General features: G+C 62.5%; 31 protein-coding genes. 12 read left to right on the forward strand and 19 right to left on the reverse strand.

Translation table 11 applies throughout. The features are described from left to right. Positions 1 to 145: 145 nt before the first annotated feature. Positions 146 to 1483 (reverse strand): lysine N(6)-hydroxylase/L-ornithine N(5)-oxygenase family protein, encoded by a 1338-nt coding sequence (locus AC3WTM_RS23140; RefSeq protein ID WP_102671096.1) that lies wholly within the window; start codon positions 1481 to 1483, stop codon positions 146 to 148. A gap of 134 nt (positions 1484 to 1617) precedes the next feature. After that, positions 1618 to 2100, reverse strand: a complete 483-nt coding sequence (locus tag AC3WTM_RS23145; protein ID WP_057713952.1) for a sigma-70 family RNA polymerase sigma factor — start codon at positions 2098 to 2100, stop codon at positions 1618 to 1620. A gap of 406 nt (positions 2101 to 2506) precedes the next feature. Here AC3WTM_RS23145 and AC3WTM_RS23150 point away from each other — a divergent pair, with 406 nt between their 5' ends. From AC3WTM_RS23150 to AC3WTM_RS23160, 3 genes are read left to right on the forward strand one after another with little or no spacing between them, the layout of a single operon-like run. Continuing rightward, positions 2507 to 3679, forward strand: coding sequence for an efflux RND transporter periplasmic adaptor subunit (locus AC3WTM_RS23150; protein WP_102671095.1), 1173 nt, complete (start codon positions 2507 to 2509; stop codon positions 3677 to 3679). Next, on the forward strand, positions 3680 to 5653 hold the full coding sequence (locus AC3WTM_RS23155; RefSeq protein WP_090456893.1) for a MacB family efflux pump subunit: 1974 nt from the start codon (positions 3680 to 3682) through the stop codon (positions 5651 to 5653). It abuts the gene before it with no gap. A gap of 7 nt (positions 5654 to 5660) precedes the next feature. Beyond that, positions 5661 to 7055, forward strand: a complete 1395-nt coding sequence (locus AC3WTM_RS23160) for an efflux transporter outer membrane subunit (protein ID WP_102671094.1) — start codon at positions 5661 to 5663, stop codon at positions 7053 to 7055. A 132-nt stretch (positions 7056 to 7187) separates the two neighbouring features. On the opposite strand, the gene pvdP is transcribed toward AC3WTM_RS23160, so the two are convergent. After that, a complete protein-coding gene (gene pvdP / locus AC3WTM_RS23165; protein WP_102671093.1) occupies positions 7188 to 8807 on the reverse strand; it encodes a pyoverdine maturation tyrosinase PvdP in 1620 nt (539 codons plus the stop codon). A 252-nt stretch (positions 8808 to 9059) separates the two neighbouring features. Here pvdP and pvdM point away from each other — a divergent pair, with 252 nt between their 5' ends. The 5 genes from pvdM (at position 9060) to AC3WTM_RS23190 (ending at position 16912) form a co-directional block, all read left to right on the forward strand. Next, a complete protein-coding gene (gene pvdM / locus AC3WTM_RS23170; RefSeq protein ID WP_102671091.1) occupies positions 9060 to 10409 on the forward strand; it encodes a pyoverdine-tailoring dipeptidase-like protein PvdM in 1350 nt (449 codons plus the stop codon). 31 nt (positions 10410 to 10440) lie between these two features. Further along, positions 10441 to 11721 (forward strand): pyoverdine-tailoring periplasmic protein PvdN, encoded by a 1281-nt coding sequence (gene pvdN / locus AC3WTM_RS23175; RefSeq protein WP_102671090.1) that lies wholly within the window; start codon positions 10441 to 10443, stop codon positions 11719 to 11721. 16 nt (positions 11722 to 11737) lie between these two features. Beyond that, positions 11738 to 12610, forward strand: a complete 873-nt coding sequence (gene pvdO / locus AC3WTM_RS23180; protein ID WP_102671089.1) for a dihydropyoverdine dehydrogenase — start codon at positions 11738 to 11740, stop codon at positions 12608 to 12610. Positions 12611 to 12718: 108 nt separating this feature from the next. Continuing rightward, positions 12719 to 14368: a cyclic peptide export ABC transporter gene (locus tag AC3WTM_RS23185; RefSeq protein WP_102671088.1), complete on the forward strand. Its 1650-nt coding sequence runs from the start codon at positions 12719 to 12721 to the stop codon at positions 14366 to 14368. 126 nt (positions 14369 to 14494) lie between these two features. Next, positions 14495 to 16912, forward strand: a complete 2418-nt coding sequence (locus tag AC3WTM_RS23190) for a TonB-dependent siderophore receptor (protein WP_102671087.1) — start codon at positions 14495 to 14497, stop codon at positions 16910 to 16912. 427 nt (positions 16913 to 17339) lie between these two features. On the opposite strand, the gene AC3WTM_RS23195 is transcribed toward AC3WTM_RS23190, so the two are convergent. The 4 genes from AC3WTM_RS23195 to relB form a co-directional block, all read right to left on the reverse strand. Beyond that, positions 17340 to 17852 carry a PaaI family thioesterase gene (locus AC3WTM_RS23195; RefSeq protein WP_102671086.1) on the reverse strand — a complete coding sequence of 171 codons (513 nt, stop codon included), beginning with the start codon at positions 17850 to 17852 and terminating at the stop codon, positions 17340 to 17342. A gap of 66 nt (positions 17853 to 17918) precedes the next feature. Next, positions 17919 to 18455, reverse strand: coding sequence for a glyoxalase superfamily protein (locus AC3WTM_RS23200; RefSeq protein WP_102671085.1), 537 nt, complete (start codon positions 18453 to 18455; stop codon positions 17919 to 17921). Between the two features lie 206 nt (positions 18456 to 18661). Further along, positions 18662 to 19111 carry a hypothetical protein gene (locus AC3WTM_RS23205; RefSeq protein WP_102671084.1) on the reverse strand — a complete coding sequence of 150 codons (450 nt, stop codon included), beginning with the start codon at positions 19109 to 19111 and terminating at the stop codon, positions 18662 to 18664. After that, positions 19101 to 19355, reverse strand: a complete 255-nt coding sequence (gene relB / locus AC3WTM_RS23210) for a type II toxin-antitoxin system RelB family antitoxin (RefSeq protein WP_371918607.1) — start codon at positions 19353 to 19355, stop codon at positions 19101 to 19103. The genes AC3WTM_RS23205 and relB overlap by 11 nt, the downstream gene beginning before the upstream one ends. Before the next feature lie 534 nt (positions 19356 to 19889). Here relB and AC3WTM_RS23215 point away from each other — a divergent pair. Continuing rightward, positions 19890 to 20210 carry a DUF6124 family protein gene (locus AC3WTM_RS23215; protein ID WP_102671083.1) on the forward strand — a complete coding sequence of 107 codons (321 nt, stop codon included), beginning with the start codon at positions 19890 to 19892 and terminating at the stop codon, positions 20208 to 20210. Between the two features lie 157 nt (positions 20211 to 20367). Here the strand turns inward: AC3WTM_RS23215 and AC3WTM_RS23220 are convergent, their stop codons facing one another. The 6 genes from AC3WTM_RS23220 to AC3WTM_RS23245 form a co-directional block, all read right to left on the reverse strand. Continuing rightward, positions 20368 to 21333 (reverse strand): alpha/beta hydrolase, encoded by a 966-nt coding sequence (locus tag AC3WTM_RS23220; RefSeq protein WP_102671082.1) that lies wholly within the window; start codon positions 21331 to 21333, stop codon positions 20368 to 20370. Between the two features lie 272 nt (positions 21334 to 21605). After that, complete coding sequence (locus tag AC3WTM_RS23225) at positions 21606 to 33410, reverse strand: non-ribosomal peptide synthetase (RefSeq protein ID WP_102671081.1); 11805 nt, start codon at positions 33408 to 33410, stop codon at positions 21606 to 21608. Continuing rightward, positions 33407 to 36505 (reverse strand): non-ribosomal peptide synthetase, encoded by a 3099-nt coding sequence (locus tag AC3WTM_RS23230; protein WP_102671080.1) that lies wholly within the window; start codon positions 36503 to 36505, stop codon positions 33407 to 33409. Before AC3WTM_RS23230 ends, AC3WTM_RS23225 begins: the two co-directional genes overlap by 4 nt. 11 nt (positions 36506 to 36516) lie before the next feature. Beyond that, on the reverse strand, positions 36517 to 37575 hold the full coding sequence (locus AC3WTM_RS23235) for a TauD/TfdA family dioxygenase (RefSeq protein ID WP_102671079.1): 1059 nt from the start codon (positions 37573 to 37575) through the stop codon (positions 36517 to 36519). Between the two features lie 52 nt (positions 37576 to 37627). Next, positions 37628 to 46864 carry a non-ribosomal peptide synthetase gene (locus AC3WTM_RS23240; protein ID WP_102671078.1) on the reverse strand — a complete coding sequence of 3079 codons (9237 nt, stop codon included), beginning with the start codon at positions 46862 to 46864 and terminating at the stop codon, positions 37628 to 37630. A 170-nt stretch (positions 46865 to 47034) separates the two neighbouring features. After that, positions 47035 to 47769, reverse strand: coding sequence for a thioesterase II family protein (locus tag AC3WTM_RS23245; RefSeq protein ID WP_102671077.1), 735 nt, complete (start codon positions 47767 to 47769; stop codon positions 47035 to 47037). Between the two features lie 198 nt (positions 47770 to 47967). Between AC3WTM_RS23245 and AC3WTM_RS23250 the strand changes: the two genes are divergently transcribed. Next, positions 47968 to 49491 carry a family 2 encapsulin nanocompartment cargo protein terpene cyclase gene (locus AC3WTM_RS23250; RefSeq protein WP_102671076.1) on the forward strand — a complete coding sequence of 508 codons (1524 nt, stop codon included), beginning with the start codon at positions 47968 to 47970 and terminating at the stop codon, positions 49489 to 49491. Between the two features lie 125 nt (positions 49492 to 49616). On the opposite strand, the gene AC3WTM_RS23255 is transcribed toward AC3WTM_RS23250, so the two are convergent. Next, entirely contained in the window at positions 49617 to 50600 is a 984-nt protein-coding gene (locus AC3WTM_RS23255) for a GlxA family transcriptional regulator (RefSeq protein ID WP_102671075.1), read from the reverse strand. Between the two features lie 88 nt (positions 50601 to 50688). On the opposite strand from AC3WTM_RS23255, the gene inhA reads away from it, so the two are divergent. Continuing rightward, positions 50689 to 51375 carry an isonitrile hydratase gene (inhA, locus tag AC3WTM_RS23260; protein ID WP_102671074.1) on the forward strand — a complete coding sequence of 229 codons (687 nt, stop codon included), beginning with the start codon at positions 50689 to 50691 and terminating at the stop codon, positions 51373 to 51375. A gap of 286 nt (positions 51376 to 51661) precedes the next feature. Here inhA and AC3WTM_RS23265 read toward each other — a convergent pair whose 3' ends face one another. Further along, positions 51662 to 52150: an SRPBCC family protein gene (locus tag AC3WTM_RS23265; RefSeq protein WP_102671073.1), complete on the reverse strand. Its 489-nt coding sequence runs from the start codon at positions 52148 to 52150 to the stop codon at positions 51662 to 51664. A gap of 277 nt (positions 52151 to 52427) precedes the next feature. On the opposite strand from AC3WTM_RS23265, the gene AC3WTM_RS23270 reads away from it, so the two are divergent. Further along, complete coding sequence (locus tag AC3WTM_RS23270; protein WP_102671072.1) at positions 52428 to 52829, forward strand: lysozyme inhibitor LprI family protein; 402 nt, start codon at positions 52428 to 52430, stop codon at positions 52827 to 52829. Between the two features lie 149 nt (positions 52830 to 52978). On the opposite strand, the gene peaD is transcribed toward AC3WTM_RS23270, so the two are convergent. The 4 genes from peaD to peaA all read right to left on the reverse strand — a co-directional run bounded on the left by peaD (position 52979) and on the right by peaA (position 57537). Next, positions 52979 to 54097, reverse strand: a complete 1119-nt coding sequence (gene peaD, locus AC3WTM_RS23275; RefSeq protein ID WP_102671071.1) for a quinohemoprotein amine dehydrogenase subunit beta — start codon at positions 54095 to 54097, stop codon at positions 52979 to 52981. Between the two features lie 21 nt (positions 54098 to 54118). After that, complete coding sequence (gene qhpC / locus AC3WTM_RS23280) at positions 54119 to 54442, reverse strand: quinohemoprotein amine dehydrogenase subunit gamma (protein WP_008016081.1); 324 nt, start codon at positions 54440 to 54442, stop codon at positions 54119 to 54121. Between the two features lies 1 nt (position 54443). Continuing rightward, positions 54444 to 55874 carry a quinohemoprotein amine dehydrogenase maturation protein gene (gene peaB / locus AC3WTM_RS23285; RefSeq protein ID WP_008056152.1) on the reverse strand — a complete coding sequence of 477 codons (1431 nt, stop codon included), beginning with the start codon at positions 55872 to 55874 and terminating at the stop codon, positions 54444 to 54446. 82 nt (positions 55875 to 55956) lie between these two features. Next, positions 55957 to 57537, reverse strand: a complete 1581-nt coding sequence (gene peaA, locus AC3WTM_RS23290) for a quinohemoprotein amine dehydrogenase subunit alpha (RefSeq protein ID WP_102671070.1) — start codon at positions 57535 to 57537, stop codon at positions 55957 to 55959. Positions 57538 to 57671 lie beyond the last annotated feature (134 nt).

Below are 57671 nucleotides of genomic sequence, written 5' to 3' on the forward strand. Positions count from 1 at the left end.
ATAGCCTCCGAAAGACACCCTGTGAAAGCTTAGAGAATGATCACAGGGTGTGAGGGGGGAGCCATTTCATTAGTGGACCGGTGTTCACAGGACCAATGTGGGAGCGAGCTTGCTCGCGATGGCGGTGTTGTAGTCGCCGCAGGACTCAGCTGGCCGTCGCCAACAACAAATCCACCACCGACCGCCCATGCCCGCGATGCTTGCCGTGCTCATACAGTGACGCGGCAATTTCATCGGCACGAATCGGCAGGATCGACAGCAAGGTGTCGCTCAGCCCATGGCTGGCCTGGCAAAAGCCCTGCATGTAGAGGCCGGCCTTGCAGCGTTCATCGGTGATCAGTTTGTAGTTGCGATCGACCTCGAAATCACCCAGGTACTCTTCGAGCGGTGCCAGCAGCTTGCGGTGCATCTGCCGCTCGTAACCAGTGGCCAGCACCACAGCGTCGTAGTGACGCACCGAAACTTCGCCGGTGGCGTTGTTGCGCAACACCAGTTCGATGCCCCGTTCGTTGGCGGTAGCCCTTTCGATGGTGGTCAGGGTGTGGAACGCATGACGGGCGATGCCCGAGACCTTCTGCCGATAGAAGATGCCGTAGATTCGCTCGATCAGATCAATGTCCACCACCGAGTAGTTGGTGTTGTGGTACTCGTTCACCAGGCGCTCGCGCTCGCTGCCTGGCTGCTGGAACACCAGGTCGGTGAACTCAGGGGAAAACACTTCGTTGACGAAGGGGCTGTCGTCGGCCGGCTTGAGTGCCGAGCCGCGCAGGATCATGTCCACCTGCACCGACGGGAAGCTGTCGTTCAAATCGATGAAGGCCTCTGCCGCGCTCTGCCCGCCTCCGATGATCGCGATGCTCATCGGCCGGTTGTCCACGCACGGCTGCTTGGCCATCTGCGCCAGGTACTGGGAGTGATGGAACACCCGGCCGTCATCCCTGAGTGCCTTGAATACCTCGGGAATACGTGGCGTGCCACCGGCGCTGACCACCACCGACCGGGTGGTGCGCACCTGCTGATGCCCGGTCGCATCGCGGGAAATCACCCGCAACGCCTCGACCTGATGGTTGTGCAGCACCGGCTCGATGGTCAGCACTTCTTCGCCGTAGCGGCTTTGCGCGGTGAACTGCCCGGCGACCCACCGCAGATAGTCGTTGTACTCCATACGGCACGGATAGAAGGTGCCCAGGTTGATGAAGTCCACCAGGCGCCCGTGGGCCTTGAGGTAATTGACGAACGAGTAAGGGCTGGTCGGATTGCGCAGGGTCACCAGGTCCTTTAGGAAGGAAATCTGCAACTCGCTCTGGGTCACCAGGGTGTTGCCGTGCCAGCGGTAGTCGGCCTGTTTGTCGAGAAACAATACATCCAGTTCGCCCTGGCTCGCCCCGCGTTCCTGCAGCGCGATGGCCAGTGCCAGGTTCGACGGGCCGAAACCGACGCCGATCAGGTCGTGAACGAGGGGCGATGCAATTGCCTGTGTCATTTCCAGTGTCCTCTGGATGTTCCCCTCAATGGCGGGGGCATTGAACCTAAGTGACCTGACCCACCAAGGGCCGCACAACAGGTCGTCTGTTGAGTAGGAACGAGGACTGTGAAAAAAAATTTAACCGCGCAGGCTCACTGGGTGTCCCACTGTCGCATCCGTATACGGCAATGCTTCATGGCATTGACAATGTGCTTCTCGACCATTGCCCGGGAAATGCCCAGTTGCTCGGCAATTTGCGGATGGGACAGGCCTTCGATCTTGCGCAGCAGGAAACTCTCGCGGCACAACCTTGGCAACTCCGCCAGGGCACACTGGAGCATTTCCAGACGCTGGCCATGATCGAGCACGTTATGCGGCGAAGGGGTGAAATAGCGCTCTTCATTGTCGAGCACCTCAAGAGGTTCGGCCTGACGCAGGGTGTTGCGCCGATGGTCGTCGATAACCAGGTTGAGGGCGGTGCGATAAAGGAACGCCCGGGGCTGCTCGATCGGCGTATCACTGGAACGCTCCAGGACCCGCAGATAAGCGTCATGCACCACATCTTCGGCCACCTGACGGTTGCCCAGCCTGGCGTTCAGGAAACACACCAGTTCGCGATAGTAGTTTTCCAACATGACTCCCGTCCGCACGGGGGTGCGGTTTCTGTCCTTGAGCCCTTTGCGCGACCGTTGAAATAAACAGTGGCACGATAATGGCAGTTCGAGTCGCGTAATTTATAGTAATTCTCATATAGATTTAAAGTACTGCTTCAACTTGCCTGGTATTTAGCCACGAACCCTGTAGGAGCGAGCTTGCTCGCGAAGGCATCAAGGACAACGTGTTGACCCAGACAGCACGCGTTATCGTTGACGTCCATCGCGAGCAAGCTCGCTCCTACATTAGTTTGTGTCAGCACCTAAATTCCCCGGCGCTTTCTACGTTTACAGGACAGCTCCCCGTCCCTGTCCGGCCCTGCCGGCAGCGTTCAGCCATCGACCCGCTGCTGAACGACGGGCCGATTTCCCTAGGCCGGAACCCTGCATGAAACGTCCCCGACAGACCCGACGCGCCCTGCTTGCAGCACTTTGTCTGATCCCCGTGGTTGCCGTCGCCGCCTGGCAGTTCATCCCGCCGGGCCGCGACGGGCTCGTCACCGTTCAGGTCAGCCGCACCGACATTGAAAGCAGCGTCACGGCATTGGGCACCCTGCAACCGCGGCGCTATGTCGACGTCGGCGCCCAGGCCTCCGGGCAAATCCACAAGATTCACGTGGAAGTCGGCGACGTGGTCAAGGAAGGCCAGTTGCTGGTGGAAATCGATCCGTCCACGCAACAGGCCAAACTCGATGCCGGGCGCTTCTCCATCGAAAACCTCAAGGCGCAGCTGCAGGAGCAGCGAGCGCAGCACGACCTGGCCCGGCAGAAATACCAGCGTCAACAGAACCTGGCCGCCGGCGGCGCCACCCGTGAAGAAGACGTGCAGACCGCCCAGGCCGAACTGCGCGCCACCCAGGCACGGGTCGAGATGTTCCAGGCGCAGATCCGCCAGGCCGAAGCCAGCCTGCGCAGCGATCAGGCGGAGCTCGGCTACACGCGGATTTATGCGCCGATGGCCGGCACCGTGGTGGCGCTGGATGCCCGGGTCGGCCAGACCCTCAACGCCCAGCAGCAAACGCCGCTGATCCTGCGAATCGCCAAGCTGTCACCGATGACCGTGTGGGCCGAGGTCTCGGAGGCCGACATCGGCCACGTCAAACCCGGCATGCACGCCTGGTTCACCACCCTGAGCGGCGGCACCCGGCGCTGGACCAGCACCGTGCGGCAAATCCTCCCCGTTCCGCCCAAGCCCCTGGACCAGACCAGCCAGGGCGGCGGCAGCCCCGCCAGCACCAGCAAAAGCGGGAGTGCCCGCGTGGTGCTGTACACCGTATTGTTGGACGTCGACAACGCCGACAATGCCTTGATGGCGGAAATGACCACCCAGGTATTTTTCGTCGCCAATCAGGCGCAGAACGTACTCACCGCGCCCATCGCCGCCCTGCAGGCAGGCCCGCAGACAGACCGGCAGACAGCGCAAGTGGTCGCCAGCAACGGCAGCATCGAGCAGCGCAACGTGCGCACCGGCATCAGCGACCGCCTGCGGGTGCAGATCCTCGATGGCCTGCAGGAGGGCGATCACCTGTTGATCGGCCCGATCGACGGGAGTGGCGGCTGAATGCACACGCCTCTGATCGACCTTTCGGACATCCGCAAAGCCTACGGCGGTGGCGACGCACCTGAAGTCCATGTGCTGCGCGGTATCGACCTGTCGATCCATGCCGGGGAGTTCGTGGCGATCGTCGGCGCTTCCGGCTCCGGCAAGTCGACGTTGATGAACATCCTCGGCTGCCTCGACCGCCCGACCTCGGGCGAATACCGCTTCGCCGGGGAAAACGTCGCGGCGCTGGACAGTGACGAACTGGCCTGGCTGCGTCGTGAAGCCTTCGGTTTTGTGTTCCAGGGCTACCACCTGATTCCCTCCGGTTCGGCCCAGGAAAACGTCGAGATGCCGGCCATCTACGCAGGCACCCCAGCCGCTGAACGCCACGCCCGCGCCGCCGCCCTGCTCGACCGTCTCGGCCTGGCTTCACGCACCGGCAACCGCCCCCATCAACTCTCCGGCGGGCAGCAGCAACGGGTGTCGATTGCCCGCGCATTGATGAATGGCGGCCACATCATCCTGGCTGACGAACCCACCGGTGCCCTCGACAGCCACAGCGGCGCCGAGGTCATGGCACTGCTCGACGAACTGGCCAGCCAGGGCCACGTGGTGATCCTCATCACCCACGACCGCGAAGTGGCGGCCCGGGCCAAACGCATCATTGAAATTCGCGACGGCGAGATCATCAGCGACAGCGCCCGGGACAATCCCACCGCGCAAAACTCTGCCAACCCCGGCGCCCTGCAGGCCGTCGATTTGCGCAAGCGCCTGAGTGAAGGCGCCGAAGCCACCGGCGCCTGGAAAGGCGAGTTGGTCGATGCCGTGCACGCGGCGTGGCGGGTGATGTGGATCAACAAGTTCCGCACCGCGCTGACGTTGCTCGGCATCATCATAGGCGTCGCCTCGGTGGTGGTGATGCTGGCCGTGGGCGAAGGCAGCAAGCGCCAGGTGATGGCACAAATGGGCGCGTTCGGTTCCAACATCATTTACCTCAGCGGCTCGGCACCCAACCCGCGCACGCCCATGGGCATCGTCACCCTCGATGAGGTCGCCGCGATTGCCAGCTTGCCCCAGGTGATGCGGATCATGCCGGTCAACGGCCAGGAGGCCGGGGTGCGCTTTGGCAACCTTGATCACATGAGCTACGTCGGCGGCAACGACACCAACTTCCCGGCGATTTTCAACTGGCCAGTGGTCGAAGGCAGCTACTTCACCCACGCCGATGAACAGAACGCCGCGGCGGTCGCGGTGATCGGGCACAAGGTGCGGACCAAATTGCTCAAGGACGTGGCCAACCCGATCGGCCAGTACATCCTGATCGAAAACGTGCCCTTCCAGGTGGTCGGCGTGCTCGCGGAAAAAGGCGCCAGCTCCGGCGACTCCGACAGCGACGACCGTATCGCCATCCCCTACTCCGCCGCGAGCGTGCGCCTGTTCGGCACCCACAATCCCGAGTACATCGCCATCGCCGCCGCCGACGCGCGCAAGGTCAAGGAAACCGAGAAAGCCATCGAGCAACTGATGCTGCGCCTGCACGACGGCAAGCGCGACTTCGAACTGACCAACAACGCGGCGATGATCCAGGCCGAGGCGCGCACGCAAAACACCCTGTCCCTGATGCTCGGCTCGATTGCGGCGATTTCGCTGCTGGTGGGCGGGATCGGCGTGATGAACATCATGCTCATGACTGTGCGCGAGCGGACTCGAGAGATCGGTATCCGCATGGCCACCGGCGCCCGCCAGCGCGACATCCTGCGCCAGTTCCTCACCGAAGCAGTGATGCTCTCGGTGGTGGGCGGCCTCACCGGGATTGCCCTGGCGCTGATCGTCGGTGGCGTGCTGATTTTCAGCGAAGTCGCTGTCGCGTTCTCCCTGATAGCGGTGCTGGGTGCCTTCGGCTGCGCCCTGGTCACCGGTGTCGTTTTCGGCTACATGCCGGCCCGCAAGGCTGCCCGACTCGACCCGGTCACGGCCCTTACCAGTGAATGATCGATTGATGAAGCCGCCACTCAGTGTGTTAACCCTGTGCCTGTTGCTCGGCGCCTGCGGCACCCCGCCACAGCGCCCCGACAGCGGCGTCCAGCCGCCGGCTGCCTGGCAAATCCGGCACACCGCAGGCGCTGTCCATGACAACCAGCAATGGTGGAACCGCTTCGGCAGCCCGCAACTGGGTCGCCTGATCGAACAGGCGCGGCTCGGCAGTTACGACCTGGCCGCGGCCATCGCCAGAGTGCGCCAGGCCCAGGCCGACACGGTGATTGCCGGCGGCTCGCAACTGCCCGAAGTCAAGGCCGGGGTCAACGCCAACCGCCAGAAACTGCTGCGCGGCAGCGGCTACAGTCAGCTCGATGCCGACAGCGATAACGACGCCGTCGACTACTTCACGGCGAATCTGGTTGCCAGCTACGAAATCGATTTCTGGGGTGGCCAGCGGGCCAGCCGCGACAGTGCGCAATTCAGTCTCAAAGCCAGCGAGTTCGATCAGGCCACCGTGGAACTGACGTTGCTCAGCGGTGTGGCCAACGGCTACGCACAAGCCTTGTCGTTGCAGGAACAGAGCCGCATCGCCGAGTTGAATCTGGCCAATGCCCAAAGCGTGTTGAAACTGGTGCAAACCCGTTTCGATTCGGGTTCGGCCACAGCCCTGGAACTGGCACAGCAAAAAAGCCTGGTGGCGGCCCAGCAACGCCAGCTGCCGCTGGTGCAGCAACAGGCCGAGGATGCACGGATCAGCCTCGCCGCCCTGCTCGGCCGCCCGGTTCAGGCGCTCTCGCTGGGTCAGGAACGCTTCGATCAACTGACTTGGCCTGCGATTGACGCCGGGGTACCCAGCCAGTTGCTCAGCCGCCGTCCGGACATTGCCCGGGCCGAGGCGCAACTGGCCGCCGCCCACGCCGACGTCACTGTCGCCCGGGCCGCGATGCTGCCGACCGTGACCCTCACCGCCGAAATCGGCTCCGGTGCCGACCGGGCCGACGACATCCTGCGCAGCCCCTTCTACAACCTCACCGCCGGGCTGCTTGCGCCGGTGTTCAACAACGGCCGCCTCGGCGCCCAGCGAGACAAGGCCACGGCGCGTCAGCAAGAACTGCTGGAAACCTATCGCGGCACGATCATCAACGGCTTCGCCGACGTCGAAAAAGCCCTCAACAGCATTCGCGGACTGGATGAGCAGCGCGGGTGGCAGAGTGAAGAACTGAGCCAGGCGCAGACCGCGTTCAACATCGCGCAAAGCCGTTATCAGGCCGGGGCCGAGGATTTGCTGACGGTGCTGGAGACCCAGCGCACCTTGTACGCGGCGCAGGATTTGAACGTGCAGCTGCGGTTGTCGCGGATGCAGGCGAGTATTGCCCTGTACAAGGCTTTGGGTGGGGGGTGGCAGGTTCTTTAGTCGTGGCGCCTGTCAGGACGCCATCGCGAGCAAGCTCGCTCCCACAGTGGATCGTCAGTGAACACAAAGTCTGTGTACGACCAGGTTCAAATGTGGGAGCGAGCTTGCTCGCGATTGAACGATAACGCGGTGTCAAGCCTGGCTTTGTTTAGCCTTCAGATTGCGCGCATACCACGGCCGCTGCGGCACTTTGCGGAACAGATCCATGAGCTTCTTCTTGTCCTCGCCAAAGGTAATGCGCAACGCCAGCTTCATGGTTTCCGGGTCCATTTCCACTGACTTGCCCGCCTGCAACCCCGGCGTGGTGCTGCAGCCATGGGTAATCGGCCCGAGCCAAGGGTCATCGATCTCGACCCAGCGCCCGGGCGCGAACCATTGCACACCGTTGACCTGCAGCCGACTGACCTGCCCCGGATGAAAACGCTCGTGGGCGCGAAACCAGTCTTCCAGGCGATCGTCGATCCAGCCGTGGAAATGCCAGAACACCGGGCTGACATGGGAGGAAAACGGGTCGCCGAGAAAATCGTTTTCCGGTGCAAACCAGCGTGCGGAGAAGTCCGCCGGATCCCGGGCGAACGGCACCGGCTGACCGTTGGACGGATCACGGGGCACCGAAGCCCAGCGCATGTGCAGCCAGTCGTGCAGGCCCAGTTCAACCTCCGAGCCGAACTGGCCGAGGGTCAGCGTCGACAGGTAGCGTGGATCACGGTAGCGCGATTCCCAGACCTGGAAATTGCTGTGGTACGTCTCAGCGGTCTTGATATCGCTGACCCATTGCGTGTACTCGTCATCGTCCTCGGCCAGCCAGGTCGGCGGCAGCGCGGTGCCGTCGTGATTGTCGAAGTAACGCGCAAAGCCGAGCCGGTCCCGCGCCAGCTCTGGTTGCGGCAACGGGAAGTGCGTCCAGGACGGCAGGTCCTGCATCGAACGCGCGGTGCCGAGCATGTGCCGGTGCATGAAGAAAAAGTCCACGCCAGAACCGTTGCGATCCTTGCGATCGCCACGGGCATCGCGCTCCTGGTCCCGCGGTCCGGGTTGCCAGCCGAGCCCGCGCAAGGCGCCGCGCTGGTCTTCGGAGAGCTTGTGCCACTTGTCCCGGGAGGCATGCCAGAGCTGGTGGAACAACCGGTGCTCCGGCGATATCAGCCAGGCGAGCAGGGTCGGATTGAGGCCGGCGCGCTCGCGAGCTTCAGGGAATACCCGTTTGACGGCAACAAATCGATTGTCCTGGGCCGTCAGCATCAGCGGCCGCTTCAAGTCCAGCACCCGCCCACTGAGGCTGCCACTGCCGGCGTTGCCGAAACCGGCCCAGACCTCGTCCAGGGTCATCTCGAATTCGTATTCGCAACAGCCGCTGGCGCCCAGCAGTCGCCAGGCCAGCTGCTTCGGGTTGGCCCCGGACAGATCGCCGAGCACTCGGTAACGGGGCGCTTCGGTAGAGCGCAAACGCTCGGCGGTGTCGAGATAGCCACTGAAGCCACGCCCCTTGTGGCCGATGTCGAGGAACACTTCCAGACCTTCGAGGGGCACACCTTCGATGCCGGCGTCACGACCTTCGAAACGAATCTGCCAGACCCCGCGCAAGGTATCCGCCAAGCGTTGGCCGGCCACATCCGCCACCTCGAACGAAGCTTCGCCGGGGGTGATCGTAGGGTCCGGCCTGGTCAGTTCGCGATGCCCGTAATACACCGCCGGCACGGCGGCACCGGTCAGCGCCAGACCCGCGAGGAACCATCGTCGAGAAATCGTCATTGCCCTACCTGTGTCAGCCATGGAGCAGGCTTTATCCAAGCTAGAACGATTGTTGCAGCGCAGAATTTAAGAGCATCGCGAGCAAGCTCGCTCCCACACTGGATCTATGTCGCACTGAAGATCCCTGTGGGAGCGAGCTTGCTCGCGATGAGGCCATCAGCCGCGCTAAATTTTCCGGCCAGCCATACGTTCCCCCCAGATAGCAAAGGCCCCTGCGCCTGATCCGGGGCGGCGAACCTGACTGAGACGGCAATGACAAAACCACGTTCGAAAAAGGCTCTTTTCATCGGCCTGCCGCTGGCCCTGGCGATCAGCGCGGGGGCAGGCTTCGCGGTCTGGGATCACTGGTTCAGGGACAACCCCGGCTACCCGGTCAAGGTGATGAAACAGGCCGAGCAACTGCAGGAACGCATCCTCTCGTTCGACAGCCACATCACCGTGCCCATGGACTTCGGCACCGCCGGCAACGAAGTCGACAAGGATGGTGAAGGCCAGTTCGACCTGGTCAAGACCGGGCGCGGGCGCTTGTCCGGTGCAGCCCTGACGATTTTCGGCTGGCCGGAAATCTGGAACGGTCCCAACGCGCCCCATCGCCCTACCGCCGGCTTCGTCGACGAAGCCCGCTTTGAGCAGGAAACCCGCTACAAGATCATCAGCGCGATGGTGCGTGACTTCCCCAATCAAGTGGCTATCGCCTACACCCCCGACGACTTGCGCCGCCTGCACGGCGAAGGCAAGTTCGCGGTGTTCATCAGCATGCTCAACGCCTATCCGCTGGGCAATGACCTCAATGCCCTGGACAAGTGGGCTGCGCGCGGCATGCGCATGTTCGGCTTCAGCTACGTGGGCAACAACGCCTGGGCCGACTCGTCGCGGCCGCTGCCGTTCTTCAACGATTCCCGGGATGCCTTGGGCGGACTGTCGGACATCGGCAAGCAAGCGGTGCATCGCCTCAACGACCTGGGCGTGATCATCGATGTGTCGCAGATGTCGACCAAGGCCCTGGAGCAAGTGGCGCAACTGAGCCGCACGCCGATGGTCGCCTCCCACTCGGCACCACGCGCCCTGGTGGACATCCCGCGCAACCTCAGTGACACGGAAATGCAATTGATCAAGCACAGCGGCGGCGTAGTGCAGGTCGTCGGTTTCCCCACCTATATCCGCCCGCTGAGCCAGGCCACCCAGGACAAACTCAACGCCCTTCGCGCCCGTTTCGACCTGCAACCGCTGCAAGGCCTGGAGATGGCATTGATGCCCGGCGACCCGGTGATCACCGTCTGGCCCGAGCAGCGTTTCGGCGAGTACGCCAGCCAGCTCTATTCGATCCTCGACGAAGAACCCAAGGCCACCCTCAAGGATTACGGCGATGCAATCGACTACACAGTGAAAAAAATCGGCATCGACCACGTCGGCATCAGTTCCGACTTCAACGACGGCGGCGGCCTGGACGGCTGGAAAGACGTCAGTGAGGCCCGCAACGTGACCGCCGAACTGATCAGCCGCGGCTACAGCGACGCCGACATCGCCAAACTCTGGGGCGGCAACTTCCTGCGGGTCTGGGACCAGGTGCAGAAGTCTTCCCGGCCTGTGGTCCAGCACTGATTCTTATCTATTGCCAAAGCGAACCGAATCCATGACCAACCGTCGTTCATTCCTCAAGCAGGCCGGCATCCTGGCGGCCGGCATTCCCCTGGCCTCCGCCGTGAGCCTGCCAGCACACGCCGCCAGCCCCGCGCCACTGCCCAAGGACAAATGGGACCAATTGCGCCAACTGTTCACGCAGGACCCGAACTACCTGCACTTCGCCAACTTCCTGGTGACCTCGCACCCGCTGCCCGTGCGTGAAGCCATCGAGATGCATCGCGCCAATCTCGATCGCAACCCGGGCCTGGCCATGGACTGGCATCGCGGCGAAACCGAACGCCGCGAAGAAGAGGTGCGCGTGTGGGCCGGTCGCTACTTGAAGGCCAAGCCGTCGCAGATCGCCCTGACCGGCAGCACCACCGAAGGCCTGGCGATGATCTACGCCGGTATCCACGTGCGCCCGGACCAGGAGATCCTCACCAGCGAACACGAGCACTACGCCGCCAACAGTGTGTTCGAATACCGCACCCAAAAGGACGGCACCCAGGTTCGCAAGATCAAATTGTTCGAAGACCCGTACAAGGTCTCGACCGCCGAAGTGCTGGCCGCGATTGAACGCAACATTCGCCCCGAAACCCGTGTACTGGGCATGACCTGGGTGCACTCCGGCAGCGGCGTGAAGCTGCCCATTGGCGAGATCGGCAAACTGGTAGAGGAGAAAAACCGTGGCCGCGCCGACAAGGACCGCATCCTCTACGTAATCGATGGCGTACACGGCTTCGGCGTGGAGAACGTCGATTTCCCGGACATGCACTGCGATTTCTTCATTGCCGGCACCCACAAATGGATGTTCGGCCCACGGGGCACCGGGATCATCTGCGCCCGCTCCGACGAGCTCAAGGACGTGACCCCAACCATCCCGACCTTCTCTGAAGCCACCCAGTTTTCCACTGTGATGACCTACGGCGGCTACCACTCGTTCGAACACCGCTGGGCACTGACCGAAGCGTTCAAATTGCACCTGGAGCTGGGCAAGGCCGAAGTCGCGACGCGCATTCACGACATCAACAGCTACCTGAAGAAACGCTTGCAGGCACACCCGTCGGTGGAGCTGGTCACGCCGCTGTCGCCGGAGTATTCCGCCGGTTTCACCTTCTTCCGCATCAAGAACCGAGACTGCGAAGCAGTCGCCAATTACCTGATGGATCAGCGCGTGGTGTGCGATGCCGTCGACCGTGATGTCGGGCCGATCATTCGTGTGTCGCCGGGGCTGCTCAATACCCAAGCGCACATCGACCGCCTGATGGAACTGCTGGCCAACCAGGTCTGACTGAGCGAGAGCCATTATGAAAAGCACCCTGAAAAAACTCGGCGCCCTGACGCTATTGACCGTGCTCGGCAGCGCCTTGCCCGGCCTCGCCCAGGCCTACACCGCGCCGTTGCCCGGCAAGGTCTTCAAAGATTGCCGTAACTGCCCGGAAATGGTGGTGTTGCCCGCCGGCACCTTCACCATGGGCACCCCGGAAGACGAAGTCGGCCGTGAGCCTGATGAAGGCCCGATGCATGAGGTGACGTTCGACAAGCCGTTCGCCATGAGCCGCTACCAGATCACCGCTGGCGAATGGGACCAGTACCTCAAGGAAACCGGAATCACCCTGCCCGATGGCGACACCCGCCCCGGCCGCGAGTGCATCAACAGCAAGCCGCGTTATCCACAGAGCCCGCGTCAGCCGGCGGTGTGCATGAACTTCGCCGAGGTCAGTGCCTACGTCGCCTGGCTGTCGATGAAGACCGGCCAGCACTACCACATCGTCAGCGAGGCCCAGCGCGAATACGCCGCCCGCGCAGGGTCAACGGGGCCCTTCCCCTTTCCGTTCGACCCCGGCACCGAGTACAGCATCGCCGCCCACGCCAACACCTACGGCCCCACCGATGGCTACAGCTACAGTTCGCCGGTCGGCAGCTACCCGCCCAACGCCTTCGGCATGCACGACATGCATGGCAACGTCTACGAGTGGATCGCCGATTGCTACCACCCGGACTATGTCGGCGCGCCAACCGACGGCAGCGCCTGGACCGAACCCGATTGCGACACCCTGCGCATCCGTGGCAACGACTGGGGCGAAGCTCCGGTGTTTTCCCGCTCGGGCAACCGCAATGACATCGACCCGCAAACCCGTGGCGACTGGATCGGTTTCCGCGTCGTACGCACTCTCTGACCTCCAGATCCCACGGGTTTGGCACCACCTGTCTGCGACCTTTTAAATAAAGCCTTTCACCAGACGTTCTACTGGGTATCTGCCTTACGACCCAAGGAACTGTCTGCCATGACCCAGCCTAACCGAGGCGCCATCGGCGAATTACTGGCCCTGTTGAAACCGTTTCGACTGATCGTCGCCACGTCCATTTTTTTGGGCATGGTCGGCGGTCTGAGCGTGACGGTGCTGCTGGCGACCATCAACAATGCGCTGCACTCGCCGGACGGCCTGACCCAAGGGGTAGTGGCCCTGTTCGGTGGTCTGTGCCTGCTGGCCCTGGGCAGTTCGATCTGCTCGGATATCGGCACCAATTACGTCGGCCAGCACATCATTGCCAGGCTGCGTAAAACGCTTGGGGAGAAAGTCCTTTCGGCGCCCATCGAGCAGATCGAGCGCTACCGCAGCCACCGGCTGATCCCGGTGCTGACCCACGACGTCGACACCATCAGCGACTTCGCCTTCGCCTTCGCACCGCTGGCGATTTCCCTGACCGTGACCCTTGGCTGCATGGGTTACCTGGCGCTGTTGTCGTGGCCGATGTTCCTGATGATGGTGCTGGCGATTGCCATCGGCACCGGCATCCAGTTCTATGCGCAGGGCAAGGGTATCCAGGGTTTCATGGCCGCCCGCGATGCCGAGGACGATCTGCAAAAGCACTACAACGCCATTGCCGGTGGTGCCAAGGAGTTGCGCATCCACCGCCCACGCCGCCAGCGCATGTTCGTCAAGGGCATCCAGGGCACCGCCGATTTCATCTGTAACACCCAGGTGCGTTCGATCAACACCTTCGTGATCGCCAAGACGCTGGGCTCGATGCTGTTCTTCGTGGTCATCGGCCTGGCGCTGGCGCTGCAATCGTTCTGGCCGAGCGCCGACCAGGCGGTGATGAGCGGTTTCGTGCTGGTGTTGCTGTACATGAAAGGCCCGATCGAGCATCTGGTCAGCACCTTGCCGATCGTGAGCCGGGCGCGGATTGCCTTCCGCCGCATCGCCGAGCTGTCGAGCCAGTTTTCCTCGCCCGAGCCGCACATGTTGCTCAACGACAACGGCATCCGGCCAACCGTGGTCGACCGCCTGCAACTGAACAACGTCAGCTACGCCTTCCCCGCCGCACCGGGCAGTGACGCGTTTCGCCTGGGCCCGGTGAACCTGACCATCGAGCAAGGCGACATCATTTTCATCGTCGGCGAAAACGGCTGCGGCAAGACCACCCTGATCAAGTTGCTGCTGGGCCTCTACGCGCCGCAACAGGGTTCGATCCTGCTCAACGGCCAGGGCATCGATGCGCACAATCGCGACGACTATCGCCAATTGTTCACCACGATTTTTGCCGATTACTACCTGTTCGATGACGTGGTCCAGGGCGACCAGCACATCCCCGAAGATGCCAACGCCTACCTGCAACGGCTGGAGATCGCGCACAAGGTCAGCGTCAGGGACGGCAGCTTCACCACTACCGACCTGTCCACCGGCCAGCGCAAGCGCCTGGCGCTGGTCAATGCCTGGCTGGAAGAACGCCCGGTGCTGGTGTTCGACGAATGGGCCGCCGACCAGGACCCGACCTTCCGCCGCATCTTCTACACCGAGCTGCTGCCGGACCTCAAACGCCTGGGCAAAACCATCATCGTCATCTCCCACGACGACCGTTATTTCGATATGGCCGATCAACTGGTGCGCATGGAATCGGGCCGTGTCGTCACCGAGCGCGCAACAGCCTGAGCGCCGTGGCCGCACGCAAATCATTGTTTTTTGAAGTTTGTTTTCCGGTTTAGCCAAAGTGGTCCGTCTAATAATAATTATCATTAACTAAAAAACTGCACACACCATTCTGGAGCGATTCGAGCAATGCAAAGCCTTACTCTGTCCCGCGCACCCTTGGCGTTAGCCATCGAACGGCAAAAGAAATTCCGAACGGTCGTGCCGGGCGCGCTGCTGACCCTGTTGCTGCTGGGTACGTCCCAGGTCGAGGCAGCCCCGGTGAACGTCAATGTACCGGCTCAGTCACTGGCCAGTGCATTGCGCCAACTGGGCCAGCAAACCAACCTGCAGATTCTCTACAGCCAGGACATGGTCAACGGCATCAAGTCCATGGCGGTGTCCGGCAACATGGAACCGGAACAGGCACTGAAAACCTTGCTGCTGGGGAGCGGCATCAATTTTCAGTTGAATGGCAACACCGTGTCGCTGGTGCCATCGGCCGGTGACTCCAGTGCATTGCAACTGGGTGCGACGTCCATTACCGGCTTGGCGCTGGGGCCAACCACCGAAGGCTCGCACTCCTACACCACCAATGAAGTCACCATCGGCAAAGGCAACATCAAGCTCAAGGACATCCCGCAGTCGGTGTCCGTCGTCACGCGCCAGCGCATGGACGACCAGAACCTGAACAGTCTGCAGGACGCCATGCGTCAGGTCACCGGCGTGACCATCAAGACCTACAACTCCGGCTCCAGCCTCAATGACGTCTACATGCGTGGCTTCCTCGTCGACCAGGTGCAGGTCGACGGCGTCTCGCAGCCCACCGGCCAGGGCGACATGGCCACCAGTTTCGACCTGGCGATGTACGACCGCATCGAAGTACTGCGCGGCCCGTCGGGCCTGTACCAGGGCGCGGGCGAACCCGGCGGTACGATCAACGTGGTGCGCAAGCGCGCCCTGAGCAAATTCGCCCTCGGTGGCGAACTGGCCGCCGGCTCTTACGATCGCTACCGTTCTTCGGTGGATGTCACCGGCCCGTTGAACGAACAGGGCACCGTGCGCGGTCGTTTCATCACCGCCTACGAGAACAACCAGTCTTTCGTCGACTACGCGCAGAACGAACGCCCGATGGTCTACGGTCGCCTGGAATTCGACCTCGACCCGGCCACCACCCTGTCGGTCGGCGGCGCTTACCAGAAGAACAACTCCACCCCGGCCTTCGGCCTGCCGGCCTACGCCGACGGCTCATTGCTCGACGTGCCGCGCTCGACCTTCGTCGATGCCAAGTGGAACACCCTCAACGAAAAAGTCTGGGAATCCTTCGCCGAACTCGACCACGAACTGGACAACGGCGGTCAGTTCAAGACCACCCTGACCTACCGCGATGCCGAAACCCCGGAGCGTAACTTCACCTGGGCCGACGGCGCGGTCGACCCGGCCACCGGTGACAGCTGGGCCGTGGCCTACGACTACTACACCCACATCAAGACCGTCGGCGTTGACAGCTTTGTCACCACGCCGTTCGAGTTCGCCGATCGCCGACACGAGTTCACCGTGGGTGCCGAGTACCAGCACCTGGACAAGGATTTCACCTACGGCGGCGGCGAGTACTTCCCGATCAACGTGTGGAATCCGGGCAGCATCGACATTCCCCGCAATGACTATGCGCACGTCAACGGCAACTGGTCCAAGTCCGATCAGTACGGCGTCTACACCCGCGCCAAGTTCAACGTCACCGACTGGCTCGATGTCATCGGCGGCAGCCGCGTCACCTGGTACGAAAGCGATGCGAAGAACGCCAACGCCTTCTTCAACAACTTCGGCGAAGCCCACACCAGCATCAACCGCAAGGTCGTGCCGTACGGCGCCATCATCGGCAAGATCACCCCAGAACTGTCGACCTACTTCAGCTACACCGGCGTGTTCAAACCGCAAAGCGAAATCGGCACAAACGGCGAGCCCGTCGGCCCGCGCGAAGGCAAGCAATACGAAATCGGCCTCAAGCGCGAATTCTACGACGGTCGCCTGAACGCCAGCATCGCCGCCTTTCGCATCTACGATGAAAACCGCGCCGAATACGACAACACCTCCGGTGCCTACATGACCGAAGGCAAGGCTCGCAGCGAGGGTTGGGAAACCGAGCTGAGCGGCAACCTGACCGACAACTGGAGCATCGTCACCGGTTACGCCTACACCTCCACCAAGTTCCTGGACGGCGACCAGGCCAACAAAGGCAAGACCTTCAGCACCATCACGCCCAAGCACAACTTCAACCTGTGGACCAAGTACGAGTTCACCGACGGCCCGCTCAAGGACTTCAGCGTCGGCGGTGGCGTGCGTGTGGTCAGCGACACCTACTACCAGCGTGACGTGAAGTTCCATCAAGGCGGCTATGCCGTTACCTCGGCGCAAGTCGGCTACAAGTTCAACGAACACCTGTCATCGACACTGACCGCCAACAACCTGTTCGACCGCAAGTACTACGACCGCGTCGATGCCTCCTGGGGCACCAACTTCTACGGCGACCCACGCACCCTGACCCTGAGCCTGCGCGCGCAGTACTGATGGCTGAGTGCCCTCACTTGTAGGAGCGAGCTTGCTCGCGATGGTCGTTAACGATAACGCGTGTTTACTGGTTGAACGCTGCGCCTGTGAGTCCATCGCGAGCGAGCTCGCTCCTACAGTGGCCCGGTTTTGTTTTCTGCTTGCGCGGCGGCCCTGATGGCTGACTGCGACCACTTGTAGGAGCGAGCTTGCTCACGATGGTCGTTAACGATTACGCGTGTTTACTGGTTGAACGCTGCGCCTGTGAGTCCATCGCGAGCGAGCTCGCTCCTACAGTGGCCCAGTTCCGTTTTCTGCTTGCGCAGCGGCCCTGATGGCTGACTGCGACCACTTGTAGGAGCGAGCTTGCTCGCGATGGTCGTTAACGATAACGCGTGTTTACTGGCTAAACGCAGCGCTCTTGAGTCCATCGCGAGCGAGCTCGCTCCTACAGTGGCCCGGTTCCGTTTTCTGCTTGCGCAGCGGCCCTGAGTTGCTCGGTATCGACACGGACAAACGTGGAGTCCCCGACAGCGGTCAGGACATCCCCGGCGAAGACCTCGCAAATAACCCGACTTTTGCGCCCGACCTCGCCCTCAACTTTTGCACGCAGTGTCAGGGGGACACCCATCGGGGTGGGCTTGATGTACTTGATGCCCAGGTTACCGGTGACGCAGGTGATGTGGGGCAAGCTGCCCACCTCGCGCTGTTCTGCCCGGTAGTGATATGCCATCGCTGCCCAGTTGGAGTGGCAATCGACCAGCATCGCGATCAAACCGCCGTAAACCAGACCCGGCCAGCCGCAGTACTTGTCATCCGGCATGTGCTGCGCCATGACATGCACCCCGTCTTCATGCCAGAAGCTCTTGATGTGCAGCCCGTGCGGGTTTTGGCTGCCGCAGCCATAACAAACGCCTTCAGGCGCGGCGATGTCTTGAAGCGAAATGTCCTGCGTGGTCATACCGTGTCCATCCTTAATACCGGGTGGTTCAAAACGGACCGGGTCGCCCTGGTCCGCACCGTCTGATCAATACTGGCAGAAGCGAATCCGGTTGCCGAACGGGTCGTAGACTTGCAGCTCCTTGCCCCAACCCTGCTGAACAATATCCGGGCGTCCGTATCCGTAGCGCTTGCCCTGCAATTCGTCCCTGAGCAGTTCGATGTTGTGCATGGGCACGAACACCGTCGAGCCCGGGCTGGCATCGCCGTGGTGCTCGGAAAGATGCAGTTGCAGCCCGTCGCGACTGATGCCCAGGTACAGCGGCAAATCCGCCTCGAAACGATGCTCGAACTCGACGCTAAAGCCCAGGAAATCCAGATAGAACTCACGCGCCTTGGCTTCGTCGAACATCCGCAAGATTGGAATGGGTTTGTCGAACGTTGCAGCAGGCGTGGACGGGGTGTTTGCCTGGGCAAGCATCGCTGACGCGGTGTTCCAGTCCTTGTAGCCCAGTTGCTGGGCGACCAGTTCCAGTGCAGTGGAATGGGTCACCACTTGATTGCGTTCCTCCAGCGAGGCGCGCAACTGTCTGGCCATTTGCTTGGCTTGCTCGATTGAAAACATGACTGCTCCTGTAGCCGAGATGCTTTGGTGCTCGCGTTGCCAAACCTCGACCGTCAAGAGAGGCGACAGGGTTTGTAGAAGGAGGAGACGCTTTCACCTTTCCCAACGGGAGCGAGCGGCGGGCAGCATCGGGCCGAGGTCGATAATACATAGCCGATACGGGATGCGGAAGATGGCTCGGCAGAACCCTGTCCTAGGCCTGAGGATTATTCCTTTAGACGTGAAAGTTGCTGAACCACAAATGCCCCGGCGGTCACCGCGCTGGCTGCCCATGCGCAAGCCACCTGCCAATATCTGAAGGGACCGAGCACATCTCCCATCAGGAAACCGGTCGAAAGCAGAAACAGAAACAACGCAATGGCTGCCAGGACGACGCGCGGAATCGCCATCAACCACCGCCACCAGGCCCCGGGTTCAAAACGCCGCGCCACCCATCGAGTCAACGCTGTCAGGCCCGCAAACAAAAATGCGGCAATGACCAGCAGGAGCGGAATGATAAAGAGAGCCAGCGTGGGCTCGACTTCTCCGCCGTCCTCACCGGGTGTGTAGAAGTTTTCTGTCCAGATTTCCCTGCACAGGGCGGAGGTCAGGAAAATGACGGCCACAGGGGCGATAGGGAAAATCAGGCAACTGATGAGGTTTTTTTTAAGTTCCATCAATGAGTCGTCCTTGGTTTTTTTTCAGAAGGCCGATGGGCTTGATTCTGCGTGGTCCGCTACCGCGTCCATTAGACTTTGATTCGAGAAGAGCTCGCATATCAACCATTACCTGATCATGCAGGACGTTCGGGTACGGGCTTTTAAGCGAAGCCTGCACCTTGGAGCGGAACCAGCAGTCATAGCTGGCGGCATGTTCGTCAGTTTCGAACTTTGGGGTGGTGGTGGAAAGCTCGGTGCTCACATTGACCTCCGGGATCGCTGTCGTCGCTGACAAGGTGGTCTGTCATTTGCCGGTCCAGCTGTTCATTGCGCGATAGATCGTAAACACCAGACTTCCGACGGCCAACCGCAAACTTTCGTAGGATTCTTCCGGCCGATTCCGAGGTTTTCAACGCTCTCTGACAAGGCAAAACAGCGGGTTAAATGCCACTCGACAGTGTTTGTTTAATCGGCCTACAGGTTACTTCGTGAAAGCCACAATGCCTTGCGTCGTTGCCTACAGGTACGCCAGAATCCGCCGGCTTGTGCGCCTTGGGGGTCGTCGGTAACTTGATTCGGGTCACTGATTGTCGGTGATCGGGTTTAGTAGCCCGTGGTCTTATCAGCGGTGTAAAAGTGCTATCAGTCAGGTCTGCCTGAATTTGATGGTGGCTGTACGCAGGGCGCTTCGGCGCGCCGGTAAATGCTGATCTCCCCGGTCTACTAACCTGCGTCCAGCCGCCACCCTTCTTTTAGTAGAGAAGAATGAGCGGCTCCATTCAGGAGTAATCAGCTTATGTTCAAAGTGACACCCAATCCGCCGGATTCCGACCCGGCCTCCCCGCACGAAAGCCTCGATCACCACCTCAACCCTGGCCCCAACATCATGGCCACCCTGCGCACACCCAACACGATGTTCATCGTCAATCCCGAACTCAGTATCGAAACCCTGCTGGTGCACGCCTGTGAGTCGCTGGCGTCGGCCAATGTCATGGCCAACGATCTGGTGGATCATCTGCAGGGGACGAGTCGCAATGCGCTGCTGGGGATTGCGCAGGTGATCATGCTGGGGGAACTGGCGGTGAACCGGGCGCTGGATCGGCTTGATCCGCCCTAGTTATCTGAGTCAGCGCAAAACAAACTGTAGGAGCGAACTTGCTCGCGATGGATTCAAAGGCGCTGCGTTTAGCCAGTAAACACGCGTTATCGTTAACGACCATCGCGAGCAAGCTCGCTCCTACAGGGGACGGCGTCGCTGATCACTACGCCATGCGTCAGGCCAAACTCTCGCTGATCTGCGCCGCCAGTTGTCCCAGCATCCCCGGCACTTCCTGGACCATCTCGCCCATGCGCGCAAAGTCGTGGGTCATGCCGGCCTTGACCTCCAACACCAGGGGTTGCCCCGCAGTACGCAGTTTCTCGGCCCAGGCCAGGCCTTCATCGAGCAACGGATCGTATTCGGCCAGCCACAACACCGTCGGCGTCAGCCGTTGCACACACTCGGCGTACAACGGTGAAAAACGCCAGTCAGCACGATCCGCCTCGCTGCGTTGGTATTGCTGGTAGAACCATTCCAGCGTGGTGGCTTCCAGCAGATAGCCTTCGGCGAATCGCTCGAGGGACGGGCGTTTTTTTACCGCGTCGACTACCGGGTACAGCAGCACTTGCAGACGCGGCACAAGCGGCCATCCCAACGGGTCCTGGGCGATGGCGATGCACAGCGATGCCACCAGGCTGCCGCCGACGCTGTCCCCCGCCAGCGCAATGCGCCGGGCGTCCAGCCCCAGCGCCTTGGCTCCGGTGATGGCCAGCCAACGGGTGATGTCTTCGGCATCGTTGTATGCGGTCGGAAAACGGTGTTCCGGCGCCAGGCGATAGTCCGCCGACAACACGGCAAACTGCCCTGCCAGCGCCAGACGCCGGCACAAGGTGTCGTGGGAGTCGAGGCTGCCCACCACGTAACCGCCGCCATGGAAGTACAGCAACACCGGGCTCGGCTCGCCGTCCGGTTGCGGTTTGGCGTACAGCCGCGCATTGAGCAAATGCCCATCCCGCGCAGCAATGCTGACCTCCGTCACCGTCAACGCGCCCGTTGGCGCCGCATCGAGCAACTGCGAAGTCTGTTCGAATTGCTGCCGCGCTTCGCTCGGGTTCAGCTCATGCATGGGTTGGCTTTTGCCGCTGAAGCGGCCGAACTCGGCCAGCTCTAGAAACCCTTCGATGTCCGGGTGCAGTGCCATGGGCGGTAGTCTCCAAAAATAAAAAGCTCGCCCAATAAACGAACCGTGAGGACCGTTCATTAGGGCGTCATCCTGTTCAATGAAGAATCTCCCAGGCCGAACAAGAAACCTGTGGCGAGGGGGCTTGCCCCCGTTGGGTCGCGAAGCGGCCCCAGAACCAGCGTTTGAGATCAGTCAGACATACCGCGTTGTTCGGGTTTGCGACTGCTTCGCAGCCGAACGGGGGCAAGCCCCCTCGCCACAGGGAAGCCCCGTCAACACAAATGATTGGTTTAGAGCTCTGGCACCACCTCCCGGCCAAGCGCAGCCACCACGGCGTCCAGACACTCCTCCTGCTGCAGGATATCGAAGTGGCCGGCCGTTACCGTTTGCACCTTGCGCAGCCGTGGTCGCTGACGCTCCAGGGTCGCGCGTTCGGCCGTCGGGTTGCCATCGGCCCACCAGCAATGCAGCTCGGCTTGCGTAATCGGCAGGGTTTCGACCTGTCGCGACAGCGCCTTCAACCGCGTGCTGACCATGAACGTCTGGGCCAACTCATCGGCACCGAGCAGCGCGTAGCCGCTGGCCTGATCGCTTTCACTGTCGATCACCGCACGAATGATCCGCGCCACTGCCTCGTGGTCCCCCGTCGACTCGGTACTCAACACCCGGGCAATCACCGCGCCATCCATGCCCAAGGTTGCACCGAGGAACTCGGCCAGATCCGTGCGCCACTCATCCGGGCTGGCGACGGCATTGACCTGGGTCGGCACAAAGCTGTCCACCAGGCCGACAAACGCCACTCGCTGGCCCTGCTGTTCGAACAAGTCACTCACCATCAACGCCAACGCCCCGCCCAGCGACCAGCCCAGCACGTGGTACGGTCCCTGGGGTTGCCGGGCGCGGATCGCCTCGACGTAATCTTGGGCCATCTGCGCAAGCGAGGTGTCGTGCCACTGCCGGTCGAGCAACATCCGGCATTGCACGCCATACACCGTGCGCTCGCCTTCGAGGCGTCGGGCCAATGGCTCGTAGTCGAACACCGTGCCGAAACCGGCGTGCAGGCAGAACAGCGGCGGCTGATCATTCACCACCTGATTAAGCAGCAACAGCGGTTGCGGACTGTGTCGCTGCGGCTGTTCATCGACACCGGACAACCCGGCAATCGTCGGCTTGGCCATCATGTCCCGCAGCTTGAGCTGGAAGCCCGGCTCATTCAGGGCACGAACTTTCGAGATCACCTTGAGGGTGCGCAGCGAATCGCCGCCCAACTCGAAGAAGTTGTCGGTAATGCCAACCTTCTCGATGCCCAGCACCTGTTGCCAGATATCCGCCAGCGCCCATTCCAGCGGCGTACGCGGTGCGACGTAGTCGCGGCCGGTGAAGGCCGGATCCGGCAAGGCCTTGCGGTCGAGCTTGCCGTTGGGGGTCAACGGGAAACGCGGCAGCACCACGACCTGGGTCGGCACCATGTAGTCGGGCAGGCTCTCGCGCAATGCCGCCTGGCAACGCGGGCCGAGGCCCTCGTCCTCAGCCGCCACCACATAGCCCACCAGTTGCGGCCCCTGCCCGTTGTCACGCACCACCACCAGCGCATCGTTGACCCCGGCCTGCTCGCGCAGGCGGGCTTCGATTTCGCCCAGCTCGATGCGGAAGCCGCGCACCTTGACCTGATGGTCGATACGTCCGACGTAATCGAATACGCCATCCTCGCGGCGGCGCACCAGGTCGCCGGTACGGTACAGGCGCCCGCCTTCGGTGCTGAAAGGATCGGCGACGAAGCGCTCGGCGCTCTGCCACGGATGACGATGGTAGCCACGCGCGACACCCCGTCCGCCGATGTACAACTCACCGACCATGCCCACCGGCAGCGGGTTGAGGTCCATGTCCAGCACGTGCAGGCTGCGGCTGCCGACGCGTTGACCAATCGGTGCATACATCGCCTGGCAGTGGCCGTCGGCGGCGATTTTCCACAGCAGCGGCGTGACCACGGTTTCCGTCGGCCCATAGCCGTTGACCAGGAATTGCGGCTTGAGTGTGTGCTTGACCCGCTCGAAGGTGGCGTCCGGCACCGCATCGCCACCGAAGCAATAGATGCGCACCGGTGGTGGATCACCGCCCTGCAATTCGGCGTGTTCGGCCAGTTGCAGCAGATAGGCTGGCGGGAAGCAGGCGACGCTGATGCGCTGGCGGTGCAGCACCGCCAGGGTCTGCTCGGCGGTCCACAGATTGTTGTCGCGGATCACCAGGGTCGAGCCGCTGATCAGCGCGGTGATCCAGCGTTCATGGGCGCCGTCGAAGGCGAACGACATGAAATGCAGCTCGCGATTGTCCGGGTCCATCTCGTACAGCTCGGCGATGGCTTGCACGTGCATGCTCAAAGGCCCGTGGGCGACGGCGACGCTTTTCGGCTTGCCGGTGGAGCCCGAGGTGTAGATCAGGTAGGCCAGTTGCTCGGCGTGCACGGAACTCGATGGCACCGCCACATCGACGTCGAGGTTCAAGCGATCCACTGCGACCATCGCCGTGCCCGGATTGAGTTGCGCGCTATCGCACAGACGCTCCTGGGTCAGCAGCAAGCGCATATCGCTGTCGGCCATCATGTAGCGCAGGCGTTCCTGCGGGTATTGCGGGTCCAGCGGCACGTAGGCCGCACCGCACTTCATCACCGCCAGCAGCGACACCACCAGCTCCAGCGAGCGCTCCATGAACACGCCGATCACGTCTTCGGCCTGCACGCCTTGCTCCAGCAGATGCACTGCCAGGGCATCGGAGCGACGGTCCAGTTCGGCATAACTCAACTGCTCGGCGTCGCGATCGGCATAACTGAGCACCAGCGCCGTGTGATCCGGTTGCAGTCGGGAACGCTGACGGATCAGTTCGTGCACCGGCGTCTCGTCCCCCTCGGCCACCACCGGCAGTTCGCCGTCCAGCGCCCGGCCTTCGTCCAGGGTCAGCAGGCCCAGCTCACCAACGGCGCGCCCGGCGTCGTCGCACAAGCGCTGCATCAGGCTTTCCATGTGGCTGCGCAGGATTTCCACGGTGACCAGATCGAACTGATCGCGCTGGTGCATGTACTCGATGCGCAGCCCCTCGTCGAGGCTGACCATCAGGTCCATGGCGAAGCTGGTCAGGCCGAAATCGGAAACGTCCTCGAAGCGCAGGGAATCGCCGTTCCACTCGCGAAGGGTACGGTCCACCGGCTGGTTTTCGAACACGATGATGCTGTCGAACAACGACTGCCCGCCCTGCCCGGCCCAGCGCTGAATATCACTGAGCGGTGTTTGCTGGAAGTCGCGGATGTCGAGGTTATAGGCCTGGATCTCCCGCAGCCAGTCACCGACGTTCATGTCGGTCGGCACCGTATTGACCACCGGCAAGGTGTTGATGAACAGCCCGAGCATGTTCTCCGAGCCGTTGAGTGTTTCCGGACGCCCGGATACCGTGGCGCCGAAGGTCACCGTGCGCTGGCCGGTGTAGCGCTGCAACAGCAGCAACCACGCGGCTTGCACCAGGGTGTTGAGGGTCACTTGCTGTTGCTGGGCAAAGGCCTGCAACCCCGCGGTCTGCCCGGCGCTCAGGTGCGTATGGATCGCGTGATAACCGGCTTGCGGCGCCTTGACCGGCAAGGCGCGGGCCAGGTGCGTGGCGCCTTCGAGATTATTGAGTTTGTCTTTCCAGAACGCTTCGCTGGCCTCGGCGACTTGCTGGCCGAGCCAGTCGATGTAGTCGCGATAGGCGGCCACCGGTTCGTGCTCCTCGCCGCTGTAATGGCGCAGCACTTCACCGATCAGGCGCGATACGCTCCAGCCATCCATGAGGATGTGGTGGTAGGTCCAGATCAGGCGATAGCGATCATCCTCCAGACGCACCAGCAACAGGCGCAACAGCGGCGCGCGGTTCAACGAAAAGCCGCGTTCGCGCTCCTCGCGGGCCAGTTGGTGGACGCGCTCAGGCTGATCATCCAGCCCGCGCCAGTCCAGTTCGGTCAGCAGCGAAGGCGCCTCGCGCCGCACCACTTGCAGCGGCTCCCTGTCGCCTTCCCAGAGGAATGCGGTGCGCAGAATCCCGTGACGTCGGGCGGCATCGGCCCAGGCTTCACGAAAGCGCGCACCGTCGACGCCGCGCACACCCACTTCGATCTGATTAACGTACAGCCCCGAGTCGCCGTCCTGCACCGTGTGGAACAGCATGCCCTGCTGCATCGGCGACAGCGGATAAACATCCTCGACTTCGTCCGCTGTCAGTTCCAGCGCCTGATACTGCGCGTCACTCAGTTCGATTTTCGCTGCCGGTGCAACCAACGCCGGCACGGCTTCATCCACCACGACTGGTTGGGCCACCGTCGCCAGCTCGGCCAGGGTCGGATGGCTGAACACGTCCTTGGGTGAGATGTTCAACCCGGCCTTGCGCGCCCGGCTGACGGCCTGGATCGAGACGATGGAATCGCCGCCCAGTTCGAAGAAGTTGTCGTGCATGCCAATCTGCGGCACTTCGAACAACGCCTGCCACACGGCTTGCAGCGTCGCTTCCACGGCACTGCGCGGCGCAACGTATTCGCGCACTTGCAGGTCCGGTTGCGGCAATGCGCGGCGGTCGAGCTTGCCGTTGGGCGTCACCGGAAACTGATCGAGCAACAGCACGTGGCTCGGCTGCATGTGCTCGGGCAGTGCGTTGCGCAGGTGTTGTTTGAGTGGATCAACGGCAGCAGGACCTACGACGTAAGCCACCAATTGCTTGGACTTGCCAACGTCGAGGGCGATCACCACGGCCTCGCGCACCGATGGATGCTCCAGCAGGCAGGCTTCGATTTCCCCCAGCTCGATGCGCAAGCCGCGGATCTTCACTTGATGGTCGATGCGCCCGACGTATTCGATCACGCCGTCCGCGCGGTAACGCGCCAGGTCGCCGGTGCGGTACAGGCGCTCGCCCTGCTCACCGAACGGGCTGGCAACGAAGCGTTCAGCGGTCAGCTCCGGACGGTTGTGATAACCACGGGCCAGGCCGATGCCGCCCAGATACAGCTCACCCACACAACCTTGCACTTGCGGTTGCAGACTGTCGTCGAGGATGTAGGTCACCAGGTTGGCAATCGGCTGACCGATCGGCACGTTGAAGCCGCCGTCGTCGACACAAGTCCAGTGGGTCACGTCGATGGCCGCTTCGGTCGGGCCGTACAGGTTGTACAGGCCAACGTTGGGCAGCACGCGGAACAGGCTATGCTGCAAGTCCGCCGACAGGGCTTCGCCGCTGCACATGACCTGCCGCAGGCTGGCGCAACGCTCGAAGCCTTCGCCCTGAACGAACGCCTGCAGCATCGACGGCACGAAATGCAGGGTGCTGACCCGGTACTGCTCGATCAGGCTGACCAGTTGCGCCGGATCGCGATGGGCACCCGGCTCGGCCACGGCCAGGCGTGCACCGGTCATCAATGGCCAGAAAAACTCCCAGACCGACACGTCGAAACTGAACGGGGTTTTCTGCAAGACGGTGTCGCGCCCGTCCAGCGGATAGGCGCCCTGCATCCACGCCAAGCGGTTGTACAAGGCCTCATGGTGGTTGGCCGCGCCCTTGGGTTTGCCGGTGGAGCCGGAGGTGTAGATCATGTAGGCCAGCGATTGCAGCTCGACCACACAGGGCAGGTTTTCGTTGCTCAAGTCGTCCAGCAAACCGGCCATGTCATCGAGACAAATCGCCGTGGTGGCGGGCGGAATCGGCAACTGCTCAAGCAAATGACGCTGGGTCAGCAGCAGGTGTACGCCGCTGTCGTCGAACATGTGCTCCAGGCGTTCGCGCGGGTAGTCCGGGTCCATCGGCACGTAGGCGCCACCGGCCTTCATGATCGCCAGCAGGCCGATCACCAGTTCCAGCGAACGCTCGGCGGCAATGCCCACCAGCACTTCGGCGCCGACGCCCTGGCTGCGCAGGTAGTGCGCCAGCCGGTTGGCCTGTCGATTGAGTTTGCGATAGCTGAGGGTCTGGCCGGCAAACACCAGGGCCGGGGCCTCCGGGGTTTGCAGCACCTGGGCTTCGAAGCACTGGTAAACCGGACGCACATCCGGCCAGGCCTGCGCGGTGCGGTTGAAGCCCTCGATCTGCTGCGCCGCTTGTGCGGCATCGAGCAGGTTCAAGCACCCCAATGGCAGTTGCGGCGCACTGACCATGGCATCGAGCAATGCCAGCAGAAGTGTGCTCAAGCCTTCAATAGCTTCGGCGCTGAACAGCGCCGTGTCGTAGTTGAAACGCAAATCCAGGCATTCACCCAGCTCGGCGGCGATGGCCAAGGGGAAGCTGGTCTGGTCGTGGTTGCTGATGCCGGAGAACTTCAGCGCGCTGGCATTGCCCTCTTCCAGCGCCTGGGCCACCGGATAGTTTTCGAACACCAGCAGCGTGTCGAACAGCGCCTCGCCAGAGTGACCGGCCCAACGCTGCACATCCGCCAGCGGTGTGTATTCGACTTCACGCAACTTGAGGTTGAGCGCCTGGACTTCATCGATCCATTGGCTGACCGTGCGCTCGGGGTGCGGTGTGGCGATCACCGGCAAGGTGTTGATGAACAGACCGATCTGCTGCTCGATCCCTTGCAATTCGCTTGGACGCCCCGACACCGTGGCGCCGAACGCCACTGTTTGCTGCCCGGTGTAGCGCTGCAACAGCAACAGCCACGCCGCTTGCAGCAGGGTGTTGGGCGTGACGCGGGCCTGACGGGTAAAGCCGCTCAGGCGCTCGGTGGCCGCGCGGTCCAGGCTCAGGTGCAGGGTGCGATGAGCATCGCCCTGCCCGGCAACCGGCCCCGGCAAGGCGCCGGCCAGTCGCGTCGGTTCGGTGAACGACTGCAATTGCTCCAGCCAGAACGCTTCGCACGCGGCGCGATCCCGGGTGCCCAGCCAAGTCATGTAATCGCGATAACCGCCAACACTCGGCGCCGGCATGATTCCGCAATACCGCTGCAGCACTTCGCCGAACAACTGCGAAGTGCTCCAGCCGTCCAGCAGGATGTGGTGGTTGGTGAAGATCAGGTGATGGCGGTCATCGGCGGTCTGCACCAGGGTCAGGCGCAGCAACGGCGCCAGTGTCAGGTCGAAACCGCGCAGACGGTCGTCCTCGGCCAGGCGATCCAGCGCTCCGGTAACCTTGGATTGATCGCGCCAGTCGAGCACGGTCAGCGGCAGCGTGGCGTCGGCCAGGATCACTTGCAACGGCCGCGAGCCGTTGCTTTCGCTGAAGAACGCCGCGCGCAGCACTTCATGGCGCTGCAGCGTCTGCTGCCAGGCAGCGCGGAACGCCTCGACGTCGAGCCCCTGCACATCCACGCGCATCTGCGGGATGTAGGCCCCGGCATCCGGGGCGAACAGGCTGTGAAACAGCATGCCCTGCTGCATCGGCGACAGCGGCAGGATGTCTTCGATCTGGCTGGCCGCCAGCGGCAAGGCATCCAGCTGCGCCTGATCGACGCGCACCAGTGGCACGTCGCTCGGGGTCAACCCGCCGGCACCGCTCAGGCAATGTTCGATCAGCTGTTGCAGCTCCAGGGCGTAGGCATCGGCCAGACGTTGCACGGTCTGCGGGTTGAACACGTCACCGCTGAAAGTCCAGCTCAGGCGCAATTGCCCGGCATACACCTGACCGTTGATGCTCAGGCCCCGGTCCAGTTCGGCCGATGCGCCCTGCTCGGCACCACCACTTTCCCGGGCCGGGCGCCACGGTGCCTGTTCGTCGAAACTGGCATCGAACTGGCCCATGTAGTTGAAGGTGACCAGCGGCGACGGCAGATCCTCAAGGCCGCCGTCCGCCAGATAGCGCAGGATGCCGAAGCCGATACCTTTGTCGGGCACGGCGCGCAGCTGTTCCTTGACTGCTTTGATGCTGCCGGCCAGATCAGTGGCCGGGGTGAGTTTCACCGGGAAGATCGAGGTGAACCAGCCCAGGGTGCGGGTCAGGTCGATGTCGTCGAACAGGTCTTCGCGGCCATGGCCTTCCAGTTTCACCAGCGTCGAAGTTTGACCGGTCCAGTTGCCCAACACCCGCGCCAGTGCCGTCAGCAACAGGTCGTTGACCTGGGTGCGGTAAGCCGCCGGGGCGTCCTGCAGCAGTCGGCGGGTCCATGTGCTGTCGAGCAGAGTTTCCACACTCACGGCATGCTGGCTGGCCAGGCTGCCTTGGGGGTTGTCGGCGGGCAGTTGCACCTGTACGTCGCGGTACTGGTCTTGCCAGTAACCGGCTTGGCTGGCCAATACAGCACTTTGCGCATGAGTTTGCAGGCGAGCGGCCCAGGCCTGGTAGGCGCTGGTTTTCGCTGGCAGACGCAGGGGTTGAGCTTGCTGCGCTTGTTGATACGCGGTTTGCAAATCTTCCAGCAGCAATCGCCAGGACACGCCGTCCACCGCCAGGTGATGCACCACCAGCAGCAGGCGCTGGCCCGCCGCGCCCATGTCCACCAGCAAGGCACGCAACAGCGGGCCGTCCTGCAGATTCAGGCTGGCTTGCGCGGCATTGCACAGTTCAAGCAGTTCATCGGCATTGGCGGCCTGGCGCTGCCACAGCACCTCGGCGCTGTTCCACTGCTCGGCCTGGGCCTGTTGCCAGACGCCGTCGACCTGACGCAACCGCAGACGCAACGCGTCGTGATGTTCTACCAGCGCGGCCAAGGCCTGTTGCAGGCTGTCGCTGTCCAGCGGCTCGCGCAGTTCCAGCAGCAGCGACTGGTTCCAGTGGTGACGAGCCTCGATGTCTTGCTCGAAGAACCAGTGCTGGATCGGCGTCAGCAGCACCTCGCCACGCACCGGCCCCTGGTCGATGAGCAACCCGGCGCTGCGTACCGCGACCTTCGCCAGGCTCTGCACGGTCTGGTGCTGGAACAGGTCCCGTGGGGTGATGCGAATCCTGGCCTGTCGCGCGCGGCTGACCACCTGGATCGAAATGATCGAGTCGCCGCCCAGTTCGAAGAAGTTGTCGTCGATGCCCACGCGCTCGAGCTTGAGCACGTCTTGCCAGATCGCCGCCAACTCGGTTTGCAGCTCATCCATCGGCGCCGTGTAGGTTTGCTGCGCCAGCGTTGCGTCGGGCTTGGGCAATGCAGCGTGATCGAGTTTGCCGTTGCCGGTCAGCGGCCATTGGTCGAGTTTGATCAGATGCGCCGGCACCATGTAGTCCGGCAAACCGGCCTGCAAATGTTCACGCAGGGAGTGGCGCAAATCGCTGTCGTCGCCGCTCGCGGTGAACCACGCGACCAATTGCGGGCTGCCATTGACCTGCGGTGCCAGGACCAGCGCCTGCTCGATGGCCGGATGGCTTTGCAGACGATCCTGGATTTCCCCCAGTTCGATGCGGAAACCACGGATCTTCACCTGATGGTCGATACGCCCGGCGTACTCGATGCCGCCATCGGCGCAATAACGCGCCAGATCGCCGGTGCGATACAGCCGCGCGCCCGACTCGGCGGCGAACAGGTCCGGCACAAAACGCGTGGCGGTCAGATCGGCGCGCTGGTGATAACCCCGGGCCAGGCCGGCACCGCCGACATACAACTCACCGACGCAGCCCTTGGCCACCGGGTTCAGGCGCGGGTCGAGCACGTACCAGCGCAGATCGCCGATCGGCTCCCCCAGCGGCGAGCTATTGGCGCCATCGAGGTCGGCGCGGGACAGCGGCCGGTAGGTCACATGCACGGTGGTTTCGGTGATGCCGTACATATTGATCAGCAACGGCTGCCGGTCGTCGAAGGCGTCATACCACGGACGCAGGCTGGCCACGTCCAGCGCCTCGCCACCGAACACCACATACCGCAGGGCCATGTCTGGCGCATTGGCGCAGGCGAACGGCATCAACTGGCGAAAGGCCGAAGGGGTCTGGTTGAGTACCGTGACTCCCTCATCACTGAGCAACCGGGCGAAGTCTTCCGGGGAGCGGCTGACCGCGTGGGGCACCACCACCAGCTTGCCGCCGTAGAACAACGCGCCAAAGATTTCCCACACGGAAAAGTCGAAGGCATAGGAGTGGAACAGGCTCCAGACATCTTGCGCATTGAAACCGAACCAGTGCTCGGTGGCGCTGAACAGCCGCGTCAGGTTGCTGTGGGGCAGCAGCGTGCCTTTGGGTTTGCCGGTGGAACCTGAGGTGTAGATGACGTAGGCCAGGTTCGCTGGAGCGGTCAGGTTCGGCAGGTTGTCGGCACAGGCCTCAAGCAGCCAGTCGCTGGCGTGATCGAGGCAGATCACTTCAATGCACTGGCTCAACGGCAGGCGCGGCATCAGTGCCGAATCGGTCAGCAACAGGCGCGTGCCGCTGTCGGCGAGCATCCAGGCGAGGCGGTCCTGCGGGTATTGCGGGTCCAGCGGCACGTAGGCGCCACCGGCCTTGAGGATCGCCACCAGGCTGACGATCATCTCCAGCGAACGCTCCAGGGCAATGCCCACCAACACATCGGGGCCAACGCCGCGCTCGCGCAGGCGATGGGCGATGCGGTTGGCGCGTCGGTTCAGTTCGGCGTAAGTGAGGGTGACGCCGTCGCAGGTCACGGCGATGTTGTTCGGGTGCGCGGCGGCTTGGGCTTCGATCAGTTGATGGGCGCACAACAGGTTCGCCTGATCGCTGTTCAACCCGGCAGTGCGATTCCAGTCGCGCAAGGTGGCCTGCTGCTCGGAGGCGTCGAGCATGCACAGGTCCGCCAAGGCAACCGTGCTGTCAGTGCAAATCGCCTGCAACAGGTTCAACCAGTGCCGGCCAAGACGCTCGATGGTCGAGGCGTCGAACAGCTCGGTGGCGTAGACGAACGACGCGTGGATGCCCTCGTCGCTTTCGACGGTGTCGAGCATTAGATCGAACTTGGTGGTTTTCTCATCCCAGATCAGCGATTCGACGCTCAGCCCCGGCAGGTTCCAACGTTGCGGGCCGCCACTGTCGCGCTGGTGGTTGAACATCACCTGGAACAGCGGCGTGTGGCTCAGGCTGCGCTCCACGCCCAGGCCATCGACCAGTTGCTCGAACGGCAAATCCTGATGGGCCTGTGCGCCGAGTGCCGCGGCCTTGATCTCGGCCAGCAATTGCCCAAACGGCTGCTCGGCCCGTGGCTGGCTGCGCAACACCTGGGTGTTGACGAAAAAGCCCAGCAGGTTTTCCACGTCCTGGCGGGTGCGGTTGGCAATCGGCACGCCGACACGAATGTCCTGCTCGCCGCTGTAGCGATGCAACAGTGTCTGCAACGCTGCCATCAGCACCATGAACAGGGTGCAGCCTTCGCGGCGGGCAAGATCACGCAGTTGGGCGGTCAACGCAGTGGAGATTTCCAGCTCGACGCTCGCACCCTGCTGGCTCGGGATCGCCGGGCGACGACGGTCGGTCGGCAGGTTCAGTGGCGGGTGTTCGCGGCCCAACTGCACGCGCCAGTAATCGAGCTGGCGATCGGCCTCGCCGGCCTCCAGCCACAGCCGCTGCCAGCGGGCGAAGTCGGCGTACTGAATGCCCGGCTCCGGTAGTTGCGCGGCCTGCCCGGCGCTCAGTTGTGCATAGAGCCGGGTGAACTCCTGCAACAGGATCGGCAGCGAACCGCCGTCGGTGACAATGTGGTGGAAGGTCAGCACCAGCACATGTTGCTGCGCATCGAGGTGGATCAAGCGGCAGCGCATCAACGGACCGCTGTGCAGGTCGAACGGCTGCTCGGCGTTGAGGGCGATCTGCCGCTGCAGTTCGGCCTCGTCGCCAGCGCTGACTTCGAGCAGCGGCGCATCCATCCGTGGGTGAATCTTTTGCAGCACTTGCCGGTCGTCAAAAACGAAGGTGGTGCGCAGCACTTCGTGACGCTGCACCAGCGCGCTCAGGGTCTGCGCCAGCGCCTCAGGGTTGAGTTCGCCGCTCAGGCGGAAGGCACCGGTCAGGTTGTAGGCAGTGGCCTGGGGCTGCATCTGCCAGAGGAACCACAAGCGCTGCTGCGCGTAGGACGCCGGCAGCGTGTCGACGGCGCGGTCCCGTGGCGGGATCGGCAGCAGTTCCAGGGTCAGCCCCTGGGCATGCATCTTCTGTTGCAACGCGCGCCGGGCGTCCGCGCTCAAGCCGCAGAAACGCTGGGCCAGGGTCATCATTCTGTCCGGTGCAGCACTCATCGCGCGTGTTCCTCATCCACTTCGTCGAACAACGCTTCAAGGGCGTCTACATCGTTTTCTTTATGTTCACTGTGCTGACGGAACTGCTCGATCTGCGCCGCCAGGCGTTCCAGGGTGTCACCGTCGAAAAACAGCTTGAGCGGGATCGCCAGGTTCAGTTCTTCCTGAATCCGCGCACGAATGCGCGTGGCCAGCAGCGAGTGCCCGCCGAGTTCGAAGAAGCTGTCGTGCACGCCGACGCGCTCGACGTGCAGCGCTTCGGCCCAGATCGCCGCGAGGCTTTTTTCCAGTTCGTTGCGTGGCACGACGAAGGCGCTGCGGCGCACGTCGAGATCGAGCAAGGCCTGGCGATTGAGTTTGCCGTTGGGCATCAACGGGAAGCGCTCCAGCACCTGCAAGCGCGCCGGTTGCATGTGCTCGGGCAGTGCCTCGGCCAAGTGGCTGCGCAATTCGTTGAGGCGGATGTCGGCGGTGTCGGCCGGGGACACCACGAAGCCAAGCAATTGCGGGCCGGTCGGGGTTTCCCGGGCAATCACGGCGGCGTCCTCGATGCCCGGCGCGTTGCGCATGGCCGACTCGATTTCGCCCAGCTCAATGCGGAAGCCACGGATTTTCACCTGGTGATCGACCCGGCCCAGATATTCCAGCACGCCATCGGCGCGATAGCGCGCCAGGTCGCCGGTGCGGTACAGGCGCTGGCCCGCCGCCTTCGCGAACAGGTCGGGGACAAAACGCTCGGCCGTCAGCGCGGCCCGTTGCAGATAACCTCGGGCAATGCCGGCCCCGCCGACATACAACTCGCCTTCGACGCCCACGGCCACCGGTTGCAGGTCCGGGCCGAGCACATGGATGCGCATGCCGGCAATCGGCTGGCCGATGGGGATGCTGTCGTCATCGTCGCTGAGGGGCAACTCCCAGGCCGAACACCACACGGTGCCCTCGGTCGGGCCGTATTCGTTGACCAGCGCCACCCCCGGCAATGCCTCGCGATGTCGCTGTACCAGTGCGTTGCTGCAGGCTTCGCCAGCGACGATCACACAGGCCAGCGCCTGGCGGTCGAGGTGTTCGAGAATCTGTGCGTGGTACGACGGCAAGGTCAGGTAGTGGGAAATCTCTTCGCGCTGGATCAGCGCCGCCAGTTGCGCCGGATCCTTGTAGCTGTCTTCGTCCGGCAGGCACAGGGTCGCGCCCTGCCCCAACGCCCAGAAAACCCCGGCCACCGAGCTGTCGAAGGAGAACGACGAGAGCATCAGGAACCCGCGCAGCGGCTGGCGATAAAAGGCATTGCGCGCCAGGGTCGAGGCCACGGCGTTGGCATGGCTGATCATCACACCCTTGGGCTTGCCGGTGGAACCGGAGGTGTAGATGACGTAGGCCAGATTGGCGCTGTCGCCTTGTGGCTCAGGCCGGGTTTGCGCGGCGGACCAGACTTCGGCCCCCGGCATCAGGGAAATTGTCCGCTCACCAGGCAATGCATCCGGCAGCGTTTGGCAGGCCAGCACATGGCGCGCGCCGGTATCGGCGAGCATGAACGCCAGACGCTCAATCGGGTAGTTCGGGTCCAGCGGCAAGTACGCAGCGCCAGCCTTGAGCGTGCCCAACAGGGCGATGACCATTTCCAGGGAGCGCTGGCCGTAGACCGCAACAATTTCATCCGGTGTCACGCCTTGGCCGCGCAAGGCGTTGGCCACTTGATTGGAGCGCGCATCCAGTTCGGCATAGCTCAGGTGCTGACCGTTGACGCTCAGGGCGATGCGTTGCGGATGCAGGCGCGCCTGTTCGCTGAACAGTTCTTGCAGGAATCGGAACGGCAATGCCTGCTCGGTGGCATTCGGGTTGAAGCCTTCGACCAATCGGGTCAGTTGTGCGTCATTGACCAGAGTCGCCTGAGCCAGGGTCATTTCGGACGAACCCAGCAATTGGTGACTGAACTCGACAAACTGCTCCAGCCATTCAACCAGCATCGATTCGGGCAGAGCACCGTCAAGACACGACAACTGCAACTGATCGCCCTGCACACGCAGGCGAAGGACTTCGGGGTTGCCGTCGTCCACCTCGATAGCGCTTTCAATGGCGGCCTGATAGACGAAGCCGTAACGCAGCGGCGCGGTACCTTCGGCGCTCAGTTCGAATTCATTGAGGCAATCGAGCCACGACAGCGACTGTTCGACGCTGGCGGCAAACGCCACCAGCGCTTGTGCCAGTGTCTGCTGGCTGCGGTGATCGAAGGCCACCGGCAAACGCCGGGCGAAACGTCCGAGGGTGGCGATGGTTTGCTCGTTGCGCCCCTCCACCTGCCAGCCCATCAGCAGCTTTTCCTGGTGGCCGATGCGTGCAACGAATGCGGTCCACAGCAAAAGCGCCAATTGCTCTGCCTCAACGCCCGTTTCGGCAGCGACCCGTTGCACGCCAGCAAGCCATGGGGCGTCAATCAATGTTGCCTGACGACGAACCAGAGTGACTTCGACGGCTTTTTCGAACGGCACGCGATGAGCCACGACGAACTGCGATTGCAGGTTGCGCCAGAACGCCGCGCCCTGGTGGCCGATGTCCTCTTCGCGCAGTTCTTCCTGCCATGCGCTGTAGTCCAGGTATTGCAGCGCGTCCTCATCGTCGACCAGGGTTTCACCGCGCAACAGGCTGGCAAGTTCACTCGCCAGCACCCGCAGCGATGCCTCGTCGATGCTGCATGCCGGGGTCAGCAGGGTGATGAAAGCCTGCCCTGCCTCGTCTTCAACCTGCGACACCACCAGCGCCTGATTCGAATCTTCAACCATGACTTCACGGCTGCGGCTCAAGGCACCGGCCACTGAAGGCTGGTTACCCGGAAGGGTGAGCGGCAACCCATCGCACAGGCTCTGCACCGGCCACTTCATGCCCGGCAGACGACGGTACAGCGTGCGCAGGATTTCATGGCGCTGACTGAGTGTTTCCAGTGCCCTGCGCAATGCCTGAGCGTCCACTGGCCGGGCGATCGGCAACGTCAGCGCGGCGAACAGCGATCGTGCGCCCAGTTCCTGAGCCCGCAAATAAAAGGCCTGCTGGGCCGAAGTCTGGAATACGTCTACCGAAGGTTCGAGGGCGGTGGTGTTCATGTCGGGGGTCCTTATTCCTGATCCAGGTCGGCGCTTTTCTGCGCGATGGCCATGGCCGTGAGGATTTTTCTGTAGCCGGTGAATTCGTTGCGCGCATGCACGCTGAGGATGTTGTCGAGCAGGACCACGTCGCCCTTCTCCCAGGCGAACTCAACCATCACCTCGCGGTAGATGCCTTGCAGGTGACGAATCACGTCCTCGGGAATCGGCGAGCCGTCGCCGAAGAAGGTGTTTTGCGGCAAATCTTGCGGGCCGAATTCACGCAGCAGGTTGTCGCGGATGCTGTCCGGCAGGGTCAGTGCGTTGAAGAAGGTGCCGTGGTTGAACCAGATGCGCTCGCCGGTCAGTGGATGGCGCACGATGGCCGGGCCGTTCTGCCGGGTGCGCAGGCGGTTGCCCGGCTTCCATTCGGCCTGGATACCGATTTTGGCGCAGTAGGCTTCGACCTCGGCGCGACCCTCGCTCTGGAACACGGTCTGCCATGGCAGGCCCATGCCGTCGCCGTAGTTGCGCACGTACATGATGCGTTTGCGGGCAAATTCTTCGCGCACCGCCGGGTCGATCCGCGCGAGGATCCGGCGGGTATCGCCAAAGGGTGTTTCACCACCGGTGGTCGACGGCGTGTCGCAGTAGAAATACAGGTGACGCGGGAACACCGGTGAATACGAGTGTTCGTTGTGCGGGAAGATTTTCTCCGGCGCCGGGTAATCGGTGGAGCTGTAGATCTTGAACTGGCCGCTGATCTGGGTCCGTGGCGAGGCGCGGAACAGGTACTCCAGGGCACCGCCGGAAATCCCGTCGACGCAGCGGTTGAACTCGCCGATATCAGCCACCTGGAAGCCACGGAACAGGATCACCGCGTGTTCCAGCAGCTTGCTTTCGATCAGCGCGCGATTCTGGGTCGCCCATTCCACCAGGCTCACGCCGGACACGGCCGGACGGCACACCAGCGGCATGCTGAGGCCCTCGAACATCGGCGAAAAACTCACCAGCCGCGTCGGATCGGTGGACAGGCTCTTGCGGGCACCACGACCCATCTTGGGAATGGACTTGGTCGTTGAAACGGTCATAAACCCCTCCAGAAAATGTTGACGGCGGCGCTCAAAGGCGCCGCCGACTGAATCAGTCCGCCGCGGATTGCGTTACCGGTGCGCCACGGTTCGCCGAGCGGCGCTTGATCGCCATGGCGCCGCCGAGCAACGCCTTGCGTTGCTCGCTCAAGCGCGCATCGGCAAGGCGCTGGACATCGCCGGCCAGGTTCAGCAACTCGCCAACCTGCAACCCGTCATCCCGTATCAGCGCTTCGAGCACTGCCTGAATCTGTTCGAACAAACACTCCAGCGTGCTCGGCAGGTACTGGCCCACCGGCGTTTCGAAACTCAGGTGAATGTGCTCGGCATCGTTGTAGAACGCGGCGACCATGCCGATCTCGGCGGCCTGGCGCCCGGACGGGAAGTCCTCGACCTCCAGGCCCTCCATCGACGACAAGCGACCGACGCCTTCCTGGTAGATCAGCTTGATGTCGAACAGCGGCGAACGGCCGGCCCGGCGCGGCAAGCGCAAGGCTTCCACCAGACGCTCGAACGGCAGGTCCTGATGGTCCGAAGCCTCCAGCACCGCCCGGCGACAGGCCTCCAGCAACTGCGCCGCCGACTGCTCGGCATCGACCTCCACTTGCAGTACTAATTGGTTAACGAAGAAGCCGACCATTTCTTCAAGCTCGGCTTGATTTCGGTTGGCGATATCGGTGCCGATACGCACCCGACTGACCTCGGTACGCTGGCGCAGGACGAGGGTGAAACCGGCCAGCAGCAGCATGAACAGCGACAGATCGCGCTGTTGGGCAAAGTCGCGCACCTGCTGGCTGAGTTCGGCGCTGAAGGTGAAATGAGCACTGGCGCCTTCTTGCGCCGTGCGCCGGTCGCCATCGGCGGGCAACTCGAGCACCGCTTGTGGCTCGGCAAGGCGCTGCTGCCAGTAGTCGAGTTGGCGCTGCAACTCGCCGCCCTGCTCCAGCCACTGGCGCTGCCATTTGGCGAAGTCGGCGTACTGCACGCTGTGCGCCGGCAGTTGCGGGGTCTGGCCACGGTTGAGGGTTGGATAGAGCCTGACGAACTCATTGATCAGGACGCGGAACGACCAGTCATCGGCGACGATGTGGTGCACCGTCAGCAACAGCACATGTTCGTCATCCGCGACCCGCAGCACCCGCACCCGCAGCAACGGACCGTGGCGCAGGTCGAATGGCCGGGCGACCTCCTCGCGGGCCAGTTGCTGCGCTTCGACGTCCGGCGCCGGTCGATGCCGCAGGTCGCTGGCCTCGAAGCTCAACGGCAATTGTCCGTGCACCCGCTGCCAGGCCTGGCCGTCTTCTTCGTAAAAGGTGGTGCGCAACACGGCATGACGTTGCACCAGGGTTTCGAAGGTTCGGCGCAGGGCATCGAGGTTCAGTTCGCCGCGCAGGCGCAAGGCACCCGGCATGTTGTACATCGAACTGTCCGGCTCCAGGTTCCACAGGAACCACAAGCGCTGCTGGGCAAAGGACAACGGCTGGCGTTCGCCAGAGGTATCCGCCACCAGCGCCGGGCGCTCACAGCTGTGTTGCAGCGCCTGCACCTGAGCGGCGAAATCCTCGAGGCGCGGGTGTTCGAACAGGCTGCGCAAACTCACCGAAAGGCCCAGGCGCTGGCGGATCTGCGAGACGATTTGCGTCGCCAGCAACGAGTGCCCGCCCAGTTCGAAGAAGCTGTTTTCCCGATCGACGCGATTGACCTGCAACACCTGCCGCCAGATCTGCGCCAGTTCGATTTCCAGTGCGCCTTGCGGGGCGCTGCCGACGTCGGCCTCCCAGACCTGCGGGGCCGGCAACGCGGCGCGGTCGAGTTTGCCGTTGCGGTTGAGCGGCAACGCGGCCAACAACACCAGTTGCGCCGGGAGCATGTAGTCCGGCAGGCGCTCGCCCAGGGCGCGGCGTACGGTGTCGGTGAGTTGACGGGGATCCGAGTTCAGCCATTCATCACTGGCCGGCACTACGTAGCCGATCAATTGCTTGCCACCAACGCCTTCATGCACCAGCACTGCGGCTTCGCTGATCATCGGCAAGCCTTGCAGATGCGCTTGCAGCTCACCCAACTCAACCCGGAAACCACGGATTTTCACTTGATGATCGATGCGTCCCAGGTACTCCAGCGCACCGTCCTCGCGATAGCGCGCCAGGTCGCCGCTGCGGTAAAGCCGTGCGCCCTGCGTGCTGGAAAACGGATCGGCGATGAAGCGTTCGGCGCTCAAGCCCGGTCGCTGGTGATAACGCTGGGCAAGGCCGGCGTCGCCGCCGATGCACAATTCGCCGACGCAACCGGTCGGCAGCAGGTGGCCTTCGCTGTCCAGCACATACAGCGCACGCCCCGGCAGGGCTTTGCCGATGGGCACGCCAATGTGATTGCGGGTATCGGCCAGTGTGCATTCGTGGGTACTGGACACCACCGTGGCTTCGGTTGGCCCGTAGGTGTTGAGCAGGCGCACATCGCCCAGACCGGCGGCGTGCCACAGCTTCAGGCCCTCGAGGGACATGGCTTCGCCGCCGACGTGGACCTGACGCAAACGCCCCTTGTCCCGCTGCGGGTGCGCGGCCCACTCCTGAGACAGCAGGAACCAGTACGCCGCCGGCAAATCCGCCAGGGTCACGCCATGCTCGATGATCTGGCGATAGAGGGTGTCGGTGCCCCACAGTTCATCGCCGCGCATCACCAGCGCCGCGCCCACGCACAATGGCGGGTAGCACTGCTCGACAAAGCCGTCGAAGCTGAACGTTGCGAATTGCAGCACGCGGTCTTGCGGGGTGAGTTGTGAATAGTGCGCCGCGATCACGCAAAACTCGCGCAGTGCGGCATGGGCCAGGCACACACCTTTCGGGCGTCCGGTGGAGCCGGAGGTGTAGATCAGATAGGCCAGGTCTTCGGCGCTGGCGAGGTTGATCAGGTTGTCGGTGGAATACCCGGTGTCTGCGCCCGGCTCCAGCGCCAGGCGCGGCAAACCTTGCGGCAGCGCTACATCGGCCAGCAGGCCCGGTTGCGCCAGCAGCAGGTCCATGCCGCTGTCTTCGATCATGTAGGCCAGGCGCTCGGCCGGGTAATCCGGGTCCAGCGGCACATAACCGGCGCCGGACTTGAGGATCGCCATCAGGCTGACGATCATCTGCCCATTGCGCCGCACCGACAGGCCCACCCGCTGCCCCGGCGCCACGCCCTGGGCACGCAGGCGATGGGCGAGCTGGTTGGCTTGCGCATTGAGCTGGGCGTAGGTCAGGCGCTCGTCACCGACCATCACCGCCAGCGCATCGGGGGTGCGTGCCGCTTGTTGCTCAAACCGCTGATGAGCCAACAACGGGCTATCGATTGGCGGCGCCGGCGGACGGGAACACGCCAGCACCATTGCTTGCGCCTGTGCATCCAGCAAGCTGACCGCGCCCAATGCCTGTTGTGGCTGTGCGACGAACTGCTCCAGCACCTGCAACAGGCTGGCGCCCAACTGGCTGATCTGCGCGGCACTGAACCGGGTTCGGTCGAAACTGAAATCCAGGCGCAGGCTGGCGCCGACTTCGATGCCCAGGGTCAGCGGGTAACTGGTGATTTCGTGATTGTGCAGCGCACCGAAGGTCAGGCCCGCCGGCGCCCCTTGCTTGAGGGCTTCGGCCACCGGGAAGTTCTCGAACACCAGCAGGCTGTCGAACAGCGCCCCCTGTTGCCCGGCCCAGCCCTGAATGTCGTACAGCGGCACGTGTTCGAACTCGCGCAGGCTCAGGTTCAGGGCTTGCAGGTCGTTGAGCCACTGGGCCACCGACTGCCCCGCTTGCGGCGCGGCGATGATCGGCAAGGTGTTGATGAACAGCCCCAACTGCTGCTCTATGCCCGGCAGCGGCGCGGAGCGTCCGGCAATCGTTGCGCCAAACGCCACACAGGACTGGCCCGTGTAGCGTTGCAACAGCAGGCCCCAGGCGCCTTGCAGCAAGGTGTTGAGGGTGATTTTCTGCTGGCGGGCAAAATCGCTCAGGCGCTGTAGCGCGGCGCTTTCAAGGGTCAATTGATGTTCACCCATGCCGTACCCATGGGCAGGCGTCGGCAAGGCTTGCGCCAGCAGCGTCGGCGTTTCCAGTGTCGCCAACGCCTGTCTCCAGAACTGTTCGGCGGCCAGCAGCGACTGCTGTTGAATCCAGCCGAGGTAGTCGCGGTATTGCCCCAACGGCCTGGCCAACGTCTGGCCGGCATAGTGCTGGATCACTTCGCCGAGCAACTGCGCGTTGCTCCAGCCGTCCGTGAGGATGTGATGGCTGGTATGGATCAGGTGCCAGCCTTCACTGCCCCGACGCACCAGCAGCAGGCGGAACAATGGCGCGGTGCTGAGTTCGAAGCCACGGCTGCGCTCCTCGGCGGCCAGTGCATCGAGGTCGATGTCGGCTGCTTCGATCACTTGCAGTTGCAGGTCGATCTGGCGATGAATCACCTGATGCGCGCACTCAAGCCCCAGCCAGTGGAAGCTGCTGCGCAGGATGTCGTGTCGGTTGATCGCCGCCTGCCAGGCCCGGCCGAATGCCGCCAGCTCCAGCCCCTGGATGTCCAGGCGCAATTGATTGATGTAGGCCTCGGCCTGGGGTTCGTACAAGGTGTGGAACAGCATGCCCTGTTGCATCGGCGTCAGCGGGTAAACGTCCTCGATGGCCGGCGCCGCAACAGGCAAGGCATCGAGTTGTGCCTGGGTGATGCGCGCCAGCGGGAAGTCCGACGGCGTAACCTGGCCTGGCGCTGTCGCGCAGCAATGTTCAATCAGCGTCTTGAGTTCTTCGGTGTAGGCATCGGCCAGTCGTTGCACCGTGGACTCGGCAAACATGTCACGGCTGAAGCCCCATTGCAGCGAGAGCTGCCCGCCATAGACCTGGCCCTCCACGGTCAGCCAGTTGGCCAGCGGTGCATCGTCGCCCTGAGCCTGGCCGCCGCTTTCCGGGGCCGGGACGAACAGCGCGGCGTCGTCGAACTGACGATCGAACTGCCCCAGGTAGTTGAAGGTGATCCGTGGCGCCGGCAAGTCTTGCAGGGCCTGGCGCTGCGCCGGTTCGCCCAGATAGCGCAGCAGTCCATAGCCCAGGCCTTTGCCGGGAATGGCGCGCAGTTGCTCCTTGATCGACTTGATCGAATTTGCCACCCCGGCCTCGGGTTGCAGGCGGACCGGAAACAGGCTGGTGAACCAGCCGACGGTGCGGCTCAGGTCGAGGTCGTCGGACAGGTCTTCGCGGCCGTGGCCTTCCAGCTGGATCAGCGTCGAGCCCTGCCCGCTCCAGCGGCAGATGACCCGCGCCAACGCCGTGAGCAACAGATCATTGACCTGGGTGCGATAGGCCGCTGGCGCCTGTTGCAGCAACTGGCGGGTCAGTTCCTCATCCAGTTTCGATTCGATCTTGTGCCCGTGGCGCTGCTGCAAGCCGCCCTGGGGGTTGTCGCACGGCAGGTCCCGGGCGTCCGCCAGTTGCGCCTGCCAGTACGGCATTTGTCCAGGCAAGGCGCCGGCATGCTGTTGCAGATGCGCGGCCCAGGCTTGATAGGCGCTGGTTTTCTCGGGCAGCGCCACTTGCCGGTAAGCCTGTTGCAAGTCTTCGAGCAACACCCGCCATGACACCCCGTCCACCGCCAGGTGATGGACCACCAGCAACAGGCGCTGACTGCCATCGTTGAGGCTGACCAGCAAGGCGCGCAGCAGCGGCCCGTTCGCCAGATCGAGGCTGCGTTGCGCTTCATCGCACAGGGCGGTCACGGATTCGCTCGAAGACGCCCGACGCTGCCACAATCCAGCTGACTCGACTGGCGCTGTATGGCGCTGCTGCCAGCCTTCGGCAGCGTCGCTAAAGCGCAGGCGCAAGGCGTCGTGGTGGTTGATGACGGTAACCAAGGCCTGCTCCAACACCTCAGGACTCAACGCGTCCCGGGGCGTCAGCAGCAGCGACTGGTTCCAGTGCTGACGCTGGGCGATGGCCTGTTCGAAGAAGTAATGCTGTGCCGGGGTCAGGATCACCTCGCCACTGACCGGGCCTTGATCGACAGTGCTGCGGCTGTCGAACGCCGCGACCAACGCCAGGCTACGCACGGTCTGGTACTGGAACAGATCCCGCGGGCTGAGGCGAATGCCCGCCTGGCGGGCACGGCTGACCACCTGGATGGAAATGATCGAGTCGCCGCCGAGCTCGAAGAAATTGTCTTCGAGGCCCACACGTTCTGCGCCCAATACGTTCTGCCAGATCTGCGCCAGCGCGATCTGCATCGCATCCTGTGGCGCAACGAATGCCTGTTGCGGCGTGGCGTCGGGCGGCGGCAAAGCCTTGCGGTCGAGCTTGCCGTTGGCGGTCACCGGCAAGGCGTCCAGCGGCATCAGGTAGGTGGGCACCATGTATTCCGGCAGGCTGTCGAGCAGCCAGGCCTTGAGGGTTTGTGGCCACTGCGGGTCGGCACTGGCGTTTTCCAGCACCAGATACGCCACCAGATGCTTGCCGCCCTGTACCAGCACCACGGCCTCACGCACCAACGCATGCTGCATCAGCCGGGTTTCGATTTCCCCCAGTTCGATGCGCAGGCCGCGCAATTTTACTTGATGGTCGAGGCGCCCGAGGTATTCGATCACCCCATCGGCGCGCTGCCGCACGCGGTCGCCGGTGCGGTACAAACGCGCACCGTCATGGAAGGGGCACGGCACAAAACGCTCGGCGCTGAGCGCCGGACGCCGGTGATAACTGCGCGCCAGCCCGGCGCCACCGAGGTACAACTCCCCTGCCACGCCGGCCGGAACCGGCAGTAATTGTGCATCCAGCACATGGGTGCGCAGGTTGGCGATGGGCCGGCCGATGGGCACGCTGTCGGCGCCTTCGTCGATGCAGGTCCAGTGGGTGACGTCGATGGCCGCCTCGGTCGGGCCGTAAAGGTTGTACAACCCGGCACTCGGCAGCTTTTTGAACACCTGCAATTGGGCATCCAGCGGCAAGGCTTCACCGCTGCAGACGATGCGCTTGAGGCCGGCGCACGCCTCGACACCCGGCTCGTGGATGAACGCCTGGAGCATAGAAGGCACAAAGTGCAGCGTACTGATGCCGTACTCACCGATCAGGCGGATCAACCGCGCCGGTTCACGATGCGCCCCCGGTGGCGCCACCACCAGGCGCGCGCCGGTCATCAGCGGCCAGAAGAATTCCCACACCGACACATCGAAACTGAACGGGGTCTTCTGCAACACCGAGTCGCTGCCATCCAGCCCGTAAGCCTGCTGCATCCAGCACAAGCGGTTGACCAGCGCCGCGTGACTGTTGCCGGCGCCTTTGGGCTTGCCGGTGGAACCGGAGGTGTAGATCACATAGGCCAGGTTCAGTGGATGCACTTCAACTGGCGGGCAGGACTCGCTGTAGCCGTCGAACCAGTCTTGCTCCTGATCCAGGGCAATGACCTTGACGCCTTCGGTGGGCAGTGCGCCGAGCAAAGTGCTTTGGGTGAGCAGCAGGCCAATCGCACTGTCTTCGATCATGTAGGCCAGGCGTTCAGCCGGGTATTCCGGGTCCAGCGGTACGTAGGCACCACCGGCCTTGTGAATCGCCAGCAGGCCGATGACCATTTCCAGTGAGCGCTCGACGCAGATCCCCACCAGCACATCCGGGCCGACACCCTGCTCGCGCAAGCAGTGCGCCAGTTGATTGCTGCGGGCGTCGAGTTGCGCGTAGCTGAGCTGACGATCGCCAAACACCAGTGCCGGCGCGCCGGGGGTACGTCGGGCCTGGGCCTGAAACAACTGGTGCATGCACTGCTCGACCGGATAGATCTCGGCGGTGCGGTTCCAGTCCTGCACCAGCACCTGCTGCTCATCCACCGTCAGCATCGGCAACTCGCCGACTTTTTGTGTCGAGTCGTCGACTATCGCCTGCAACAGGCGCGTCCAGTGCCGGGCCATGCGCGCGATGGTATCGGCCTCGAACAGGTCGCTGGCGTAGGTCAGCGCGGCGTGCAGCTTGCCGCCTTTTTCCCAGGTGTCGAGGGTCAGGTCGAACTGGGTGGTGCGGCTTTGCCAGTCGATGCTGCCCAGCTCCAGGCCGGACGCGGTGCTGACCGAGGCCATGTCGGCTACATGCGGCTGGTGGTTGTACATCACCTGGAACAGTGGCGTGTGGCTGAGGCTGCGCTCCAGTTTCAGCGCTTCGACCAGGCGCTCGAACGGCAGGTCCTGATGGGCCTGGGCGCCAAGGGCGGTTTCCTTGATGGCGCGCAGCAGGTCGTCGACCCGGGTCTGGCCGTCCAGTTGGGTACGCAGCACCTGGGTGTTGACGAAGAAGCCGATCAGGCCTTCGATTTCCGCGCGGTTGCGGTTGGCGATGGGCACGCCGACGCGGATGTCGGTTTGCCCGGTGTAGCGATGCAGTAAAGTGTTGAAAGCGCCGAGCAACAGCATGAACAGGGTGATGTTGTGCTTCTGCGCGGTGCTGCGCAGTTGCTCGGCCAGTTGTGCCTGGACCGCGAATTCGTAGCGAGTGCCGCGATAGCTCGGCATCGCCGGGCGCGAATGATCCAGCGGCAGTTCCAGCACAGGATGTTCATCGCCCAATTGCGCCTGCCAGTACGCCAGTTGCCGCGCCTGCTCACCCGCCTCCAGCCAGCGGCGCTGCCACAGGGCGTAGTCGCTGTACTGGATAGGCAGCGGCGTCAGCTGCGGTTGCGTGCCGGCATCGAAGGCGTCGTAGCAGCGGATGAATTCGTCGATCAGCACGTTCATCGACCAACCGTCGGAGACGATGTGGTGCAGGGTCAGTAACAGCACATGCTCTTGTCCTGCGAGCTTGAGCACGGTGACCCGCAGCAGCGGACCGGTCGACAGATCGAACGGCAGTACCGATTGCTGTTCGGCGGTTTCAGCCACGGCACGTTCGCGCTCCTCGGCGGGCAGTGCGCTGAAATCCACCTGCTCGATGACCAGCGACGCGGTGGCAGGGACCTGCAACAGGCTGTCATCGGCCTGACGAGCGAACACCGTTCGCAGGGTTTCATGCCGCGCCACCAGGCTGGCGAACGCCTGTTCCAGCGCCGACAGGTTCAGGCGACCGGTCAGCCGCACCGCGCCCGGCAGGTTGTAGGCACCGCTTTGGGGATCCAGTTGCCAGAGAAACCACATGCGATGCTGGGCGTACGACAGCGCCTGGCGATCCTCAGCCTCGATGCTGGCCGGAATCGGAAAACGGGCGAAATCCACGCCCTCCTTGTGCAAGGCCGCAAGGAACATTTGACGCTTTTCCAGGGGCAACCCGATAAACCGGCGAGCGAGTTTCAAGGAGTCTTCAGCATTCATCTATCGGCATCCGCATCAGTAGGCAGCAGGCGCAAGGGCGCGTCGTCCCTATAAAACGAATGCAGGCGGGAAAAATTAGCGGATGGGAACAAGTATCAGGAGGGCGGTAGAGCGCGGGTTACAAGAACATCACACCCCCTTGTGGGAGCGGGTGAAATTTGGGAGTGGTGTTAACCCACGGCAGCCATGGAATGCCGCCGATGATGCACCTCAAGCTGATCCTTGATCACCCGCAGCACCTTCGCTTCCTGCTCATGGATAAAGAAGTGCCCGCCCGCGAGCATGTCCACCGAAAAACTGCCACGGGTTTCCTGGCTCCAGCCGATCAACTGTTCGGTGGTGGCGCGGTCGGCCTTGCCGCCGAGCACGTGCACCGGGCACCTGAGCAACGGGCGCTGCACCGGCTCGAAACGCCCGCACAGCAGGAAGTCCGCGCGCAGCACCGGCAGGGTCAGGCTCATCAACTCTTCATTGGCCAGGATCTCTTCGCTGGTGCCGTTGAGGGTGCGCAATTGCTCGATCAGTTCGGCGTCGGTTTTCGGCTCGGCATACTGACGGTCGTAATCGGCGCGCAGCGTCGGTGCGGCGGTGCCCGAGGCGAACAGCGCCACCGGCTCCGGGCAACCCAGCGAGCGAAATGCATGGGCCATCTCGCAGGCCAGCAGCGCCCCCATGCTGTGGCCGAACAACGCATACGGCGTCTTGAGCGTGGCTTTCTGTTCCTGGGCCAATTGCAGCGCCAGACGACGCATGTCGGTGTGCAAGGGCTCACCGTAACGCGCGCCCCGCCCCGGAAGTTCCACCGGTTGCAGCTTGAGCCACTCCGGCAGTTTTCGCCGCCAACGGCTATAGACCATGGCACTCGCGCCCGAATAGGGCAGGCACAGCAATGTCAGCGGGGTCACCGGGCTTTCCTCGAGAGTTGTCTGTCTGGAAAACGGATGAGCGCCGAGGGGAATTAGTCGAATGCGCTTCTGCTTCCCCGCTTGCGGTGGTACCGCAGCTGAACTAGATTTTTGATTCACACAACCACAAGTCTGACGTTCACTACGAAGTCTGGTCCGCAGTCATGTCCAGTAGCGAAGACATAATGGAGTCTTGCTATGGAAGAGCTTCTGATATTGGTCAGCCCGACAGACCGCCAGACCGGCCACGCCCCAAAAATGCAGGTGCATCGCCTAGGCCTGCGACACCGCGCATTTTCCGTTTTTATTTTCGATCGCAATGGGCGTTTGCTACTGCAACAGCGTGCACTTGGCAAATACCATTCCGCAGGACTTTGGACCAACACCTGTTGCGGTCATCCTCGCCCGGGCGAACGAACTGTCGCCGCAGCACAACGGCGATTGCGCGAAGAAATGGGACTGACCTGCAGACTGATCAAAGTTTCGACGCTGCTTTATCACGAACCCGTTACCGACGATCTGATCGAGCATGAATACGATCATATATTCGCAGGCATCTGCGACACGGACCCGGTCGCCAACCCCGATGAGGCCCTGAGCTGGCAATGGCTGGCACTCTCGCAAATTCTCGCGGCCATCGACGCAGCCCCGCAGACGTTCACCGCATGGTTTCTGAAGATCTTCGAGATATTTCACCTGAACGGCGTACAGCAATGGCATGACCTTGCGTTGAATGCCACGCTGCGAAGCCCGACAGGATCACAATGGCATGTACCTCCACTGCATTGCCCTGCGCCATGTCGGATCGATGAAGCGCTCGCCTCAGAGGTCGATGACCGGCTCATGCGCTGGATTGTAGAAACCGGCATCTTTGCCGGCCAGCAGCAAAAGATTCTCGCCTCGGGTTTCGGGCGCTTCGCCATGTTGTGCCACACTGACACCGACGATCCGGATCGCCTGCTTTTATCCGCTCAATGCATCGCCGCACTGTTCGCCGTGGATGACTACTATTGCGATGACGAAAGCACCGGATCGATACCGGCACTGGTTGGTCCCAGGCTGTCCGTCGCACTCGCCGCACTCGAACCCGCGCACCTGATCGAACCTCATCGCGCGGATCTAGAATTGGCCCTGGCCAGCGACCCCGTGCTGGTCGGCCTGCGCGCGTACATGACGCGTGTCACCGAGTTCGCCACGCCGGCCCAGGTCGCCAGGGTCCGCCATGAAATCATCGCCATGTTCGTCACGATGACTGCCGAAGCCGCCTGGCGCATCAATGGCATTACCCCTGCCCTCTGGGAGTACCTGGCCCAGCGCCAGATCAATAGTTTCCTGCCTTGCATGTCGTTGATCGACATCATCGGTGGCTATGAATTGCCGGCCAATGTCTACTCCTCGCCAGCTGTGCGGCGAGTCACGACACTCGCTGCCAGTGCGACGATCATCGCCAATGATCTGTACTCGGCCCCCAAGGAAAGCCGGGCTCAAGTCGGTGACTTCAATTTGCCATTACTGTTGGCAAATCAACCGGGCTGCTCGATCGAGCACGCCATGAAGCAGAGTGTCGCAATTCATGATGAAGTGGTGCGCCTGTATGAAGCCGCCGAACAAGAGGTGCTCGCGGACGCCTCACCGCTGCTCAAGCGCTATCTGGCCGGGGTGAAAAACTGGGTGGCGGGCAGTCTGGAGTGGCATAGACACAGTGGTCGTTACCAGACATGAATTCTACCTGCCCGACAAGTGCCTCGGTGGCGTGGCGCTGGAAATAATCAACGCCGACGACAAAGTCGGCTGTGACCCGTCGGGATCGGTGGGGCAATTGCATCGGACTCAGGTAAAAAAACGGTTCAACGCTCGACTGTATCTGCACCAACCCTGACCGAAAACCGCTCCCGATAAGCCTGCGGCGTCACGCCCATGGCCCGCAGGAAACTGCGGCGCAGGGTTTCTTCGCTGCCGAAGCCGCATTGCACTGCCACCCGTTTGATCGGCACGCCGGTATCGCTGAGCAAACGCCGCGCGGTTTCGACGCGGATCAGTTCGATGGCCCGGGCCGGGGTCTGGCCGGTGTCAGCGCGGTAGTGGCGCACGAAACTGCGTTCGCTCATGCCGGCCTGCAAGGCCAGGGTCGGGATGCCAAGGTCTTGGGCCAGGTTTTCGCTGATCCAGGCGTGAAGTTCGTCGAATCGGTTGCCTTCGTGTTGCAGTGACAGGGTCACGCTGAATTGCGACTGGCCACCCGGACGTTTGAGAAACACCACCAGTTGCCTCGCGACTTCGAGGGCCACGGTGCGCCCTAGGTCTTCTTCGACCATGGCCAATGCCAAGTCGATGCCGGCGGTCACCCCGGCCGATGTCCAGACCGGGCCGTCGTTGATGAAGATCGGGTTGGGCTCGACGTGCAGTTGCGGATGCTGCTGCGCCAGTTGCTCGCAACGGGTCCAGTGGGTGACCACGCGCCGGCCGTCGAGCCAGCCGCTGGCCGCCAGCAGGAACGCACCGGTGCATACCGAGGAAACCCGTCGGCAGCCTCGGGCATGTTCGCGCACCCAGGCGACCAACTGCGTATCTTGCGCCGCTGCGTAAACACCCCAGCCACCGGCGATGATCAGGGTATCAGTACCCTCATCCGGCAACGGTTCGGTCAACAGCGCCAACCCCGCCGACGACATCACCGCCCCGCCGCCACTGGCAATCACGGTCGGTGCGTAGGGTGGCGGCAGGCCTTGCTGGCGGGCTATGTCGTTGGCCGAAGCGAAAACCTGCAACGGCCCGGTGACGTCGAGTATTTGCACGTTGGCGAAAGCGAGTACATGGATGGTTTTCGACATTTGGCGTAATTCGTGGGGATATTGGCGTGTGCGCCAAAGCCTACGAGCCTAGAGTCAAACCGTCCACCCACTTCACGAGAAAAAAACCATGACGTTGCAGATCGGTTTTCTGTTGTTTCCACAGGTTCAGCAACTGGACCTGACCGGCCCATACGACGTACTGGCCTCGCTGCCGGATGTGAAAGTGCATCTGATCTGGAAAGACCTGATGCCGGTCACCGCCAGCACCGGCCTGCTGTTGAAACCGACCACCACCTTCGATGATTGCCCGGCACTGGACGTGATCTGCGTGCCCGGTGGCAGTGGTGTCGGACCCTTGATGGAAGATGACCAGACTCTGGACTTTCTCAAGGCCCAGGCCGCCAACGCACGGTACATCACGTCGGTGTGCACCGGCTCGCTGGTGCTGGGTGCGGCGGGATTGCTCAAGGGCAAACGCGCCACCACTCACTGGGCCTATCACGAACTACTCAAGCCGCTGGGCGCAATCGCGGTGCAAGACCGGGTGGTTCGTGACGGTAATCTGTTGACCGGTGGCGGCATCACCGCCGGTATCGACTTCGCCCTGACCCTGGCCGCCGAGCTGTTCGACCAGGCCACCGCCGAGTTGGTGCAACTGCAACTGGAATACGCCCCGGCCCCGCCGTTTACCGCGGGCAGCCCCGAGACGGCCCCGGCCAGCGTGTTGGGTGAGGCTCGCCGGCGGGCTGCCGGCTCGTTGAAACTGCGGGCGCAGATCACCGAACGCGCGGCGGCGAAACTCGATCGACAGTGAAAAAAATGGCGGCGGGAACCCGGTTCCTGCCGCCACGACTTTTCATGCGCGCAAAAAAAACCCGCCGAAGCGGGTTTTTCCAAGACCATGACGACTCCTTGTCGTAGCGTTCCTTGCATATGGTCGATCATCCATGATCCTGAGCACATCCTGTGCTTCAGTGGGTGAGGCCAGATTACGCTTAGGATCCAATTTGTAACAGGCGATATCGCTACCATCGCGTGTAAGACATTCGCTATAAACCACCGTCCGAAACCCCTTGGACGCCTCAGGTTTCGAGCCGACTTCAGCCACTCTGTTGCTCGTGGGATTTGGCATTTTCGATCAAAAACTGCTCGATATTGTTCATTTGCTCTTCCCAGCCACGACTGTCCATGCGGAAAGCCCTTTCGCGACGGGTCTGGGGAATATGATCGAAACCGGACTCGGAGACCTTGAGCAACGTGCCGTTGTCCATGTCTTCGAGCTCGAATTTCACCAGGGTGGTGGGTTCCTGGGAGTAATCGACTTCAGGGTTCACGGCATACGGGTGCCAGCGAAACGAAAGCAACCGCTCCGGCTCGACCCGCTCTACCAGTACATTCCAACGCAAATGTTCATAACCGGGATAGGTAACCTGCCCCTGGGTCCATTCGCCTGCCACAAAACGCTTGCCTTCCAGCGCCACGCCAAACCACTGTCCGAACACTTCGGCATTGGCCAGCACACGCCAGACCTGTGAACGCTTGGCCTTGAGCAGGACTTTCCTTTCAATGCGATCAGATGCTGGGTTCATAAGTCACCTCCTGTACTTGAACAGTAGGTCAGTAAGACCACAAGACCAACTCTAAAGTTGTACCAATCGGGATAAGCAATCAACCATACCTGAGATATTCGGTTGCATTTGCGTGGATAAGTTCTGGGCAATCGCAAGGTCAGCGGGTCGAAACTGCTAACGTTCGCCCTCGAAACAGCATGGAAAAGGATAGCGACATGAAAAATCTGCGCGGCAGTTGCCTGTGCCTCTCGGCGCTACACTGCATCTCTCTTTCGGTCACAACGAGCACTCCAGTATGAACCCACGCTTACTCTTGGCGCTGACACCCTTGTTGTTCACCTCCATGGTGTTCGCCGCGGACTGCGACAACGCCAGCGATCAGGCGACGATGAACCAGTGCGCGGCGCAGCAGAACGCGGCCGCCGACAAGGAATTGAATGCGCTGTACCAGCAGATCACTTCGCGGCTCAAGAGCAACCCGGACAGCAAAAAGCAGTTGGTGGGTGCGCAGCGGGCGTGGGTTGCGTTCCGCGATGCCGAGTGCAAGTTTTCGGCATCCGGGGTGGAAGGCGGGAGCGTATATCCGCTGATTTACAGCAACTGCACCACAGAACTGACCAAGGCACGGGTTCAGACGTTCAAGAACTACCTGAAATGCCAGGAGGGGGATATGAGTTGCCCGGTGCCTGGGGTTTGATTTTTGCTGTTTTTGCAGTGTTTTTGAGGGCCTCTTCGCGAGCAAGCCCGCTCCCACAGGGTTCAGTGGTGTGCACGTGATAGTGATCACACTGCGAATCCAATGTGGGAGCGGGCTTGCCCGCGAAGGCGTCAGTTCAGGCGCCGCAATTACCGGACAAAAATCTGCGCCGTGGTAATCGCCATGTCTCCGCCCGGCAACTTGATGCTGCCCGTCTGCTTGAGGCTGTCGGCATCAAAGATCGCCACGTCGTTGAACGTCCCCGCCAGGTAGATCTTGCTGCCGTCCTTGTTGAAGGAAATACAGTAGTAGGAATGATCGAGCGTGGCGGACTGGAGCATTTTCTTCTGCTTGATGTCGTACTTGGCCAGGCGGTTGAGCACGCCAAACATCAGGTTTGGGTCCTTGGGCGAGCGCATGCCGCTGAAGTAGATCTCCGTCAAAGGGCCGAAATCTGTGGTTTCGGTCTTGCCGGTCTTCAGGTCGATGCTGAACAGGCCGTACAGGTATTCGGCGGTGGCCGGGTCCTGTTTCTTGTCCTTGAATTTCGCCGCGGTGTAGAGCAGTGAGAAGTCATGCCGGTAGGTCTGCTGGTTCCACACGTAGAGCACGTCCGGTGCGCTGTAGTTCGGGCGTTTCCAGTGACGGCTGGGGATCAGTACGTCGAACTTGCCGGTTTGCACATTGACCTTGTAAACGTCCGCTCCGGCCACGTACAACGTGCCGTCGTCACCGCTCTGCATGATGGTCAGTTGGCGCGGCGCCGGGAAACTGCGCAGCGGTTTGGCGTCCATGCCGGCATCGGTTGAATACACGTCGAGCCGGGGCTGCTGGACTTCGTAACGATCGTTCATCATCAGCGTCGGGTTGGCGACGGTGTACAGCTCCTTGCCGTCGTGGCTGACCGTGAAGGCGAACATGGACCTGGCCTTCTCACCCGGCTTCTGGGTGATGCTGGCGTGGAACACCTGCTTGCAGTTGTCCAGTTCGACACCGTAGACATCCGCATAGTGATTGTTCAGCACGTAGGCGGTCTTGCGGTCCGGCGACAGTTGCACGGTGCCAGGGCCGAAGGCATCGGGCATCTTGCAGGTCTTGAACAGCGTGTCGGTGGCCAGGTCGATCACGTGCAGGTTGTTCGGGTAGTTGGTGGTCACCATGTATTCGTGACCGACTTGCAGTGCGGTATTTTCATCGGCCAGAACACTGAAAGAACAGCTGCTCAGGACGGCGAACGCGGCCAGGCCGCAGGCTTTGATGTTACGCATGCTGGAATCCTTCTTCTGTGATCACTTGTCTTTGGGGAAGACAGTGCCGAGGTTGCGCCAGTTGTCGTTGGACGCCTGGGCATCCTTGTTCCAGTCTGGGTAGGTGCTCATCATGTCCGGCACCTGGGCCGGCCACCAGCAAGGGTCGGAGCAGCCGTAGAGGTCGGCCTCCATTGGCTGGCACAGCGACGACACACCGCCAAACGCATCGATTTCCCAGCCCGGGTCGGTGGTCGAGGCACAGCCCGCCACGGAGCTCATGGCCACCACTTCTTCGATGCGGTTTTCATCCGCGGCCTGATCCAGCTTCAACGCTTTGTTATTGATTGCCTTGAGATGTTTCATATCAGTGAGCCTTGCGCGGAGTGATGTAGCTGCTGATGAACGCAGGGTTATTGGCCATGATCCGGGTGTAGACCTCGATGCCGAAGTCGACCCAGTCACGCATCAGTTCGCAGTAGTGATAGGTCGGGTGGGTCGGATCGCCATAGCGGGCATAGCTCTCGTGGTAGCAGCCGCCGGAACACAGGTTGCGGATCTGACAGTCTTCGCAGCCGGTGTTGGTACGGTCCAGGCGCTGGGACAGGAAGTCGTTCAACTCCACCTGTTTCACGCCACTATGGACGTTGCCGAAGGTCGGCAGGCTCGAACCGGTAAAACGGTGGCACAGGTTCAGCTCGCCCTTGTGATCCACCGCCAGCATCTTCAGGCCCGCGCCGCATGGCAGGGCTTTCTTGTGGCCTTCGTGGATGTCGGTGATGAGCTGGTGCAGGTTGGAGAACCCGATGTTGCGGTGCTCCAGCGCCGCTTCCAGGTAACGACGACCCAGCGCCTTCATGTTGGCGAACACCTGCACCAGTTCATCGCTGGTGAGGTTGAAGCTGCTGATGTCGCCGGAGGTCACCGGGGCGAAGCCGACTTCGGCGAAACCTAGCTCGTTGAACAGGTGATCCCAGATGGTTTCGACGTCGGTCACGCCGGTGGTCAGGGTCACCCGCGCCCCCACCGGACGGCTGTTGTAGCGCGACAGCAGCATCTCGGCCTTGCGCCGCACCACGTCATAAGTGCCCTGCCCGCCCACGGTGATGCGGTTGCGGTCATGTACGGTTTTCGGACCGTCGATGCTCACTGACAAACCAAAGCGGTGGGCGTTGAGGTAGTCCACGGTTTCTTCGGTGAGCAGCGTGGCGTTGGTGGTCATCACGAACTCGACGAACTTGCCGGCCTCGCGAAAGCGCTTCTCACAGTAATCGACCATGTACTCGATCAGCTTGCGGTTGCTCAGCGGTTCGCCGCCGAAGAACACCACGGTGAAACGCTCTTCGTCCGGGGATTCGCGCAGCAGCATTTCCACCGAGGCGATCGCCGTTTCGACGTCCATTTTCTTGCCCGCCGACGGCTTGTCGAGGTCTTCCTTGTAGCAATACGTGCAGCTCAGGTTGCAGCCGGTGTTGACGTTGAGCACCACGGTATTGATCGCCGTGCGCTCGACCCGTTTGGTGGCGATGTCGGGGGTCAGCGGCGAGCCGTCGCTGACCAGTTCCAGGGCCATCAGCTCGCGCAGGGTCTCGGTGATTTCCTCGCCGTTGAAACGCGCGGCCAAGCGCTGGATCAGGTCGTCCGAGGAACAACCTGGCCCGCGCAAGGTGTCGATGATGGTGCCCGTCAGTTCATCGCTGGCGAACAGCGAACTGCTGGGGATGTGAAACAGCATGCGGTCGGCATCGACCTGCACTTCGTGCAGGTTGCGTTCGACCAGATTCAAGATAGCGCCCATGGCAAACCTCCTGTGCAGGCCCCGCTTGGCGGGGCTTGCGGTCATTCCGAAAAGTGTCTGATGCGATTAACGGTCAGCCAACTCATGGAATGGGTGGATTGTTCCAGCGTTGCACGGTCACGATCATGTGGCCTTCGCCGGTCAGGGATTTTCCTGCGTCGTCGACGGCGGCGATCACCTTGAGGTTGCCGGCATTGTTGGTGGACATCTTGCGCGCCGGGTTCGGCCCGGCATCGCCCGGGGTGAACACGCCAGCGTCGGCCTGCATGGTGCCGGCGAACTTGACGTCTTCGTCTTCCCTGGCGCGGTCGTCGAAGGCCTCGACCTTCCACTGCGCCGGGAACACACCGATGCGGTACGGCTTGCCATCATTGCCCTTGCCCCAGGCTTCCGCATCAAAACGGCCCTGGACTTTCGGCGTCGAACCACCGCCCTCGCCGATCCGTGCCACCGAGAATTCCGGCACAACCTTGACCGAGGCGATCTTGCTGTACACCGACAGGCTCGGGCCCTTTAGCGTGCCGACGCTGACCGAGCGCAAACCTGGCTGGGCATTGGCGGCGGCCTTGAGCTTGACCTTGATCCGCTCAGGGCTCTGCTCGACCACTTCGAGCACTTCCACGCCTTTGCCGAAGTCCGGCTTGCCGGTCAGGCCGCTGCCGATCAGGGTCACTTCGGTTTCACTGCCGGCCTTCAGATACCCAGGCTGCACCGCCAGCAAACGGTTGGAGCCTTGCTTGGCGGCGACGAAGTCCAGGCCACGCTCGTCGTGCTCGGCCTCGAACATCCGGCCCTGCATCGCATTGCCCTGAGCGGCGAACACCTGGCGCATGGTTACGCCATCGATGGTCACGTTGCCGCGCCATTCGTAGCCGGTGTAGAGGATTGCACTGCCGTCGCCGTTGAACGGCGTGCCATCGGCGTACTGGCCTTTGACGTTGACCTTGAAGGTGTCGCTGCCATCGGCACTCACGGTCATTACACCCGCCAGCTCACCCTTGCCCGGCAAGTGGCCGCTGAAGCTCCAGTCGCCCACCAGGGCATCGGCTTTCGGCGCGGCGCTCTGCCATTTTTTCCAGGCCGGATTGTCCAGCGGATAACGCTTGGCCAGCAGCGGCACCATTTCTTTGCGGGCCATATCGAACCAGTCGCGGTCCCGGGACAGCGCCTGGTACTCCAGGGACGGCCACTGACCGAGGTGGAAATTCACCAGGCGCTCCCACTCCTGGGCCGGACGCCGTTGCAGGGCAACCCGCGCACCGGAGTGGCAGCGGCCGCACATCTGGCTGGTCTGGTCGTCGAACTGCTCGACGGTATTGAGCCGGCGCTCCAGTGCATAGCGCACGCCGTCGGTTTCGCTCGGCGCCAGGCCTTGGGTGTCGGCCAGGTATTTGACCAGCGTGCGACGGTCCTCATCGCTGATCTGCAAACCGTGCATGGTCTGCATCCGGGCAATGCTCATCAGCCAGCCTTCCGGCGTTTTACGCTGGTGGCTGATGCGGCTGAGGGCGTTATCGGCTTCGGGGGTGTGACAGCCCTGACAGGTTTCCTTGAGGATGGTCTGGGCGTCGCGGGCTGCCAGGCTATGAGGCGAATGCAGCGCTACACAAGCGGCTACGGCCAGCAGGCTGGCGCTCATGCCTGATCGGAGTTTTCTCTTCATCAACGTCGAACCTCGCACGGTGCGTTCTTATTGTTGTGGCTTATCGTTTTTATGGTTTCTGCCGTCGGCTTTGATCCGCCGACGAAGGCAAGAGAAACGTCTGAGATGTGCAATACACAGAGCGTGCCAGCTTA

Source organism: Pseudomonas sp. EU05-FHT14B02, assembly GCF_058791055.1.

Excerpts from the sequence above, each read along its gene's own strand:
- AC3WTM_RS23140 (WP_102671096.1), bottom strand. The coding sequence starts at position 1,483 with ATGACACAGGCAATTGCATCGCCCCTCGTTCACGACCTGATCGGCGTC.
- AC3WTM_RS23145 (WP_057713952.1), bottom strand. The coding sequence starts at position 2,100 with ATGTTGGAAAACTACTATCGCGAACTGGTGTGTTTCCTGAACGCCAGG.
- AC3WTM_RS23150 (WP_102671095.1), top strand. The coding sequence starts at position 2,507 with ATGAAACGTCCCCGACAGACCCGACGCGCCCTGCTTGCAGCACTTTGT.
- AC3WTM_RS23155 (WP_090456893.1), top strand. The coding sequence starts at position 3,680 with ATGCACACGCCTCTGATCGACCTTTCGGACATCCGCAAAGCCTACGGC.
- AC3WTM_RS23160 (WP_102671094.1), top strand. The coding sequence starts at position 5,661 with ATGAAGCCGCCACTCAGTGTGTTAACCCTGTGCCTGTTGCTCGGCGCC.
- pvdP (WP_102671093.1), bottom strand. The coding sequence starts at position 8,807 with ATGACGATTTCTCGACGATGGTTCCTCGCGGGTCTGGCGCTGACCGGT.
- pvdM (WP_102671091.1), top strand. The coding sequence starts at position 9,060 with ATGACAAAACCACGTTCGAAAAAGGCTCTTTTCATCGGCCTGCCGCTG.
- pvdN (WP_102671090.1), top strand. The coding sequence starts at position 10,441 with ATGACCAACCGTCGTTCATTCCTCAAGCAGGCCGGCATCCTGGCGGCC.
- pvdO (WP_102671089.1), top strand. The coding sequence starts at position 11,738 with ATGAAAAGCACCCTGAAAAAACTCGGCGCCCTGACGCTATTGACCGTG.
- AC3WTM_RS23185 (WP_102671088.1), top strand. The coding sequence starts at position 12,719 with ATGACCCAGCCTAACCGAGGCGCCATCGGCGAATTACTGGCCCTGTTG.
- AC3WTM_RS23190 (WP_102671087.1), top strand. The coding sequence starts at position 14,495 with ATGCAAAGCCTTACTCTGTCCCGCGCACCCTTGGCGTTAGCCATCGAA.
- AC3WTM_RS23195 (WP_102671086.1), bottom strand. The coding sequence starts at position 17,852 with ATGACCACGCAGGACATTTCGCTTCAAGACATCGCCGCGCCTGAAGGC.
- AC3WTM_RS23200 (WP_102671085.1), bottom strand. The coding sequence starts at position 18,455 with ATGTTTTCAATCGAGCAAGCCAAGCAAATGGCCAGACAGTTGCGCGCC.
- AC3WTM_RS23205 (WP_102671084.1), bottom strand. The coding sequence starts at position 19,111 with ATGGAACTTAAAAAAAACCTCATCAGTTGCCTGATTTTCCCTATCGCC.
- AC3WTM_RS23215 (WP_102671083.1), top strand. The coding sequence starts at position 19,890 with ATGTTCAAAGTGACACCCAATCCGCCGGATTCCGACCCGGCCTCCCCG.
- AC3WTM_RS23220 (WP_102671082.1), bottom strand. The coding sequence starts at position 21,333 with ATGGCACTGCACCCGGACATCGAAGGGTTTCTAGAGCTGGCCGAGTTC.
- AC3WTM_RS23225 (WP_102671081.1), bottom strand. The coding sequence starts at position 33,410 with ATGAGTGCTGCACCGGACAGAATGATGACCCTGGCCCAGCGTTTCTGC.
- AC3WTM_RS23230 (WP_102671080.1), bottom strand. The coding sequence starts at position 36,505 with ATGAACACCACCGCCCTCGAACCTTCGGTAGACGTATTCCAGACTTCG.
- AC3WTM_RS23235 (WP_102671079.1), bottom strand. The coding sequence starts at position 37,575 with ATGACCGTTTCAACGACCAAGTCCATTCCCAAGATGGGTCGTGGTGCC.
- AC3WTM_RS23240 (WP_102671078.1), bottom strand. The coding sequence starts at position 46,864 with ATGAATGCTGAAGACTCCTTGAAACTCGCTCGCCGGTTTATCGGGTTG.
- AC3WTM_RS23250 (WP_102671076.1), top strand. The coding sequence starts at position 47,968 with ATGGAAGAGCTTCTGATATTGGTCAGCCCGACAGACCGCCAGACCGGC.
- AC3WTM_RS23255 (WP_102671075.1), bottom strand. The coding sequence starts at position 50,600 with ATGTCGAAAACCATCCATGTACTCGCTTTCGCCAACGTGCAAATACTC.
- inhA (WP_102671074.1), top strand. The coding sequence starts at position 50,689 with ATGACGTTGCAGATCGGTTTTCTGTTGTTTCCACAGGTTCAGCAACTG.
- AC3WTM_RS23265 (WP_102671073.1), bottom strand. The coding sequence starts at position 52,150 with ATGAACCCAGCATCTGATCGCATTGAAAGGAAAGTCCTGCTCAAGGCC.
- AC3WTM_RS23270 (WP_102671072.1), top strand. The coding sequence starts at position 52,428 with ATGAACCCACGCTTACTCTTGGCGCTGACACCCTTGTTGTTCACCTCC.
- peaD (WP_102671071.1), bottom strand. The coding sequence starts at position 54,097 with ATGCGTAACATCAAAGCCTGCGGCCTGGCCGCGTTCGCCGTCCTGAGC.
- qhpC (WP_008016081.1), bottom strand. The coding sequence starts at position 54,442 with ATGAAACATCTCAAGGCAATCAATAACAAAGCGTTGAAGCTGGATCAG.
- peaB (WP_008056152.1), bottom strand. The coding sequence starts at position 55,874 with ATGGGCGCTATCTTGAATCTGGTCGAACGCAACCTGCACGAAGTGCAG.
- peaA (WP_102671070.1), bottom strand. The coding sequence starts at position 57,537 with ATGAAGAGAAAACTCCGATCAGGCATGAGCGCCAGCCTGCTGGCCGTA.